Here is a 57,671-nt window from a genome sequence, read left to right as displayed (position 1 = left end):
CGTGCCTCGACGGTGGCCTGGTCGAGGTAGGAGGCATAGGCATTGCCGATCTTGCTGTTCGGATCGCCCTTGGCTTCCTCCAGGATCGTCTGGGTACGCTGCTTGGAGAGATCGTCGAGCACGGTGAACATGCCGTAGTTGGACTTGTCCGCCGGAATCGGGGTATTCTTCGCCCAGCCACCATTGGCATAGTCGTAGAAATTGTCCCCCGGCGCGATGCTCTTGTCCATTCCCGCGGTGTCGAAGCCATAGTCGCCGATCGTCGGCTTGGGGGCGGGCGCGGCTGCGGGGGCAGCGGGGGCGACCGGCGCGGGAGCGGGCGCCGGCGCCTCGCTGGCGAGGCGAGTCGAGCAGGCGGACAGGCTGACGGACGCTAGGGCAAGCGCAAGAAACGAGCGATGCATGGAATTTCCTTCAGAAGCGTGGATGCCTCGCCGTGCGGCGAGCAGATAAGCCTCTCTAGCAATTGGAATAACGTAACTGAACCGTCATTGAATCGATCGGGTTCACCATGTCTGTGCACTTATGGGCAGAACTGTGCCGATACGCAAAAACGGTACTGGCATCTCGCTCGCAGTTGCGGCATGGTTGTGCGATGCAGCAAATCAACAGGGATAGCTGACTCCAAATATGCGCCGATTGCCACCGCTTACCGCCCTGGAAGCCTTCGTCCAGGTCGCGCGCACCGGTTCGGTGAAGGCCGCAGCCGAGGAGCTGGCGCTGTCCGCGCCGGCGCTCAGTCGTCGCATTCAGGCGCTCGAGCGGTTCCTCGGCTACAGCCTGTTCGAGCGCAAGCATCAGCAGCTCGAGCTCAACCAGCATGGGCATGGCCTGCTCAAGGAGATCGCACCGGCGCTCGATGCGCTGGGCGCCGCGATCGAGAGCGCGACCAGCGGCGCCCGCACGATGCGCGTGCGGCTCGGCATGCTGCCTCTGTTCGCCAGCCAGCGCCTCTTTCCGCGCCTGGGCGAGTTTCATCGCGGTCATCCGGATATCCATCTCGACGTGGATACGAGTCCCAACGCCATCGCCCGGCTGGGTGAGGGGCTGGACGCCGCGATCGTGCTGGCGCGCGACGTCGACCCCGGGCTTTACGGCCGTGAACTGGATCGCGATCAGGTCTTCCTCATCGCGTCCCGGGCGCTGGTCGAGGGCGAGAATGCCATCAGGAAGCCGCAGGATCTGGCGAAGCAGACCGTCCTGATCCACCGCGACATGTCGGCGACGTTCGACATCTGGAAGGAAGCGGTGGGCCTGCCGCAGCTGACCCCGGCGGCGATCGACTATTATGATTCCGGCGCGCTCATGCTGGAGGCAGCGGCGCAGGGCCTGGGCATCGCGGTCATGCACGGCCGGCACTTCGAGAATGCGCATGATCCCCGCATCATGCGCCTGTTCGATCAGCAGATCGAGAGTCCCTACCGCTATTTCTTCGTCTGCCGCCCCAAGGCCCTCGAACGCCGCGGCGTGCGCGTGTTCCACGACTGGCTGATCAACGCCGAGATTTAGGGCGGCGGTTGCCGGGTCGGAGGGGATTCCCGCCAGTAGCCCCTCCCCTTCAGGGGAGGGGTTGGGGTGGGGCTGGACGCTTCGAGTGATCGCCATGCGAGCGATGCGGACGCATCGCCCCCACCCCCTACCCTTCCCCTGAAGGAGAGGGGCTAACTGTCCGCTAGATAGTCGACTGCTGCCCCGGTGAGCATGCTCAGCGCTTCGGCCCGATCGCCCGTGCCGCCAGCCAATAATGCAGCGCCGGCCAGACCAGCATCGGCGCGCTCGACAGCAAAGTGATCGTCGTGCCCTGGAGCAAGGCGTCGGTGCAGAGCTTGATCGCGGCCGGCGATGCACCGGCAACGGCGCCGGTGCCGCCGGCGCAGGCGGTCGCGAACGAGCCCGGATAAGAAGCCGCGCTCAGCAGGTCGATGGCCAGCCCGGCGAGGACGGGGCCGAGGCTGGCGGGCAGGCCCGAGACGAGGCCGACGATCGCGACCATCATCGATCGTGCGCGCGGATCGGTGCGGGCATGGAGCACGGCGAAGGTCGGCGGCGTGAAGAAGACGGCGACGACCGAGGGGAAGAACAGGATGACCGAGGTGCGAAGGACGGTCGGCTGCAGATAGGCTGTGAAATAGAAGGGGATCGAGACGAGAATGCCGATCGCCGGCACCCACATCGGCCAGCGCGGATCGCGGCGGCCGAGCCGGTCGCAGAGATAGCCGCCGATCAGATTGCCGAGAATGCCGCCGGCGAGGAAGGTGGAGCTGAGGACGATCCCGATCGTCGTGTAGCTGACCGCATATTTCCGCGCCAGGAACGGGGCGAAGAAGGTGCTCGCGCCGGTGGTGACCAGGACGACCGACGTATAAGCGAGGATGACCTGGCGAGTCACCGGGTCCCTCCAGAGGCCTGCCGCAACCTCGATCATGCGCGGCTGCGCGCCCTTGATCGCGCCGGCATCATAGCGTCCGCGCGGCGCCTCGCGCACGACGAGGGCGAAGATGATCGCGACCAGCGCGCCGGGCAGGCCCAGATAGATGAAGGCTTCCCGCCAGCTCAGATGGTCGACGATCCAGCCGCCGATGATCGACGCGCAGATCGCGCCGATCGGGATCGCGATGGTGAAGATGGCCAGCGCCAGGCCGCGCCGGTGCGGCGGAAAATAGTCGGTGATCAGCGAATGGCTGGCCGGCATGCCGCCCGCTTCGCCGACGCCGACGCCGACACGGGCGAGGACGAGCTGCCCGTATGTCGTGACGCGTCCGCACAGCGCCGTGAGGAACGACCAGGCGATCATCGACGCCGTGATGATCATGACGCGGCTGCGCCGCTCGGCGAGCCAGGCAAGCGGCAGGCCGAACAGCGAATAGCTGATCGACATGGCGAAGCCGGACAGCAGGCCAACCTCGGCATCGCTGATCTTGAGGTCCATCTTGATGGGCTGGGCCAGGATGTTGATGAGGTAGCGATCCATGAAGCCGAGCAGGTTGGTCAGCGTCAGGAAGATGAGAACGATCCAGGCGTAGCGCATCGAAACGCCCGGCACGGCGGGGTTTTCCGCGCTGCTCGCCTCGGCCAGGGGAATGTTGGACTGTTCGTTCACCGGCATCTCCTCACGCCGGGACGATAGGCGGGCCGTCTCGCCGCTGTAAATGATCATGTTAAGCTTTTTTCGGATCGGCGCCTGATTTGAGGGCGTCGTGCCCGGGCAGGGGCGCTGGCTCGCTTGTCCTGCACGCCCGGTTCCATGTCAGTCCCGACGTGCCGGACGGCACCCGCTCTTTGACCCCGTGGAGTTCCCCGAAATATCCTGTGCTTCTTCCCGGGCCGCCCGGGGCTTTTGAAAATTCCCCATGCGTCACACGTGATAAGTTGGTGAAGTTCCGATCCGGAAACGGCGGTTCCGCGCCATTTCCTTGCCTCTCGCTTCACCGCATCATTTACCTTTTCGTAACCAGACTCCGCTTAAACCAGCCTCAGTACCGCGCCGATCGCCGCCATAGTCTCCCACATGGTCCGGCGGTCGGCGCTAACTCTCTCCATCGTCAAATCCCTGGAAGGGCCCGCGAAAGCGGGCCTTTTTTCGCGTTCACAAGCGGTTCAATCCTGCTTTGCGAGAGAGCCGCGGTTCGTCGCGGTGCATCATCTTGCCGTGCTGAACGATTTTTAAACATGCGGCGTCCTATCGTGCAGACAGACTTGCCGGTGGACAGGCAGCAAGGACGAAAGACGGGCAAAATGCCGATGACGAGGATTCTCACGGTGGACGACAGCCGCAGCATGCGCGCGCTGCTGCGCATGACGCTCAATGGCAATGGCTTCGAGGTGGTCGAGGCCGAGGACGGCCAGGCCGCGCTCGACTGGCTGGAGGACAATGAGGTCGATCTCATCATCACCGACATCAACATGCCGCGCCTCGATGGCTTCGGTTTCATCGAGAAGCTGCGCGGCGAGCGGCGCCGTCATGTCGGCCGCCCGATCCTCGTGCTGACCACCGAATGCACCGACGACAAGCGCGCCCGCGCCCGTGAGGCCGGTGCGACGGGCTGGATCGTCAAGCCCTTCGATCCCGAGCGCCTCGTCGCCGCCGTCCGGCACGTCGTTCATTGATCGCCGCGCACCGACACCCGCTCCCATGAGCAGCCTCCCCACCATGCGCATCGCATCGCCGCAGCAGTGCCCGCCCATGCCGGAGGAACTGGTCGTGCGCGCCCTGATCGCGGACGAACTCGACCGGATCCGCGAGACGCTGGAGGAGATGGGCGTCCAGCTCTGCTGCGATCCGGAGATCGTGCGCAGCCATTTCGGCGCGTTGCAGACGATCGACGAGCTGTGCCAGCGCAACGAGAATCTCGCCCGCACCCTGCGCGCCGGCGACATGGCGCAGGAGACCGCGCTGATCACGCTCGAATCATTGCGCACGCGCATGCAATCGGCGCTTGCCGAACGCCGGCCCTATAACGACGCTGCCTCCATCGGCATGCGGGCGAGCCGCTGACGGGCGGAAACGCTGCCGCCAGGCCGCGCGCCTGCACCAATACGCATCTTGCCCCTTTCCTTGCGCACGCCCTCTCTTTAACATGACATATTCATGAAACGCCTGTGTGAGGGCCAATGACCACCGACGGATCCGTGCTGAGCGACCACTGCACAAAGGCGGGCGACTATCTCAAGTTTCTCCACGCCTGGATCCGCCAGCCGCGGCAGACGGCGTCGATCGTGCCCAGCAGCCCCTATCTCGGCCGCCTGATGGCCTCGCAGATCGATCCGCAGGGCGGGCGGGTCATGGAGTTTGGCGGCGGCATGGGCGCGCTCACGCGGCAGATCCTCGCGACCGGCCTGCCTGCCGATCATCTCGAAGTGGTCGAGATCAATGAGAGCTTCGCGCGCAATCTGCGCCGCAATTTCCCGGGCGTCACCATCATCGAGGCGCCTGCCCAGTCCGTGCTGGCCGCCTCGGTCGGCGGCGCGGAAGGGTATCAGTGCGTGATCAGCGGGTTGCCGCTGCTGGCGATGAGCAAGCCCTTGCAGCAGTCGATCCTCGCCGAGGCGTTCAAGCTGCTCCGGCCCGGCGGTTCCTATATCCAGTTCACTTATTCCCCGCGCGCGCCGCTCGCCGCATCGGTCGCCAGGGCGCTGGATCTCGGCGTCGAGCGTGTCGGCACCATCGTGCGCAACGTTCCCCCCGCGACCGTCTTCCGGTATCGCCGCAACGCGGACATGGCCCGGGGCTGACACGCCTGCGCCAGGCAGCGTCATTCCCGGTCGCCTTTCGCCCCGCGCGGCGCTAGAGACGGGATCATGCAGCGCTTCGACGTCATCATCCTGGGCGGCGGCCTTGTCGGCCTGACGCTCGCCATCGCGCTCGGGCGGCACGGCGTGACCAGCGCGGTCGTCGACCCGGCCAAGCCCGCCGCGACCATGGCGCCCGGCTTCGACGGGCGCGTCTCCGCAATATCGAGCGCGAGCTGGAAGCTGTTCGAGGCGATCGGCGTCGCGCCCCATCTTGCGGGCAGGAACTGCCCGATCGACCGCATCTGGGTGAGCGAGGGCCTGACCGGCGGCGCGCTCGATTTCGCGCCCGATCCGGAGGATGGCGCGACCGGCTACATGGTCGAGAACCGTGTGCTGCGGCAGGCGATCGACGCCACCGCGCAGGATGCGCCCGGCGTCACCCGGTTCCAGCCGGACCGGGCGCTGGACATCGTGCGCGATGCCTATGGCGTGACGCTGCGGCTCGAGAGCGGGGCGCGGATCGCCGCCAGCCTGCTCGTCGGCGCGGAAGGACGCGGGAGCCCGACGCGCGAACTGGCCGGCATCCCGGTTGCGCAATGGTCCTATCCGCACACCGCTCTGGTGACGGCGATCGACCATGACGAACCACATGGGAATACCGCCTACGAGATTTTCTATCCCGGCGGACCCTTCGCGCTGCTGCCCATGTTGCCCGGCACGCGCTCGGCGATCGTGTGGACCGTGCCCAACCAGCATGCCGCCGCCTATCTCAAACTCCCCGAGCATGCGTGGCTCGCCGAAGCGGAGAAGCGCATGGGCAGCTTCCTCGGCGCGATCCGTCTCGCCGCGCCGATGCAGAGCTACAAGCTTGGCTATCATCGCGCCGCGCGGATCATCGACACGCGGCTGGCGCTGGTCGGCGACGCGGCGCATGGCATTCACCCGATCGCGGGGCAGGGCGTCAATCTCGGCTATCGCGATGCCGCAGCGCTGGCGGAAGTCATCGTCGAGGGGATGCGCACCGGCCTGGAGCCGGGCGACGCGCAGCTGCTCGCGTGCTATCAGCGCTGGCGCGCGCTGGACAGCCTGAGCGTCACGATCATGATGGACGGGCTCGTCCGCCTGTTCGACGTGCCCGGCAAGCCAGCCTCGCTGGTGCGCCGGCTGGGGCTCTCCGCCGTGCAGAAGATCGGCCCGCTCAAGGAGCGCTTCATGGCCGAGGCGCGTGGCGAGAGCGGGCCAAGGCCGCGCCTCCTGCTGGGCGACATGATCTGAGCCCTCGACCCGTAGGCGGCGCGGCCGCGCAACATGTCGATGATCCCCTCACCAATAATGGCATGAAGTAATCGGACGCCTCGTCAAGGTGAGAGGTTGCGCGCACCTCTTCCGCGCTGGAAAATAAGGTCAAAATAGGCTAATCTTGCCAAGATAGGAGTTGGTTACGACTTCGCGGGGGCGAACCAAATGACAATCTTGGCCAGAATTTCCTTCTGGACGCTCGTCGCGGCGGCAAGTTTTTCGCTGGGCGGCTGTGCGACCATGCCGCCGCCTCCGCCGCCTCCGCCTCCGCCTCCGCCCCCGCCGCCTCCACCCCCTCCGCCGCCACCCCCTCCGCCGCCGACGGCGGGGATTTCACGCCCCGCGGTGGGCAGCATAGCGGTCGCGGGCCCCGGCGCGGCGACATTCTATTTCCTCCCGGGCAGCGCTCTTAACGCGATGCCCGGCACCGAGGCGCAGCGAATGGCGAAGGTCCTGGCGACCCCGGCATTCGGGCCGCGCTTCGGCCCGACCTCGGTCGATGTTCTGATCGGCACGGGCTATGTGTTCCTGCCCAGTTGCGCCGGAACGCTCAGCATGGCGCGGCTCAGGCCCGGACAGATATTGTTCGAGGCGCAGAAGGTCACGGTCACGCTGTCATGTCAGTAGAGACGACGATCAGCGCGACGGGGCGCGTCATCCAGTCGATCGGGGCCTTGATCGCCCTGATGCCCGCTCTGGCGCTGCTGCTCGGGCTGGTCCAGATTCCGCCGAGCCTTGCCGATCTCATCAAGGTGCTGAGCTTCTTCATGACGGTCGGCGTCATCCTGGCCGTCATCCTGCTGCGCTCGAATATCCGCAAGATGAGCAGCAGCTGGGCGGCGCTCCTGGTGATCGGCACCATTCTGGCGGGGAGCGCGGCGGCGACGGCCTATCTCATCGTGGCAGAGCGTCATCTGATCGCCGTCAAGCATGGCGAGACCGTCGACTTCTTCGTCGTGCCCATTCATCCTTCCGCGCGTATCCGCGCCGCGATCGCGCCGTTCCAGGATGATTATATCCAGGCGCTCTACGTGTCCGTGCAGCGCGAGCAGCTGCGCCGATGGATGCGCGATGAATCGGTCGGCGCGTCCATTGTCATGATGACGCTGTTGATGGTCGCGAACATCTTGCTCGTCGCGGGCCTGGTGACGGGCGCATGGAAGGTGGCGGGCGCTATCCGCAAGCCTGCGCAATCGGCAGGAGCTGACGGCATGAACCGGCCCGTGCGTCCGCGATAGCCTGCTCTTGGTGCTCCCGGCCATCGCCGAGCGATACAAGGGGCCGCGATCGTTCGGAAATTAGCGAAATTTCCCAAATATTAGCGGTGAAATCCGCCAAGGTCAGGCCGCGTTCATTCCGTCCTTGCTAGCGCGTCGGCGGAAAAGAGCCATTCCGGCCAATTGGCACGGCACGTGCAAAGCTGAGTGCATGATGGAGAGGGCATCATGGCCGGGAACGGCCGGGCCACAGGAGTTCAGACATGCAGACCTATCAACCTTCGATTTTCGGACGCAGCGACACCATGCTGGGCATCTGCCAGGCGATCGGCGACGATCTCGGCTTCCACGCCAATTATCTGCGCGCCGCGTTCGCGGTCGGGGTGTTCTTCAGCTTCTGGACGGCCCTGGCTGTCTATCTCGGCGTCGGTGCCGTGGTGCTGGCCAGCCGGCTGGTCTATCGCAGCCCGCGCAAGCCGCAGCCGGCGCCTGTCGTCGCCACCGCCGCTGAGACGCTGGAAACCGCACCGGTCATTGCCGAAAATGATCAGCAACTTCCCCTGATGGCCGCCGCTTGATCCCACACGGGCGTCCCTCGCGGTCATCATATCCGGCCGGTCGCGCTCCCACCGCGGCCGGCCGGCTGTATGTTGGCGCTCATTGGACCGCGCAGGCTGGAGCTTTGCCCGGCGTGAGGGCGTCAGGTTAACCCTTTGCCGCGACCCGACAGAGGTTCGTATATTTATCCGACTTCGCCGAGGTTCGATTCCGAACCGGACCGGACCGGACCGGCAAAGGACCAACCGTCGAAACTGGCATATACCGCTTGTCGAATCGATAATTCGGATATAGTCGAATTATCGAAGCAAAGGAGATATCGGCATGAAGCGGTTGCATCTTCACGTGAGCGTTCCGTCGATCGACGAAGCCGTCGCATTCTACAGCACCTTGTTCGACGCGCCGCCGTCGGTGCTGAAGGCCGATTATGCCAAATGGATGCTGGACGATCCCCGCGTCAATCTGGCCATATCGTCGCGTGCCCGCGCGACCGGCGTCGATCATGTCGGCGTGCAAGTCGATAGCCCGGACGAATTGGCCGAACTGGCAACGCGTTTGAAGGCCGCTGGCGAAACGACGGTCGATCAGGAGGCAACGACGTGTTGCTATGCGAAGTCGGACAAGTCCTGGGTAACGGACACGGCGGGTGTTCGGTGGGAGACCTTCTACACGCATGGCGAATCGACCGCATATGGCGAGGACGAAGAATTGCCCGAAGCATCGTCGAGCGCATGCTGTGCGCCCGCCACGGCCCCCAGCGCGGCTTGCTGCTGATGCTGCTGCCCGAAGCCGTCGAAGCCCTGTCCGCGCTTGCCCATGGGCATCGCCTGGCCGTCTTTCGCCTGCTGGTCCGGGCGGGGGCGGGCGGCCTGCCAGCGGGTGAAATCGCCCGCGAAGTCGGCGTGTTGCCCAACACGCTTTCGACGCATTTGACGATCCTTGGACATGCCGGGCTGATCCGGTCGCGGCGCGAAGGCCGCTCCGTCATCTATTCCGCCGATTATGGCGGCATGGGCGACTTGCTGGGCTTCCTCGTCGCCGACTGCTGCGCCGGCCGGCCCGAAATTTGCGCGCCGCTTGTCGAAGCCGCGCAAGGTTGCTGTCCGTCCGCATGATCCGGCGTATCGCCGCCGAATGCGTCGGCACCGCTTTCCTGCTCGCCGTCGTCGTCGGTTCCGGCATCATGGGCGATCGCCTTGCCGCCGGGAACGATGCGATTGCCCTTCTCGGCAACACGATCGCAACGGGCGCGGGGCTTGTCGTGTTGATCCACATATTCGGCCCGGTATCCGGCGCGCACTTCAACCCGGCGGTGACGCTGGCCTTCCTGCTGCGCGGCGAAGCCGATCGGCGCACGGCAATCTCCTACGTCGCGGCGCAGCTTGTCGGGGCCGTGCTGGGCGTATGGGCGGCGCACGCGATGTTCGCCGAACCGATCATCCAGGTTTCGGCCAGGCTGCGGGACGGTCCGTCGCAGGGCTTCGCCGAATGCGTCGCCACCTTCGGCCTGATCGGGACGATCTTCGGCACGCACCGGTCGCGCCCCGAATTCACGCCGGTTGCGGTGGGGCTATATATTACCGCCGCCTATTGGTTCACCGCTTCGACGTCCTTCGCCAATCCGGCGGTGACGATCGCGCGGAGCCTGTCCGACACATTCGCCGGGATCGCGCCCGCCTCGGTCCCGCTGTTCATCGCCGGGCAGATCGTCGGCACCTTCGCCGCTGTCGGCTTCTTCGCGTGGCTCTTCAGGGAGGATTGCCCACAATGACCGACACATTCCCGATCACGATCTACCACAACCCGGATTGCGGCACCTCGCGCAATGCGCTGGCGATGATCGAAGCCGCCGGATACGCTCCTACCGTCGTCGACTATCGCAAGACCGGCTGGACCCGGCCCCTGCTGGACGAACTGTTCGCCGCAATGGGCGCGAAGCCGCGCGACCTGCTGCGCGAGAAAGGCACGCCCGCCGCCGAACTCGGCTTGCTAGCCGAAGGCGTATCGGACGACGCGATCGTCGCAGCGATGGTGGCGCACCCGATCCTCGTCAACCGCCCGATCGTCACGACGCCGAAGGGGACGAAGCTCGGCCGCCCCTCCGAAGTCGTCCTGTCGCTCCTGGATCGCCAGCCGGACCATTTCACGAAGGAAGACGGCGAAATCGTGCGCCTCTAGCGCGGCGGCCCATGTGGGCAACGGGCCTCGATCGCGTCCTCTGCCGGTCCTACCGGCTACGGCGCGATTTGCATGGCGAAACCGGACACGCTGATCCAGCCATGTCTGCGCTGCCGCAGGCCATTCGAGAGCGAGGGCGCCCACCATCGTCTGTGCATGCTGTGCGCCAACAAGACGATCGGCGACGGTCTCGGCTTCCGCGCCAATTATCTGCGCGCGGCGTTCGCGGTCGGGATGTTCTTCAGCTTCTGGACGGCCCTGGCTGTCTATCTCGCGATCGGCGCCGTGGTGCTGGCCAGCCGCCGGCTCATCTATCGCGATCCGCGCAGGCCCCAGCCCGCACCAGTCGTCGCTACCACCGCTGAGACGACGGAAACCGTACCCATGCCGAAAACGATCAGGAGCGTCTCCTGATGGCCGCCGCCTGATCCCACGCAGGCGTCCCTCGCGGTCCATCATAGCTAGCCGGTCGCGCTCCCACTGCGGCCGGCTGGCCGATTTTCAGAGGAGGCGAGGCTCTACTTCTCTGAAGATGGCCTTCCCTTCTGCTATGTTGATCAATCGGGGAAATGCGTAAATCGCTGGAGTTCGCCCACTTCCTTCCCGAATTTTTGTGATTATCCGCTCCCCCTCAAGCTGCCGGAGCATGTTGTTGGCCGTCACTCGGTTGTTGAAACCCGCCGCTTGGGCAAACGCTGTTCCGGATATGATTGGCCTCGTAAAAAATGCGTCGACGACTGCCATCGCATATTGCGAATGCGTGAGATCGACCACAGACCGTTTAGTCGCCTCGTATAGATCGCGTATGTTTTTCACCTTGGCGAGGTTCGCCTCTGCCTGTTCAATCATACCTTGAAGGAAAAAGGTCAGCCAGCCGTGCCAGTCTCTGTGATCGGTTATTCCTAGCAAACGATCGTAGTAATCGTCACGATGCGTTTCGAGATATTCTGACATATAAAACATCGGACGCGAAAGTGCCTGCCGTTGATACAACACGAGCGGTATCAACATTCGGCCTATCCGCCCGTTACCATCCTTGAAGGGATGGAGAATTTCAAACTGGGCGTGCGCAACGGCGGTCTGCAGAACAGGGTCTTCTGTTGTGAGACCGATGTAGGTCTGCCATTCCTCGAGCGCCGAGTTGAGTACGAGAGGGGACGGAGGCACAAAGCGCGCTTTTTCTATCGGATCTCCGCGCCGACCGATCCAATTTTGGTCCTCTCTGAACTTTCCCGGCGTTTTGTCGCGACCGCGTACTCCCTGCAGGAGTTGCTGATGCACCTCCCGTATGAGTGACAACGTGATGGGCCGATGTCCGAGAGCGGCCTCGGCAATACTGACCGCTGCCCGATAATTGTTGATTTCTTCGATGTCTCCCCGTCGCGTTTCAGATGTGACCAAGCCTGCCTCAGCTTCGAGGACTTCGTCCAGCGTGGCTTGGGTACCCTCGATTTTCGAAGAGAGGACCGCTTCGTTTGCGGTTATGGGCGATAGCAAAATTGCCGAATTCGGCAGTGTTTGAAGCATACCGTCATAGCGGGCAAGGGAGGCGTTGGCTCGACCAACGAGAGGAAGAATTTCGCGCCAACGGAGATCGGAGAGCGGCAGGCTGTCGGGCTGGCAAGGCAAAGGCATGGACATCGGATATCATCCACCGATGTTTATGTAAACCGTAACGCCTTCTCGGCTTCCGCAAACTTGTTTGTGATAACTGAAATTTCCGCTGGCTTGTTAATGATTCTTACTCGGCCTCTTTGCCTTTCACGACTCACTCCGCAGAACGTTGGCGTTTCACTAAAGGGGTTGTGAAAGGCAAACTCTCACTTTCGTTCTCATTTAGCTTCAGTGTGCCAAACTATCAAAGCGCGCTCCATTGTGAGCTGCACCTAACCCGGAACTGCCTCAATCACTCCTGCCGCAGATTGCTGATCATCAGCTCGCACCTCCCGGTACGCCACAGGTGAGACCGTTTCATCCACGAGGTTATCGAATCTGGAGCGGGTGAAGGTATCAGAATAAAATACTATAAACAAACAATATTTTTTGCTATAATCGCCCACACAGAACCTGCACAGGCACGGCGGATCAAGTACTTAGCTCGCCATTCTGCACAGTTTCTGCACAGTGGGAAGCGAAGAGATGAAATTCATCACCGACAAGGAGCAGATAAAGCCCGGCCTCATCATCTTCCGCCGTGGCGATGTCGGGCACAGCAATTTCTACTGTCGGGTGAGAATCCAGAACGAAGATCGCTACAAGACAATCTCGCTGCACACGGCGGATCGGCAGACTGCGCGCGACCGCGCGATGGATCAGGATGCCGACATCCGTTTCCGGGTGAAGCACGATGTTCCTGTGTTCAATCGGCCCTTCCTTCAGGTTGCCGAGGAATATGCCGAAGCGCAGCAACGGCGCGCCAATGCTGGCGAGATCAGCCAGGCGCGCGCGATGAATATCAAAAATAAGGTGGCTGGCCCACTTAACGCCTATGTGGGCAGCGCGCAGGTGCATCTGATCGGTCAGGATCGCTGGTCGGATTATCCGCTGTGGCGGCGGGAGAACGGCACCGGTCGTCGCAACGCCATCATCAGCGATTCAACCATCCGCATCGAGATGACCATTTTTGCGGCGATCATGAATTTCGCCATCAGCAAGAAATATGTGCCTGCCAGCCATCGGTTCGAGGGGATGCCCAAGCTCAAATCCGCGCGGCGTGACGAGTTCACGCTGGAGGAATATCGCAAGCTGCACACGACGGGGCGCAAGTGGATGAAGGAAGCCACGACACCCCAAGGCGTCTGGTATCGCCAGATGTGCTACAACTTCATTCTCATCATGTGCAACACCGGCATGCGTCCGCCCGAGGCCAAGAATCTGCGCTGGCGTGACGTCACCAAAGCGAAGGACAAAGACGGCAACGACATTCTGGTTATCTTCGTGCAGGGCAAGGGCAAGACGCGCCAACTCATCGCACCTCAGAGTGTCGGCGACTATCTTGAGCGCGTGCGCGCGCTTTCAAAAGCCACCAAGCCCGATGATCCCGTCTTCACCATCATCAACGGCAAGCCTGCCGTCTGGCTTTACCGCGATACCGTCGAGGAGCTGCTGAAATATGCCAAGCTCCGCGACGGACCGAGCGGCATTCCCCGCACCACCTATTGCTTCCGCCACACCTATGCGACGTTCACCGCCACCGAACAACCCCGCATCTATGTGGCCTGCCTTGCGGCATACAATAACGGCTACATTCATGGCACTTGGATAGACGCCGCTCGCGAGCCTTGGGCACTATGGGGCGATGTCGAGTCCATGCTGGCCGCGTCCCCGATCGCCGACGCCGAAGAATATGCAATTCATGATTACGAAGGGTTTGGCGCACTGCGTATCAGCGAACACGCCAGCCTCGACCGTGTGGCGGAATTAGCCGCGTTCATTGCCGAGCATGGCGCGTTAGGCGCGGCAGTGCTTGACCATTACAGTGGCGATTTGGAAGAGGCACAGGAGGCGCTGAGCGACTGCTACCTCGGTGCATATGCAAGTCTTGCCGACTATGTGCAGGACGTGACCGAGGAAACCGCCGCCGTTCCCGCATCGCTTCGCTTCTATATCGACTGGCAGGCGATGGCGCGCGATGCAGAACTCAACGGCGACCTGTTCACGGTCAAGACCGCGTGGGACGTGGTGCATGTGTTCGCGGCGCGTTGATATGGAGCCGCAAACCTATCGTTTCACATGGCAGGGCATCGAAATCGAGGCCATCTATCACCCGCATAAATGGGGCGGCGTCATCGCTCATCTGGAAATCCGCAGCATCAAGCCCGAACGAGCACCGCTGCCAATCACCGGCACAGGCTATCTCTCGCATTTCCACCAGCCCAGAACGGTCGAGGCATTGGGCGGCGATGTTGTTGCGCAGGTAAAAGCATGGCTGGACGAGGAAGCAACCAACCCGGAATGGCAGGCGCACAACGCCGCTAGCAGACAGGGCGAGCTATTTGGGTGAGGCGCAAGAATTCTTTGCGGACCTCACAGCAAACAAATCCGCAAAAATTTCTACACAATTCCTACACAGGCAGAAATCGCCATTTTTTGCACTTGTTTTTCAATATCTTGGGAGAATCCCAAGATTTGGAGCGGGCGAAGGGATTCGAACCCTCGACCCCAACCTTGGCAAGGTTGTGCTCTACCCCTGAGCTACGCCCGCTCTGGCGGTCGCTCGGGCAGGCCCGGCGACGGGTGAGCGGCGCACCTAGCATCGCGCCTGTGGGGCGGCAAGTCCCTTTTACCACCTTTTCCAAAGAATCCCGCATGCCCTTGCGAAGCGGGCGCATTCCACCCCATATGAGCGCGCAGGCGTGGTTTCGGGTGGGGCGGACGGCCCCGGCAGAGCCGTGATCGCACCGCGAAAACAGCGAGCGCAGCAGGAGAAGACAACGTGGCGACCCTGGGGTTGAGCGAGAGTGACAAGCAGGCCGTTGCAGCGTTCCGCCGCGACGTCGTGGACCCGTCGCAGACCAGGCTCGTCATCGTCGATTTCTGGGCGGAATGGTGCGGCCCGTGCAAGCAGCTCTCGCCGATCATCGAGAAGATCGCGGCCGAATATGCCGATCGCGGCGTCCTGCTGGTCAAGATCAACGTCGACGAGAACCGCTTCATCGCCAGCCAGTTTCGCGTCCAGTCGATCCCGACCGTCTATGCCGTCTTCCAGGGCCAGCCGGTCGCCGATCTCTCGCAGGCACGGACCGAGGGCCAGTATCGCCAGATGCTTGACCAGATCCTGTCGCAGCTCCCGATCGAGAGCGAAGCCGGCCAGCGCGCGCAGGATATCGCGCCTTTGCTCGCCATGGGCGAAGAGGTGCTCGCCTCGGGCGATGCGGAGCGGGCGCTGAGCATCTTCGGACAGATCAGCGAGATGGCGCCGGACAATGCCGATGCGATCGGCGGTCAGCTCCGCGCGCTCGCGGCATTGGGCCTGGCCGACGAGGCCGACGCGCTGCTCGCCGCGATCCCGGCCGAGATCGGCAAGGATCCCGCGATCGAGCGCGGCCGCGCCGCCATCGCGCTCGCCCGCTCGGCGACGCCGGGGGTCGATGTCGGCCCGCTCAGGGCCCGCTTCGCGGCCAATCCGGACGATCATGAGGCGCTGTTCGAGCTGTCCTCGGCGCTGATGGCGAACGGGGATCGTGACGGCGCGGCCGACGCGCTGCTCGAGAGCATCGCGCGCGATCGCGACTGGGAGGAGGGCAAGGCGCGCGCGCAGCTTCTCCAGCTGTTCGAGGTCGTCGGTCTGGAGGATCCGTGGGTGCTCGCCCAGCGCCGTCGCCTCTCGGCCATCCTCTTTGCCTGAGGACGCGGCTCCGACGCGGCGGCTTGCCATCTTCCCGCTCGGCGGCGCCGTGCTGTTCCCGCGCGCGCACCTGCCCCTGCACATTTTCGAGCCGCGCTATCGGGCGATGGTGAGCGAGGCGATGGCCCGCGATCAGCGCATCGGCATGATCCAGCCGAGCGGTCCGGGTGAACCCGCGCCGCTGTTCACGATCGGCTGCGTGGGCCGCATCGCCGAGATCGAGGCGCTGGAGGATGGCCGCTTCAACATCATCCTGGCCGGTGAATCCCGCTTCCGGATCGCGCGCGAGCTGCAGGTGCCGACCCTGTTTCGCCAGGTCGAGGCCGAGCTGATCGACACGGACGGGGATGAGCCCGCGGTGCTCGCGCCGATCGAGCGCGCGGCGCTGGAGGAGGAGGCGCGCGCCTTCGCGGATGCGCTCGGCTATGTCGTCGAATGGGATGCCGTGACCTCGCTCGACGACGAGACGCTGGTCCACGCGATCGCGCAGATCGCGCCCTTCGACATCGGCGCCAAGCAGGCGCTGCTGGAGGCCGCCAGCCTCCCGGAGCGCTCCGAGCTCACGATCCAGCTCATGCAATATATGCGGCGGGGCGAGAGTCAGGGCAGCCAGCGGCTGCAGTAGCGTCGCCTCCCGCGCCGCGGGTCGACGTTACAGGCAAGTCCCCTCGCTCGTCGGTGACTTGGCGCCGCGGTCGCGATGATAGACGTCCGGGAAATAGCGGATCGCGCCGAGCGCATCGGGCTCCGCCGTGAAATAAGTGACATAGACGGGCACCGGGTTTGGCAGGTCGACCTTGATGGTCTCGCCTTTTTCGATCACCGCGTCGACCTGCGCGCGGTCCCAGCCCGGGCGGGCGGAAACGAGGGTGGTGGCGAGGCCGAGCGCATCCTCGACCCGGACGCAGCCATGGCTGAACGCCCGCACGTCCCTCGCGAACAGGCTCTGGCTGGGCGTGTCGTGCAGATAGACATTATAGCTGTTGGGCATGACGAGCTTCATGCGGCCCAGCGCATTGTTCGCGCCCGGGCGCTGGCGATAGCGCCCGTTCTCCAGCACATAGCCGCGCCCCGCCGCCACCGCCGGACGGTTGCGGACCATCGATGCGACGCCCTCCGCCGCGATCGACGGCGGAATTTCCCACCAGGGATTGAAGATGACCCCGCTCACCTGCGCGGCGAAGATCGGCGTCGGGGATTTGGACTTGCCCACCACCACCTTCCAGCGGCCGACCAGTTGCCCATGGTCCCACAGACTGGCCTCGAACGCGGCGGCATTGACGAGCAGGTAGCGGGACCCGAGATCGCGCGGCATCCACCGCCAGCGGTCCATGTTCGCCGCCAGCGTCGCGCGTCGCCCGGCGTTGCTCTCCAGCCGATAGGCTCGCCGCAGCCCCTCGTAAAAGGGATGCGACGGGCGGGACTGGAGGAACAGCTGGTCCAGCCGGTTTGCGCTGACGGCGTCCGCGACCAGCGATGTGGCGTCGCCCCAGGCTGGCGTCGGCGAGATCCGCCATCCCGAGCGCAACGACGCGTTGCAGCACCCGTCGCGATAGGCGTTGACCAGCCGCACCGCCACGCGGGTCGCTTCGGCGTCGAGGCTGGCTTCGTCGCCCGCCGCGATGCGTTCGCGCAGCAGCGCCGCCTCGGGCGTCACCGATCCGAGCCCGTCGTCAGCGGCCGAGACCAGCCACTCGATCAGCCGCTCCACCTGGGCGTGCGACCAGTGCGGTGCGGGGAGGGGAGCGGCCGCGCAGAGGGACAGGGCGGCAAAGGCGAGTAGGATGCGTTTCATGCCCTCTCATCGGCGCGATGGCCGGTTCGGACCATAAGGGTTTGTACGGACCTGTGTCGCACCCTCGCCCGTGACTACATTGCCAGGACAACTCGGACACCGGATCATCGTGCTTTCAAGACGCCGTTTCTTCTCGCTGAGCGCTGGCGCTCTCCTGTCTGTCCCCAGCTTCGCACGCGCAGCCGATCTTTCGGGCGGCCGCTCGCCCGCCTTGCTCGCGCGCGCCAGGGCCGCGCTCGATCGTCACGGCTCGCTCGTGCAGAACCGCGAGACGATCGGCATCGTCGATTTTGGCGTGGCGTCGCGCCTGCCGCGCTTTCACATCGTCAATATGTCGAGCGGCCGCGTCGAGACATTGCTCGTCGCGCACGGCCGTGGCTCCGATCCCGATCATAGCGGGTGGCTGGAGCGCTTCTCGAACGAGCCCGGATCCGCGGCCTCGTCCGCGGGCGCCTATCTGACCGGCGCGACCTATGAGGGCAAGCATGGCCTGTCGCGCCGCCTGATCGGGCTCGATCCGCAGAACAGCAATGCCGAATCCCGCGCCATCGTCATCCACAGCGCCTGGTACGTGAACAACGACATCGTTCGCCAGACCGGCAAGCTCGGGCGGAGCGAAGGCTGCCTGGCCGTCGCCGGGTCCGATCTGCCCCAGGTTCTGGAGCGTCTCGGCCCCGGCAGCCTCATCTACGCCGGCAAGGCTTCGTAGCGATCAGTTGAGATCGTTGGACGAGCCGATCGGCGCGAGCCTGCTGCGCTGCGGAAGCGCGATCGCGAGCAGGGCGGACAGGGTCGGCGCGCCGAGCTTGCGCATCAGCCGGGCGCGATGAATCTCGACGGTCCGGTGGCTGATGCCGAGTTCCCGGCCGATCTCCTTGTTGGTCATCCCGCAGACGAGACCGGAGAGGACATCCTGTTCGCGACTGGTGAGGCAATCGATCGACGGGTGCGGGGCCTCGCGCTGCCTGATCATCATACGTCCCCCGTGCAAGCGCCACGACCACCGCGAACGCCGTTCGAGCGCGCGCCTGCTGTCTTGCGGATGCCGCACCGGGACGGCGAGCTGGGAATAGTCACGGCCATTGATCGAAACCTCTGTCTGTCAGCATGGCATGACAGCCGATCGCGGGCGGGTCGCTACGTAATGGTCCCGATGGCGGGAAGGCCTGATCAGCCGGACTGGTGATCGGCGTGCCGCCGGGTGGATCGCGTCCGCTGCGCCTGCTTGTAGCTTTCGAGTATCTTGCGCATGTCCTCGATCGCCTGCTGACGGTTCGCGGCATCCTTGATGTCCGCCAGCTCGCGTTTCAGGCTCGTCGCAAAGGCGGCATAGCTGTTCTGCCAGTCACGTCCCACGGCCTGCTGCAGCACCGGATCGCCGGTCTTGATGCGTGCGGCCGGCGCGTTGTGGGAGAGCCGGTACACGTCGCCCAGTTCCGGCGCGACGATCGAGGCGGAGACATCGCGCGACTGGGCGAGCCTGCGCAGGGCTTCGATCGAGTTCGCCTCGCCATGCGACAGGAAAAGGCTGCCCGCGATGGGGCGCCGCGCCTCCATCCAGGCAAGGAGATCGTCCTGGTCGGCATGCGCGGAATAAGTGTCGATGTGACGGACCTGCGCGCGCACGACGATATCTTCTCCGGAAATCCGGACGCGCTTGGCGCCCTCCAGAATGACGCGGCCGAGCGATCCCTGCGCCTGGAAGCCGACGAACAGGATGGTGGACTCCCGTCTGAACAGATTATGCTTGAGATGGTGCCGGATGCGCCCGGCCTCGCACATGCCCGAGGCGGCCATGATGATGGCGCCCGAGACGGTGTTGAGGCGGATCGATTCCTGGACGCTGTCGACGAAATGAAAGGCCGTGTGCCGGAAGACGTCTGCGCCGCCCGTATCTTCCAACGATCCCGCATATTTGTCGAACACGCTGGTCGCCTGGCTCGCGAGCGGAGAATCGATGAAGACGGGCACGGAGGCGATGCGTTTGGCGTCGATCAGCGCGGCGATATCGAGCAGCAGCTCCTGGGTCCGCTCGAGCGCGAACACGGGAATGATGAGATTTCCGCCCAGCGTCAGCGCCGCCTTGATCTCCGCCTCCAGCGACGTGCGCCGCTCGGCGATCGTGAGATGCTCGCGCCTGCGATCGCCATAGGTGGACTCGCAGATCACATGGTCGAAGCCCGCGGGACTCTCCGGGTCCGGATAGAAGGCCTTGTGCTCAGGCCCCAGATCTCCCGAGCACAGGATATGGGTGCCGGCAATGTCGAGCTCGACCGATGCCGCGCCCAGGATGTGGCCGGCGTTCCAGAAGCGGGCGCGAAAGCCCGGGATCGGCTCGAACCATGTTTCGAGCTCCGTGGTCTGCGCCTGCCGCCAGGCGGCGAGAGCATCCTGTTCCGTATAGATCGGCACGAATTCCGCCTCGCCGGCCCTGTCCCTGCGCCTGTTGCGCCGCGCCGCTTCAGTTTCCTGGATGCGTCCCGCGTCCGCGAGCATGAATTCCAGCAGATCGGCCGTCGGCCTCGTGCACCAGATCGGGCCGTCAAATCCGTCGGCGACGAGTTTGGGCAACAAGCCGCTATGATCGATATGGGCATGTGTCAGGATAACGGCATCGACCTCTCCGGCATCGAAGGTGAAGGGCGCGCGATTGAGTGTTTCGAGAGTCCGTGAGCCCTGGAACAGCCCGCAGTCGACGAGCAGCCGTTTTCCGTCATGGCAAAATTCCATGCAGGATCCGGTGACCGTGCGGGCCGCGCCGTGAAAGCCGAGGGTGAGGTCTTTGGTCATGATGTCAGCGCACCTTGTGATGATGAAGACGGTGAAGTGGCGTCACCGAAATGAATGTGCCCGCATGGGTGAGTGGACGGCAAGGCAGAGCTGGTCCGCGCGGCGGCCCGGTTGCCGCGCGCTTGTCAGGTGCATCGCATCATTGAAGAATCCGTAATATCCCGGAGACGGCGGGGCGCCGGCTCATGGCGCCGCCAGCGAGGAGATAGGTAAACTTCCCAATGTGGTGGCAAGCCGGGGACATCTAATCTGCGCCGGACTCGATGGAGACCCGCATGCGAGAAGAGCCGGACCTCAACAGCGCCCAACCGCCGATAGGCCTTGCGAGCGCAACGCTGGCCGTATGGAGGCTGCCTTTCACCGTGTCGCTGGCCTGGTGGCATGCCGGTCTCGACCTGGCGCTCTTGAGCCTGCCGCATTCCCACCTCGTCCCGCATCATGACGAGCAGGGCCAGCTGGTCGTTCCGGAGCCCATCGAGGAGGATGGGGAGCATGCATTGTTCGCCTGATCGCGGATCGACGAGTCACTGAAATCAACCCCAGCGTAAGGAGAAGGTCAAATGAGCGATTCCAAGAAAATGCCGGTCGCGACAGCGCGGCCAGGTTCCCCGCTGCGTGATCTTGCCGCGCAGATGAGCGAGCCGGTCGGCTGGCTGCGATCCGAGATCGATCGACTGTTCGACGATTTCGGTTCGCCGGGCCGGAGCCTGTTCAACTTCGCACCGCGTGGTTTTTCGCCACTGATGCCGGCCCTTGAGATGGTCGAGGACGCGAAGGCCTATCGGCTGACAGCCGAGCTGCCGGGGCTCGAAGAGAAGGATGTGGAAATCAACGTCGCCGACGGCGTGCTCACGATTTCCGGCGAAAAGAAGACGGAAGAGGAGCGTCGCGAGGAGGGCTTCCTGCTCAGCGAACGGCGCTATGGCTCGTTCAAGCGCCAGATTGCCCTGCCGGCTGACGTCGATCCCGATCATATCAAGGCGAACTTCAAGCGCGGGGTTCTTACCCTGACTCTGGGCAAGGACGGGACAGCGGCCGCCCGCAAGCGGACAATCGCGATCGAGAAGGAATGAGCCTATATGGCAACGGCATCCTCGGCGCCCGCCTCGCCGGACGATCAGGGCGATGCCGTTGCATTTCTGGGCGGAGGCAGCGCCTTTGAAGGCAAGCGACCGATCCGCATCGACACGCATTGCGCCAGCATCTTCCTCGTCGGCGATCGCGCCTGGAAACTCAAGAGAGCCGTCAAGTTCGGCTATCTCGACTTTTCCACGGTGCAGAAACGTCGTGCGGCGCTCGAGGCCGAACTTGCGCTCAACCGCCGAACGGCTCCGCAACTCTATCTGGGCGTGCAGCCGCTGACGCGGAGAGCGGATGGGCAGCTCGCGATCGGCGGGTCCGGCGAGACGATCGACTGGCTGCTTGAGATGCATCGGTTTCCCGACGATGCGCTGCTCAGCCACCTGGCGGAACGCGGGCGGCTCGACGAGTCCATGCTCGCGGGGCTGGCGGATCGGATCCACGCGCTCCACGCGATGGTCGAGCCGGTGCCGTCGCAGGACGGCGCGGCTTCGTTCCGTCGCGTCGTTGAAGGCAACCTGGCGAGCATGGCGGCTTATCCAGCCGTTCTGGATCCCCGGATCGTGACGCATTTTGAAGCGGCGCTTCTGGAAAAGACGAAGGAAATGGCGCCGCTGCTCGATGCACGCGCCCGGCAGGGGCGCGTGCGACACTGTCATGGCGATCTCCATCTCGCCAACATCGCGCGGATCGAAGGCGTGCCGACCCTTTTCGATTGCCTGGAATTCAGTGCCGAGCTCGCGACGATCGATGTGCTTTACGATCTCGGTTTCCTCCTGATGGATCTCTGGCATCGCAATCTCCGGATGGAGGCGAACCTCGTTTTCAATCGCTATCTCGATCTGTCGCCGCCGGACGAGGGCGGCATCGCCCTGCTGCCCCTGTTTCTCTCCGTCCGCGCCGCGATCCGGGCCCATGTTCTGGCTGCGCAGAGCGTGCGAGCCGGTGACGACAGGGTTCTGGCGCGGGAAGCGCGATCCTTTCTCGACCTGGCGTTCAATGCGCTGAAGCCCGTTCCGGCGCGGCTGGTCGCGATCGGCGGACTTTCCGGCACGGGCAAATCGAGCCTGGCCCGCAAGCTGGGCGGAACGATCGGGCGAGCGCCCGGCGCCCGGGTTTTGCGGAGCGATGTCCTGCGCAAGCGACTGGCCGGTCTGGCACCCGAAGAGACGCTCCCTGCCGACAGCTACTCCGCGCAATCCGCCGCCCTGGTTTATCGGACGCTGGATACAGGTTGCGCGGAGACTCTCGCTGGGGGCCAGTCGGTCATCGCCGATGCGGTCTTTGCCCGGCGAACGGAGCGGGATCGGATCGAGGCGGTCGCGCGGCAATGCGACGTCGATTTCACCGGTCTCTGGCTCGAAGCGGATATGTCCGCGCGCATCGCTCGCGTCGAAACACGCGCCGCCGACGCGTCGGATGCCGATCGCAGGGTGGCGGAGGCCCAGTCGGCGCTCGACATCGGCGAACTTGGCTCGTGGCACCTCATTCCGGCGAGCGGCTCGCTGGATGACGTGACAGCGATGGCGCAGGTCTGGCTGAAGCATCCCCGGCGATGGAACGGGGGCCATGCGATGCCATATTCAGGAGGTGATTGATCGGCATGGAACGGATCATGGTTGCAACCGATGGCTCGGCCGGGGCCGATCGGGCGGTCGATCGCGCGGCATATCTCGCGCATTCGCTGTCGGCGGAGCTGGTGATCGTCACGATATGCGGCGATCTTGGCGCCAGCGATCTGCGCGCGCTCTCCAGGGCCGGGGAGGACATCGGCGGCGCACTTGACAGCGCGGCCGACCAGATCCTGGCCGACGCGACGGAGCGCGCGCATCGATCGGGAGCCGGCACCGTGCGGACGAATTCCGCGTGGGGCGATCCCGCCCAAGCCATTATCGAGATGGCGCGCAGCGAGGGCGCCACGATGCTCGTGGTCGGGCGTCGGGGCCGGGGGCGTCTGACGGGCCTGGTGCTGGGCAGCGTCTCCCAGAAGCTGACGTCGCTCGCCGGCTGCGCGGTGCTCGTCGTCCCCTGAGGGGGAACCAGGTTGCGACGCGACGCCGGATCAGGCAGACGCCGTTACGAGCCGTCTCCGACCACGTCGACATGCGGAATGCCGACGGAGGGCGGGCAGGGGCACTGCTCCCCCTGCGGAACCAGTTGGAACATCCGCTCCACATCCTCCAGCCGGCACAGGTCCGTCCCCGGCGAGAGGACGGCCGCCGCGCCGGCCGCCATGCCATAGCGGAACGCGTCGACCGGATCGCGCTCGCAGGCAAGCGCGAAGGTCATCGCCGCCAGGAAGCTGTCGCCGGCGCCGACCGTGCTCATCGCGGTAACCGGGACCGCGGGCAGGTGAAGATATCCCGACGCCTGCGCGAGAAGGGCGCCCTGATGCCCCATCGTCACCGCGACATAGGTCGCCTGCCCGCGGCGGACGATATGGGAGGCCGCGGCCGCGATGTCGTCCAGCGCCTCGAGCGGCTCGCCGACCAGATGCTGAAGCTCGCCGAGACTGGGCTTGAGCAGGAGGATCCCGCCATCGGCGGCGGCACATCTGAGCGCGGCCCCCGAGCTGTCGAGGACGAACCCGGTCCCGCGCGGCGCGACGAGACGCCGCACCCGGCTGTAGAAATCGTCCGGCACGCCGGGCGGCAGCGATCCGCTCGCCACCAGAATGTCGCACTCGATCTCGGCGAGATGGGCGAGGCACGCCTCCCATTCCGGCTGGCTGACCGAAGGGCCGGTGGGGACGAACCGATATTCCTTGCCGGACTCGCGTTCGAAGACGGCCGTGCTGATCCGCGTGTTGCCCGCGATGGGAATACGCGAGCGCACCATCTGGTGGATGTCGAGCAGCCTGTCGAAGGTCTCGCCCGTCGCGCCGCCCGCCATATAATGGGCCCGCGCGCATCCCCCCAGACGGGCGATGACGCGCGAAACGTTGATGCCCCCGCCGCCGGGGACATAACGTTCCTGGCGGGCGCGGATCTTGTGCGTGTGGAACACGCGGTCCGCTTCATAGGCCACGTCGATGGCCGGGTTCATCGTGAGGGTGGCGATCGTCTTCATGCCCGCAACGCTAGCACCGCGGCCCTCCGCGCCGAATAAGTAGAACTACGGGGCGGTCATCCGGCCCGCCGCGCTCAAAAGGAGACGACGATATTGTCCTCGACCCGCGAGACGCCGGGCGCGGACCAGGCGGCGCGCTCGGCGATGCGACGCTCGTTCCAGGCCTTGACGCTGCCGCCCAGCTTCACGGTGCCGCCGTCCGTCACGACGGTCACCGATTTGGCGTCCAGGTTCGCCTGCCGTTTGAATGCCGCCACGATGCGGTCCTTGATGTCGTGGGCCATCGGCATTTCGCTAACCTTGATCAGATCGTTGATGCCGACGACGCCGCTGATCCGGCCCGCCGCCTTGCGTGCCTCGTTTCTTTGGTAGAACCAGTCGACGGTTCCGGTCAGCGTGACCCAGCCATGCTCCACCTTCACCGTGATCCTGTCGGCCGGAACGAAGACATTCCAGCTGAACAGGTCGAGGATGCGCTTGGCGATCTCATGATCGGCCGTCTTCGGCTGGGAGGCGAAGCGGACCTTGATCTCCTCGGCGATGGCCTTCACGCCGGCGACGCGCCGGGTCGCCTTTTCGGCGGCCATCTTTTCGGGATATGTCCCGACATATCCCGAAAGCGTGACGACCCCGTCGTTCACGGCCACGCCGATGTCGGCGTGGTCCACGCTGGGTTCCCATTCGAGTTCGGCCATCACGTCGCGCTGCAATTCGCTGTCGGACTTCTTCATGATGCGTCTCCTATGTTGAGAGGGTCGCGCCCATCCGGCGCTCCGGATCCGTCGGCGGTCCGGTGGAGGACCAGCGGCAGGGTCATGCAGATCGTCGTGCCGGCGCCCTGCCGGCTTCGGATCAGAAATTGACCATGCGCTGCCCGCAGGAAGTGCCGCACGCGGCAGAGCCCCGCGCCGTGGGCATGGCCGGCGTCGGCGCCGCTCCGCGCATGGTCGAGCGCGGTGGCGGACATTCCGCGGCCATTGTCGGCAATGACGATCCAGGCCCTCGCCCCGACGATCCGCAGCCGAAGGCCAAGCCTGGTCGCGCCCGCCACCGCGGCATTTCTGACAAGCTCCAATAGGGCGGCGTCGAAGTCCGCAGGCACGATCCGCACGAGCGCCGGCGACGGATCGACGTGAAAATCGATCCGGATTCCATCGCCGGCCAGGGCGCCGATCATCACGCGCAGGCCGGACAATCTGGCACCGATGTCGATCGTCGCCACGTCCGCGTCCCGATGATCGTCCAGCAGGCCGGTGGTGAGCTCGCTCCCGCGTCGCGCCGCATCCTCAATGACGTCCAGCAGGACGGCGCGCTCCGCATCGTCGCGTTCGCGCTCGAACATCTGCTTGGCGGAGACGACGACACTGAACAGATTGCGCAGGTGGTGCACCAGCTCGCGTTGCGCCCCTGCGGGTTCGGTCTGATCGGACTGGCTCTGCAACTGCATCACGCCCCTCCTCGCTGTCGCCTATCTGTGCAACGGGGCGGGATAGACGCCTATGCGCAACATTCCGTAAGGGTCGGTCTGGGCGCGATCGGTGGCGGTGACCTCTTCTGCCCTCCGTACATACCCTTATTTCGCGCTGGCCTGAGATCACGCACCGTGGCGAGGATCGAGGAACCGCGCCATCGCGTCAGGCCACCGAAATCGGAATTTTTAGCAAGCGGCCCTGATGCGACGCGCGGCATGTCCACCATGCAAGCGGAGGCGGGACCATGCCGACATCGAACGCATTATATTCATCGCGAGCAGCCGGGCAGACCGGCGGCAGTCAGGTCGTGGCATGCCTCGATCGTTCCGAAAATTCCGCCGGCATCGTCCCTCATGCCTTTGCCATTGCGCGTGCGCTGGATATCCCGGTGACGCTGCTCCAGGTCCTTGATAGCCCCCAGGGGCTGGATATGCGTCCGGACCCGCTCGAATGGGATTTGCGCCGACACGAAGCCCGGCTCAGCCTCGGGCAACTGGCAGCCGCGCCGGGGGCTTCAGGAGCGATCGCGCAGGTCAAGCTGGCCGAGGGCGCAACCGCCGATGAGATATGCCGCCTCGCGCAGGCGCAGCCGGACAGCCTCCTCGTGCTCGGGACACATGGGGAGAATGGTGCGGGGCATAGAGGCATCGGCGGCACGACGCATCATGTGCTCGATCGCGCGCCCGGTTCGATCCTGCTTGTGCCGCCTGCGGCAGCGGGGGCGGCGTCATGCAATTATCGCCGCATTCTGGTCCCGGTCGACGGGTCGAAATGGGCGGAGAGCGTCTTGCCGCTCGCCGTTCGTCTTGCCAAGTCGGCGCATGCCGAGCTCGTCCTGGCTCATATCGTCCCGACGCCGGAATTGACCGAGATCAGGCCGCTGGAACCGATTGATCTTGAACTTCAGCGTCATGTCATCGAGCGGAACGAGCAGGCCGGCCGGGCCTATCTCGAGCATATGCGTGCTTACATCGCGGAAACGGACCTGAAGGTTCGCGTCATATCGCTTCGCGCCGACGATGTCCGCGCCGCCCTGGCATCCCTCATCCGCTCCGAGGGGGCCGATATCGTCGTCCTGTCGGCCCGGGGGCATGGCGGTCGTCACCATGCCGACATTCCCTATGGCAGCGTGGCGAGCTATCTGATGACGCATTGCCCGGTGCCCATGCTGATCGCCCGCCCGTCCCTGACGGCGGATGAGCCTTTTGCTCTCAACCTGCTTCATGATGGGCCTTTCCCGGCGACAGGCCGACACTGAATGTCTCAGGAGAGGGAAGGCGAGCCCATCCTGACGGTGGCGCATGATCTCGCGCTTCGTCATCGGCTGGCGGGTCTGGTGCATCCCGCGGCCCCGCTGGCCGCCTGGGCGAATTTGCCGGCCCTGCATAAATGGCTGACCGCGGCACGCCGGGCCGCCGGTGACGCGCCACCCCAGAGCAGTTCCGCGGCCGAATGGCTTCTTGACAATGATTATCATGTCCAGCGCGCCATCCTCCAGATCAAGGAGGATATGCCTCCCCAATTCTATCGCCGCTTGCCGGGTGTCGCTGGCGAGGCGGCGAAGGGCCTGCCTCGCATCCATGCTCTTGCGCACGGCTTGCTCCATGCGTCCCATCTGCAGGTTTCGCTGAACGGGGCGGTTCGGTTCATCGATCGCTATCAGCAGGAGGAACCGCTCAGCATCGCCGAGCTCTGGGCTTTTCCGGCAATGCTGCGCCTGGCCTGTCTTGAGGTTCTCATCACCGGATTCGAGCGGATTTTTCCCGACATTCCCGCGCCGTTCGCGTTAGGGCCGGATGCGGCCCTGTCCGCCGCGGCGGACGATACCGAGTGCGTCTCGCGGGCCATCGCCAACCTCGCCGTCATCTCGACAATCCAGTGGAAGGAGTTTTTCGATCGCACAAGCCGCGTCGAGGCGATTTTGCGGCGCGATCCGGCCGGCATCTATCCGCACATGGATTTCGACACGCGGGATCGATACCGCCACGCCGTCGAGCAATTGTCCCTGCGTGGCGACCTCACCGAGTGGAGCGTTGCGGAACGCCTTCTCGCGCAATGTCGATCTGATGGCGACGAGCCTTCGGCGCATGTCGGCTACTGGCTGGTGGACAAGGGCCGGCCCGCGTTCGAGGACGCGATCAATGCGCGCGCGCGCACCCTGCAATCCCTTGGTCGCAAGCTGCTGCGCCGCCCGGAGATCCTCTACAACACCGCCCTGATTCTTGCCGCGCTCGTGGCTTTCGCCATCCCGGCGCTTTATCTCGCATCCGTCGAGGCGACGGCGACGCGCTGGCTCCTGGGCATCGTGTTGACCACTTTGCCCGCCTCGATTCTGGGCGTCACCGTCGTCAACAAGATCGCGACATTGCTCGTCGCGCCGAGAGTGCTCCCGAAGCTGGACTTTGACGAGGGGGTGCCCGACAACTGCAAGACCGCCGTTGCGGTCCCGGTCCTGGTTGCCAGGGCGGCCGATGTGCCGGCCATGATGCACCGCCTCGAAGCGCATTATCTCGCAAATGCGGACCCGAACGTGCAGTTCGTCCTGTTGAGCGACCTTGCCGATGCGGACCAGGCCGTGTTGCCGGGCGACGCCGAGGTGGAAGCCGCGTTGCTGGACGGCATCGCGCGGTTGAACGCCCTTCACTCGGCCACGAGCCCATTCCGGCTTCTGCATCGCCCGCGCCTGTTCAATCCGGCTCAGGCGACCTGGATGGGCTGGGAGCGCAAGCGCGGCAAGCTTGAGCAGTTCAACGATTTCGTCCTTCGCGGCGATCTGGGCCCCTTCTCGCTGACGGCGGGCCGCATCGAGGCATTGCGGGGAATCCGGTTCGTCGTGACGGCCGATGCCGACACGCGCCTTCCCACCGGCGTGGTCAGGCGTCTGGTGGCGACGCTGGCCCATCCGCTCAACGCCGCCCATTTCGATGAACGGACCGGGCGGGTCGCGCGCGGCTACACCATTCTCCAGCCGCGCGTCGAGATCGCGCCCGAGGGCCGCGAGCGGTCGGCATTCGCCTATTATTTCGGCGGAGATACCGCGATCGACATCTATTCGCGGGCCGTCTCGGATGTGTATCAGGACTTGTTCGGGTCGGGAATCTTCGTCGGCAAGGGCATCTACGAGGTCGCCACCTTCGATCGGAGCGTGGAGGGCCGGATTCCCGAGAACAACCTGCTCAGCCATGATCTGTTCGAGGGGCTTCATGGCCGGGCCGCCCTCGTCAGCGACATCATCATCTACGAGGGGTTTCCGTCCGGCTATCTCGATTATCGTCGGCGCTGGCATCGCTGGGTTCGCGGCGACTGGCAGCTGCTTCCCTGGCTGTTTCCGACCGTTCCTGGCCGTGGTGGCGTGCGACTGTCAAATCGCCTGACCTGGACCGACCAGATGAAGATTTTCGACAATCTTCGTCGCAGTCTGGTGCCTCCCAGCCTTGTCGCCCTGCTGCTCGGCGGCTGGACCCTGCTCGGAGGGAGCCCCTGGGTCTGGACCGGGCTCGCGCTCACAGCGCCCGCAGCCTATCTCTTCACCGACGTCGTGACCGGATTTGCGCGCGGACGACGGCGGGGCGTTCTGCAGGGTGTTCTCAGGCGGTTGGTGGACGGAGGCGTTCGCTGGGCATATTCCATTGTTTTTCTGGTCTGCGATGCGGCGACGGCGCTCAGTGCCATCGTGACGACCTTATGGCGTCTGGCGTCCGGGCGCGGCCTGCTGGAATGGGCGTCGGCAGCGCATATGAGCGCGCATTTTGCCGCGCTCGATCCGCGGCGCGCGGCCTGGCGCGAACTCTGGGTGTCGCCCGCGCTGGCCGTCGTCGTGGCGTCGGGCCTCGCTCTGGTGCGGCCGATGGCGCTGCTCCCGGCGGGGCCGCTGCTGATCCTGTGGCTGCTTGCTCCGGAAATCAGCCTGCGCATCAGCCGTCCGCGCGACCCGAAAATCGAGACGCTCGATGCGGAGGACCGGCTGTTCCTGCGTCATGTCGCGCGGCGCACCTGGCTGTTCTTCGAGACGTTCGTCACGCCGCAGGACAACTGGCTCCCGCCCGACAATTATCAGGAGCCGCCGCATGAGGAGATCGCTCATCGCACGTCGCCGACCAATGTCGGCATGCTGCTGCTATCGACCCTGACCGCCTGGAAGCTCGGCTATATCGGCATTCAGGATCTGGAGAGTCGTCTGCGCAACACGCTGGACGCGCTCGACCGACTTGAGACTTATCGCGGCCATATGCTGAACTGGTACGACACGCGCAGTTTGCGGCCGCTCGAACCGCGCTATGTGTCCACGGTCGACAGCGGCAATCTCGCGGTATGCCTCCTCGTCGTGGCCGAAGCCTGTCGCGAGGCGGCGCGAGGGGCCCCGCTCTCGCCGGCGCTCTGGTCCGGGCTCGAGGACACGTTCGATCTTCTTCAGCTGGCGCTCGCGCCCGACCGGATCGATCTCACCGCGAAGATGCGCAGGCGCCTGGGCGACGCGAAGTCCGTCATCGCGGCGGCGGGTGAGGATCCGCGTGCGTGGACTGACCGGCTTGATGCGCTTTGCGACGGAATCTGGCCCGAACTGCGCGGAGAGCTGCGCAAGGAGATTGCCGACATCGAGGGCGTCGCGGTGGCGGTGATCCGCGACATCCATGCCTGGATCGAGCGCGTCGACCACCATTTGCTGAGCATGCGCCGCGATGTCGAGACCTTTTGCCCCTGGCTGCCCCTCCTCGCAACCGCACCGCCCGACTGCGCCGAGTTCGCTGCGAAGTTAGCAACGATGCTCACCCCCCCAACTCAACCGCACGTCACCCAGCCGACTCCGGTAAGGAACTGGGCGGAATTGCTTGATGGGACTCTTGCCCGGGGTGCGGAGGCCCTCAAGCTCCTGCAAGAGCGATTGGACAACGTTGGGGGGAGGGCTGGGGGGTGGGCGTGGGGGATGAATTTCGGTATGATCTTCGATGTGAACAGCCGGCTGTTCCATATCGGCTATGACGTCAGCGGCGACCGCATCGATCAGCACCATTACGACCTGCTGGCCAGCGAGGCCCGACTGGCAAGCTTCTTCGCCATCGCCAAGGGCGACGTGCCGCCGGAACACTGGTTTTTTCTGGGCAGGCCCATCACCACGAACACGGCGGGCCTCTCGCTCATGTCCTGGAACGGATCGATGTTCGAGTATCTCATGCCGAACCTGTTCCTGCGCAGTGATCCGGATACGTTGCTGGGACAGAGCGATCGCAGCGCGGTCGATCTGCAGCGCGTTTACGGCATCAAACACGACATTCCGTGGGGTATCTCGGAATCCGCCTTCGCATCGATGGGGCCCGACCGCGTCTATCGCTATCACGCCTTCGGTGTTCCGGGGCTCGGCCTGCGTCGCGGCCTGGCGCGTGATCTCGTCGTCGCGCCCTATGCCACCGTGCTGGCCCTTGCCGCGCGCGCGTGCATGTCGGTCCGCAATCTGCATGAGCTTGCCGATCTCGGCGGCATAGGGCTGTACGGCTTCTACGAGGCGATCGACTTCACCGCCGAGCGCGTCCCGCCGGGCCAACGGTTCGTCACGGTGCTCTCCTATATGGCGCACCACCAAGGCATGAGCATGGCGGCGCTCGGCAACGCGCTGTGCGACGATGTCTTCGTGCGATGGTTCCATGGCAATCCCCATGTCGGCACCGTCGATCTGCTGCTGAACGAGCGCATCCCTTGGGAATTGCCGCCCGAAATTCCGCGCATCGAAATCCGCGAGCCCCAGCCGGTTCCGGAGCATGCCATTCCGCGGTTGCAGCCCTGGGTTCCGGTTCCGCTCGGTGGAAGAAGTCCATCCCACGCAATCGGCAACGGGCGCCTCTCAAGCCGGATCGTGGCAAACGGCGGCGGCAGCCTCACGTGGCAGGGCTATGCGCTCACCGAACCCGGTCGGGCGCCCGGCGATGCCGGCCTGTGGATCTACCTGCGTGACAAGGACAGCGGAGAGCGATGGTTGGCGACGCCCGATCCGATGCCAGTGTCGCCGACGGACGGGCGCGTGACCTTCCAGGCGCATCAGGTCGAGTATCATCGGCGTGATCACGGCATTTCGGTCACAATGTCGATCAGTATCCCGCACGGCGACGACCTGGAAATCCGACGCCTCACGCTTGTCAACGAAAGCGACCAGACGCGGACCCTCGACGTGACCAGCTATGGCGAGGTCGTCCTTGCTCCGCCCCAGGATGCGGCGCGACATCCGGCCTTCAGCAAACTCTTCGTGGGCAGCGAGGAATTGCCCGACATCAACGGCCTCCTCTTCACGCGCCGCCCTCGGGACGCAGCGGATCGCCCGCCCGTCCTGTTGCATCGGTTGATTGGCGATGAGGAGGGATTTCTGCCGCGTGGCGTCGAGACCGATCGCGCGGTCTTTCTGGGGCGTCATGGTGACGCGCACAATCCCGCGGCGATGCAGTCCGAGATCCTCGGCGGCTCGACCGGATGGACGCTTGATCCCGTATTCGCGTTGCGCGCCGAATTGGAGCTTCCGCCGCAAGGGCGGCGCGAGCTTGCCTTCCTGACGATCGTCGCGGGATCGCGCGGGACGGCCATCGAGCTTGCCGGGCGTTACGCGACGTTGGCGGCGCTCGAATGGGCCATCAACGATGCGGCGACGGCGGCCGCCCGTGAAATGCATGAGCTGGCCCTTTCACCCGATCGCGTGCCGGATGCGCAAATGCTGCTTTCCGCATTTCTTACGCCTCCGACCCAGTCCGATGGACCTGCGGAGGTCACAACCGCAGCGCATTTCAGTCGCGGCGACCTGTGGGCGCTGGGGCTCTCGGGCGATCATCCCATCGTGCTGCTGACGGCTGGCGAAGGTCAAAATAAAGCGCTGCTCCAATTTGCCACGTCGGCCCAGCGGCTCTGGCGCCGGCGTGGCATCGCATTTGATCTGGTGATCATGCACGAAGGCGCGGCAGGTTATCTCGAGCCGGTCCAGGAGCGCTTGACCCAGTTTCTACGCGAGGCTGGCGTGCTGGACGACCTCGGACAGAAGGGGGGCGTGCATCTGGTCGGCATTGGCCAGGGAGATGCCGACCGCGCCATCCTCCTGCGGCAATCCGCGCAAATCCTTCTGGACGGAGGATCCAGATCGCTCGCCGAGCAGTTCGCCGATGCCTATCCGCGCCCGCTGACCAGCCCCCGCTTCGAGCCGGTTGGTGGGCCGGCGGCGTCGGCGCAGGAAGCGCAGGCGCTCGCTCGGCCGGATGATCTGAGGTTCGATAATGGCTGGGGTGGATTTACACCCGATGGCCGGGATTACCTGATTCATCTCGAACCGGGGAGGACGACCCCGGTGCCGTGGTCCAACATCCTGGCGAATGACGGCTTTGGCACCCTGGTCACAGAAGCCGGTCTCGGATTCACATGGGCGATCAACAGCGGTGAAAATCGTCTGACGCCGTGGAGCAACGACCCCGTGCGGGATCCTCAGACCGAAATCGTCTATCTGCGTGACGAGGAGACTGCCCGCGTCTGGACGCCGACGCCGCAGCCAGCGGGCGCAGAGGCTGCTTGCAGGGTTCGCCATGGTGCGGGCTACACCAGTTGGGAAAGTCGGAGTGAGGGTCTGGAGCAGGAGCTTTTGACCTTCGTGCCTATCGATGATCCGGTCAAAGTCGTTCGGCTGCGTGTGCGAAACCTGTTGCCGCGCGCTCGGCGCATAACGGCGACCTATTATGCCGAATGGCTGCTGGGAACCGTTCCCGGAGTACCGGCAGCCTTGCGGCGGGCCTCCTACGACCCTGATGTCCACGCGGTGATGGCGCACAATCCCTGGAACGACGAATTCAAGGACCGGACCGCTTTTCTGACAAGTAGCCATCCACCCCATAGCCTGACGACATCACGGTTCGATTTCTTGGGCCCCAATGGCGATCACCGCCGGCCCGAGGGGTTGCAGAACTGGGATTTGGGCGGTCGGCAAAGCGCGGCAGGTGCCGATTGCTGCGGCGCCTTCCAAGTCCACCTGGATATTCCTCCCGGCGAAACAGCCGAACTCGCCTTCATTGTCGGTCAGGGGGACCACCGTGCTCACGCACGCATGCTCGCCCGGCGTTGGCAGGATATGGCGCATAGCGACCGAGCGCTGCGGCAATGCCGGGAGGAATGGGATAAGCGCCTGGATGCGGTAAAGGTTACGACGCCGGACCCGGCCTTCGATATCCTCGTCAACCGGTGGCTTCCCTATCAGACGCGCAGCGCGCGATTGCTGGCACGTGCCGGCTTCTATCAGGCCGGTGGCGCATTCGGGTTTCGCGATCAGCTGCAGGACGTGCTCGCCCTGTTGCATGCCGAACCGGGTCTGGCCCGAAGCCATATCCTCGCGGCGGCGGCGCACCAGTTCGAGGAAGGCGACGTTCTCCACTGGTGGCATCCGCCCTCTGGTCGCGGCGTCAGGACGCATTGTTCCGATGATCTTCTATGGCTGCCTTATGTGACGGCCGCCTACGTGTCGGCGACAGGCGACACGGGGATTCTGACCGAGGAAGTATCCTTCCTGCGGGGGCCGCCCCTGGAGCAGGGCGAGGCCGATCATTATGCGCAGTTCGACGTCACGCAGGACCGCCGATCGCTGTTCGAACATTGCGAACGCGCGCTCGATCGCGGCTATCGATTGGGCTCGCATGGCCTGCCGTTGATGGGCACGGGTGACTGGAACGATGGCATGAACCGCGTGGGAGAGAGGGGACGGGGCGAAAGCGTCTGGCTGGCCTGGTTCCTGATTTCCACGATCAAGGGCTTTGTCGCGCTGTGCGACAGGCTCGATCACAAAGCGTTGAGCGAACTCTGGAAACCGCGCATGGCGGCGCTCGCCGCCGCCGTGGAACAAAGCGCCTGGGACGGGGACTGGTATGTGCGTGCCTTCGATGACGAGGGACGGGCCTGGGGAGCCGCCGCCAATACCGAATGCCGGATCGACGCGATCGCGCAGTCCTGGGCGGTGCTGTCGGGGGCGGGCAATGCCGAGCGATGTGCGCTCGCCATGGCATCGGCCCGGACGCATCTCGTGCGCGACGATGATCGCCTGGTACGGTTGTTGGCCCCCCCGTTCGACAAGACGCCGCGCGATCCGGGATACATCAAGGCCTATCCGGCCGGGATTCGCGAAAATGGCGGTCAATATACGCACGCGGCGGCCTGGCTCGGCATTGCGCTCGCCCGCATGGGCGATGGGGACGGCGCCATGCAAATCTTCCGGCGCATAAGCCCCATCGCCCAGACCAGCTTGGCCGCGGATGCCGCGCGTTACCGCACCGAACCATATGCGGTGGCCGCGGACGTGGCCGGCGCGCCCCCGCATGTCGGGCGTGGGGGATGGAGCTGGTACACGGGCGCCGCGGGCTGGACCTGGCGCCTGGGGGTGGAGGAGATACTCGGATTGCGGCTCGTGGATGGCGCCCTCGATCTGGCGCCCTGCCTGCCAACGACGTGGTCCTCCTTCGAGGCAACCATCGTGAAGGACGAAGGCAGCCTGCACGTCGTCGTCGAAAATCCGGACGGGCTGGCCTCGGGCGATATCGATGTGCTGGTCGACGGCGCGCCCTGGCCGAGCGTGCGCATATCGTTTCCGGCCCCGGGCGAACATCGTGAAGTCCACTGCCGGCTGATGCGCCGGGCGGCACTCGCATCCTGAGCCCCGGCAGGCGGGAGCGAACGAGTCTAGCCCGGATGGGAGCGGGACCGGAGCGCCCCGCGCATAAGGAAAAGGCCCGGCAGCATGGGCAACCACAGAGTCAGCATGCGCAGGAGCAGGGTTCCGGTGAAGGCCGTCTCGAGCGGAATGCCCAGCAGATGAAGCGTTGCCGTGCTGGTCGCCTCGAACGTGCCCAGGCCGAGCGGGATGGGCCCGAGCGTCACGACGATCGACGCCATGATGAGGGCGATGAAGGCTGTCCCGAAGGAGATGGGCTGACCGAGCGCATGGATACAGGCGAAGAGCGTCCCAGCATCCGCCAGGAAGACCAGCGAATTGCAGGCCGTCACGCGGGCGAGAAGCGGACGGTCCGTCAGCAGGGCTGCGGGCGCCTGCGCCACCGTGTCGAGCAAGGAGCGGATCAACCCGATCTTCTCGATACGGCGCGGCAGGGGCGCTCTCCCTCTGCGTCGCAGCCACAGCGCAAGCGCGGGAATGGCGATCGCGATCGCGAGGAACAATGTGACCAGGCCTGCCATCAGCGGCGTCGCGCGATCATGGAGCCACAGGAGGACGAGCATGACGAGGGCGAACAGCGCGTAAGCGGCATAGAAGCCGATCATGGAAATCAGCAGGGCCGCCGCCGCCACGCCTCGCGCCACCCCGAGCGCGCGCAGTTGCTCGACGAGCAGCACATTGCCGCCCATCCCGGCGCTGGGCAGCGCCTGATCGGCAAACAGCTTCGTGATCGCGATGCGCATCAGGCGGAGCAGCGGCCGCGGCGTTCCGGCGAGGCGCAGCACGGCGGACCAGCCGGCGGCAACACCCGCATAGGTCGCAAGCTGAAGCAGCAGGCCCAGGACGAGCCAACCTGGCCGCGCTCGCCGCGTCAGGGTGGCAAAATGCTCCAGATCGCTGAAGTGCAGAACCGTCGCGACGACGGCGGCCACGATCAGCAGGCCGAACAGCCATCCTCGCCAGGGGCGCGATCGCCTCGGGGCGTCCCGCTCAGGATGCTGAGGCATGGGGAAGAGCGACGCGTTTGAACAGCTCGGCGCTTGCCAGATAGGCCAGGACCAGCACGAGGATGGCGCCCGCTATTGCCGCCCCGGGCGCGGCGAAGCCCAGCAGGCCCGCCCAGGGCAGAAACGGCAAGACCAGCGCGGCAGCGAGGCCGCATGACGCCGTCGTGACGAGCGCGGCATGCGCCCGGCTCGACCAGGCGGGGCGCAAGGTGCGGATGACGAAGACGACGAGAATCTGGGTCGCCATGGACTCGATGAACCATCCGGCTCTGAACGTTGCGACGTCCGCATGGAACAGGAAGAGCAGCAACCCGAACGTCGCCAGGTCGAAGACGGACGACAAGGGGCCCATGATCGCGGTGAAGCGCAGCAGCTCCCGCATGTCCCACTTCAGGGGCCGCGCGATCTCCGCCGGATCGGCGGTGTCGAACGGGATGCCGATCTGCGACATGTCGTAGATGAGGTTGTTGAGGAGCACCTGGACCGCCGTGAGCGGCAGGAACGGCAGGACCAGCGAGGCGAGCGCCATCGTCAGCATGTTGCCGAAGTTGGAGCTCGTGCCCATGCGGATATATTTCATGATGTTCGCATAGGTCCGCCGGCCCTCGGCGACGCCGTCCGCGATCACGTTGAGATCGGGTGCGAGGAGGATCATGTCGGCCGCTTCGCGCGCGACATCGGTGGCGCCGTCGACCGAGAGGCCGACGTCCGCGGCCCGGATCGCGGGCGCGTCATTGATGCCGTCGCCCATGAATCCGACCGTGTGGCCGCGCGCGCGCAGGGCGCGGACGATCCGCGTCTTCTGGTCCGGCGTCACGCGCGCGAAAAGGTCCACCGTCTCCACGCGCGCCGCCAGCGCCGGCTCGCTCAGCGTTTCAATCTGCTCGCCGGTCAGGACCCCTCGGACCGGCAAAGCCAGCGCGGCGACGAGATGCTCGACCACGACGGCGGCGTCGCCCGAAATGACCTTGATCCGGATGCCCGACGCCTCAAGGCGCGCGACGGCGCGGGCGGCGCTCTCCTTGGGCGGGTCGACGAACACGCAATAGCCCGCGAAGATGAGCGCCTCGTCGCCATCCGCGCCGATGCGGCTGATCCCCGGCGCCGGCTTCCAGGCGACGCCGAGCAGGCGCAGGCCCTGCGCCGCCCGCTCGTCACGGAGCGCCGCAAGCCTGGCCCGCAGGCCGTCATCGAGCGGGACGAGGGCGCCGGAGCGGTCCTGGGCGCGGGTGCAGAGCGCAAGCAGCATCTCCGGCGCGCCCTTGACGATCTCGATCCGCTCTCCATCCCGTTCGGCGAGGACGGACACGCGCCGCCGCTCGAAATCGAAGGGGCGCTCGTCGATCTTGCTCCAGCCGGCGATGCGCTCGGCCGTCGCGTGGACGATCAGCGCTTCGTCCAGCGGACTTTTCAGCCCGGTCTCGAAACGGGCGTTGACGGCCGCCAGCTCCGCCACGCGCTCATCATCCTCGCCGTCGATGCCGGGGTGGCCGACCAGCGTGATGCGCGCCTCGGTGAGCGTTCCCGTCTTGTCGGTGCATAGAATATCCATCTGCCCCAGATCGTGGATCGCCGAGAGGCGTTTCACGACGACCCTGGCCGACGCCATGCGCTGCGCGCCGCGCGCCAGGGATACGGTCATGATCATCGGCAGCAGCTCGGGCGTCAGGCCCACGGCCAGCGCCATCGCGAAGAGAAAGGACTGGAGTGGAGGCCGGCCCAGCGCAAGATGGGCAAGCAGGACGAAGAGCACCAGGAAGACGGTCAGCCGCGCGATGAGAATTCCAAGCTTGTGAATCCCGCGCTCGAATGCCGTCGGAGGCTGGGTGCGCGCCAGCGATGCGGCGATCGCGCCGAAACGGGTGCGGGCGCCGGTCTCGACCACCAGCATCGTCGCTGTGCCTCCGATCAGGGAGGTCCCGTGAAAGAGGGCATTGCGCGCCTCCGCCGGTATCGTCGCGGTCGCGGCGGGCTCCACATGCTTCTGGACGGGATAGGCCTCGCCGGTCAGCAGCGATTCATTGACCTGCGCGCCATTGACCGCGATCGCGATCCCGTCCGCCGGAATCAGGTCCCCGGCCGAAAGCATGACGATATCGCCCGCGACGAGATCGGATACCGGCAGCTCGACGGCGGCTCCGTCGCGAAGGACATTTGCGTGAAGCGCGATCGAGCGCTTGAGGGCCTCGGCGGTCGCCTCGGCGCGATGCTCCTGCACCAGGTCCAGCGTCGTCGACAGGATGACGACGAGCACGATGATCGTGAAACTCGCCAGATCGCCCGTCATGCCGGCGATAGTCGCGGCAACCAGCAGGATCGCGACAAGAGGATTGGCGAGCCGGCGCAGCAGATCGCTCAGCAGGCGGCGGGGAGGAGCTATTGCCAGCCGGTTTGGACCATCCCGGGCGAGCCGTGCCATTGCTTCGTGCGCGCTGAGCCCGTCGGGCGTTGCGCTCAGACGATCGAGAGTGGCGGAGGGTGGACTCTGCCAGAATTCGGCGTTGCTGCTCATCTGCGGCGCTGGTCGAATGCTTTGATGAGCGACACCCCGACACCGCTTGCCAGGCGTGGGTAGATGAAGGCCAGGCAGGCATACGGGCCGGGCTCGTCGGCCCGGATATCCGTCCGACAGGGCTCAGCGAGATAGACTGGCTGGGGCATGGCGTTCCTTCAAGTCGCTCCGCCATCGCTGCTGCGCGTGGCGCGGCATGCCAGCCATGACCGCCTTGGCGATCAGGCCCAATCCGCAAACATACCTAGGCTGCGTGGACTATTTTCAGTGGTCGTTCGTGGCGACCGATCTTGCCAAACCGGCCGGTCTGGATTGTCCAGAGGTCACACCAAGGTCACACTATCAGTAACGATACAGGCCGCGCGCTTCCCCGCATGCCGCTGTGTTCGGGATGAGAAAGAACCGAGCGTCGCATGCCCCGGCTCGCCATGCTCTAACGCGACCCAACAGGACAGCCCCGACTTCGCGACAGCCTTTTGGGGCAAGCTGTGCCGTCCTCTCCTCCTGAAGAGGGAGAGGCCATCGTCGTTGCCTGGCAAAAGCAACACGCTGACCATATTCAACTTCTGACCGACGACTGAGGCGGCGCCGAACATTGTGATTCCCGCCACGAGTGCGCTGTGGCAACCTCGTGTCATGACCTTGTTCACCCAGCTCGGCATCTCGACGCTCGTCGTCGCGGCGACCGTCATCGTCCACCTCACCGGCCTCGGCGCGCTGCTCGCGATCCTGCGCCGTCACCGACATGCCGCCAGTCGACTTGTGGCGGCACTGGTCAACGCGCTCGCCATCCTGTTCGGGGCTTTTGGGCTCTTCGCGCTTCATGCGATCGAAATCTGGGCATGGGCTGGCGTCTATTGGTGGCTGGGTGTGTTGACCGATTTCGAAGAGGCTCTGTATTTTTCGACGTCGACCTACGTCACGATCGGTTATGGAGATATCGTCCTGCCGCAGGGCAGCCGCGTGCTGGGTGCGATCGAGGGTGCGAGCGGCATCATCCTCATTGGATGGTCGACCGCCTTCTTCTTTTCGATCGTCGATCGCCTCAAGCTTCTCGAGCGCGGTTTCGAACGCGACCGGCCAAAATAGTCGGGCTACGGGCGGTCGCCCTCTCTTGAGGAGCTGGCGGGCTGGCTCGTCTCGCTCGGCCCGGTCCCCGCGCCGCAGGAAAATCATAGTTCATCGATCCTCCTGCGACGCCGGGACCCTGGCGTCACGCGCTGGCGAAGCGCAGCGCGAGGCGGGGACGTCGGCGCAGCGCGGCGCCGAGAGCACCGAAGCCGGCGAGCATGAGCGCCCAACTTGCCGGTTCAGGAACTTCCCGCGCGAAAATATTGTCGAACAGCATCGTATTCACGCCCGGCAGGTTCGGGTTGAACTGTTGGTCGAAAAGATTGGTTTGCAGGCGCACCTCGTCGAAAAGACCGCCCCGGAAGCCATAGGTCTTGAAGCAGACGTTGATCGTATCGCACAGCGCGCCAGCGCTGCCGGTCGCGACCACCGTCCCTTGCAGAAGGAGCTGATAGTAGAAGGGCGGGAAGGCGCCGATAGGCTGGATCAGCTGCGTCGTCGCATCGAACTGAAAGGCGTTCATGACGCCGCCATCGGTCATCGTGAACCGGGTGTAGATATTCTGGCCGGAGCCATCATACCAGCTGTAGAGCCCGTCGTGCTGATAGGTCGTGACGACCTTGTCTCCCCCGATCGACTGAACGGTAATCCCGCCTTCGGCATAGGGGCCGCTCCATGGGGGCGTCGGGGACGTGCCGGCATGGGCGCCGATGCCCTCGAAGCCATTGAAGGCCGTCGGGATGATGAAAGCGCCATTCACCACCTCGATGGCGGCACGGGACGGCTGGGAAACCGATGCCGCGAGGGCGGCGCCGGCAAACGCAAGGGTGCGGACCATGGATTTTTGCATAGGTCGATTCCTTCGTCATTGCCCTGAGGAAGGAGGCCCCCAGGGATTGTTGAAGTGCATCATCAAAACCGAGCTCGGAAAGCGTATCGGCAACACGCGCTGTCAACGCCCTCATGGCGGTTGACAGCTCACCTGCGCGACCGATGCGCATCACCGATGGCCAGCCACAAAAATGACTGTGCCGTCCCTATATTTGACAACCCACCTTGCCGAATTGGCGGTTTTTTCTGAGATCATTTCCATTGACCGGGAATTGGGGATTTCCCGTAAGGGAGCGCCTCCGGACAGCATCGCGCAATGTCCTTGCGCACCTCATGTCGCCGTCAAGCAGGTAAAGCGTGTCGATCCCCCTACGCGCGGGTTCACCCTCATCGAGATGGAAAAAAAGAAACCCCGCCGATTGTCGGCGGGGCCAGTGAGGGGGGGTCGGCTGCCCAGAATGGGTAGCCCTTTCCATGTGCCGCAGCGTCGCGGCATTTGCATTGAGGATTTATCCGTAGGTAGTCACAGCCCCTGAAACCCGATTGTCGGCGCGGATCCGGTGCTCAGGCGACGTGCGTCAGCGCTTGAGCGGCCCAGGGCTTTACGGGAAATGGGGCTGATCAAGACCTCTGTGCATCCGTTGATCGGCGGGCACAGGTGCGATCGCGCGCCGGTCTGGAGCTTTCACGTCCCGGGGCGCGTGGGGAAAATTCGGGCAGAGATATCGTCGAGAGGCGGACTGACGGGTCGCCAATACGACCATTAGCCTCTCTTCCTCAGAGGAGGGGGGAGGTGGAGTTCAACGTCGGGCTATTCGCTTCGCGAGCGATGCTGCGCATCGCCACCACCCCCTTCCCCCTCCTCTGAAGAGGAGGGGCTAATGGCTGGAATTCACTCGGTTTCGGCTGTCCACTCCGGTCGCGAAACGTCCCGGAGCGGACCCGCTATCCGCCGCTTATCTGTCCCCGCGCCCCTAATCATGGGAACCACCGCGGACCCGATGGCGCGGGCGTAGAGCGCGCAGTCTGGGGCGGGCCTTTGCGACCCGCCTCATATGCTTGCAATGATATCCGGTTTCAGTGTGCGAGAATGAGCGGCAGCTTGCTGTCGGCGAGCATGCGCTTGGTGACGCCGCCGAACGTCTCCATCATGCGGCCATGGCCATAAGCGCCCATCACGACATAATCGGCATGCCAACGGGCGCATTCGGCCGCGATGAGATAGTCGGGCGCCGTCAGTCCGTCCTCAATCACCATGACGCTGGCATGGATGCCGTGGCGGGAGAGATATTCGGCCGCCTCGGTTGGCTCGATCTGTTCCGCGCCGTCACGGATCATGAAGATTTCAACCTCGCTCGCGAGCGCGAGGAGCGGGACGCAGGATCGCATCGCTTCCGCCGAGGAAGCCTGGCCATCCCATGCGACGAGGGCTCGGCCGAGCGCGAAATGGTCCAGTTCATCGGGCACGGCGACGACCGGCCGGCGCCCGTGGACGAGAACCTGGCTGGCGACCTCGCGCATGTCGGGATAAGGAAAGGTGTCCAGCTTGCGATTGAGGACGATCAGATCAGCAAGCGCCGCCGAGTCCTGGACGCCCTGCGCCAGAGAGCCGGTATAGTCCACCCAATCCCAGGAGACGTCTTCGCTGGCGAGCCGGGCTTCCAGCTTGCTCTTGTTCTTGCTTTCGCGCTCCTGCTCCTCGGCAAAGACCATCGCTTCGCCGATCGCGCCATAATAATAATCCCCGGCAAATGCGGGCATCATTGACACGTCGACGCAGCGCAGATGGCCGCCCAGTGCGCGCGTCAGATCAAGCGCGGCCTGAAGGCGGGCTTCCTGTCCTGCGTCTTCGTGAACGAGCAATAGAATATTCTTCATCATCGCCTCCATCGTCTGTCGGGGCGATGGCTATGGCGTTGGCCGGTCGCTTCATATGAGGGATGATACGGATGCTGGTCGGCCCGCATGACGGCGGTGGTCTCGTTCGCCAGCGAAGTCCGTCTCGTCTCCGCCGGGCCTGTCGATGGCGCCGGTTGCCAGAGCATCCGTAGATTCCCTGACGGCACCGGAACCGCGCCTGATCTACGGCGGCGGGAGCAGATCGCGAAAGCCGAGCCACGATGGAGGCGATGGACTGCATCCTCATGTCAGGAGCACAGCGGTGACAAAGATGATCGGGATGCAGATCGACGCGCCGGGCAAGCCGCTGCGACGGGTTGCGTGTGATCTGCCGCCCCCTCAGGCAAGCGAGATTTTGCTGGAGGTCCTGGCCTGCGGCGTCTGTCGAACGGATCTTCATGTGTTGGACGGCGAGATTCCGGCGACGTATCCGATCATACCGGGCCACGAGATTGTGGGCCGCGTGCGCGCGATGGGCGCGGCCGTGCAGGGCGTCGCGATTGGCCAGCGCGTTGGTGTTCCCTGGCTCGGCAAGACGTGTGGCGTCTGCCCCTATTGCGCGTCCGGCCACGAAAATCTCTGCGACCACCCGCAATTCACGGGCGCGACGCGCAACGGCGGCTATGCAACCCACGCGCTCGCCGATGCGCAATATTGCTTCGCGATCCCCGATCGCTTCTCCGATGTCGAGGCAGCGCCGCTCCTGTGCGCCGGTCTGATCGGGTGGCGGGCCTTGCACCTTGCGGGGCCAGGCAACCGGATCGGCCTCTATGGCTTCGGATCGGCCGCGCATATTCTCGCGCAAGTCGCCCGGGCGCAGGGTCGGGAGGTCTATGCCTTCACAAGGGAAGGGGATTTGGCCGGCCAGACCTTCGCACGGTCGCTGGGCTGCGTCTGGGCAGGCCCGTCCGGCGCGCCGGCCCCCGAGCTTCTTGACGCGGCGTTGATCTTTGCACCGGCGGGCGAGCTCGTGCCTCTTGCCCTCAAGGCCGTCCGAAAAGGGGGCAGGGTGGTGTGCGCGGGCATCCACATGAGCGATATTCCGAGCTTTCCCTACGCGGATCTCTGGGAGGAGCGGCACATCCTTTCGGTCGCGAACCTTACGCGCCAGGACGGCTCCTCGTTTTTCGAGACGATCGATCGTCTGCCCATCAGGATCGTGACCGAACAATTTCCGCTCGAGCAGGCGAACCTCGCGCTCGAGCGCCTGCGATTGGGCGCTCTTATGGGCACGGCGGTGCTGATCCCTCGGGCGGCCTGACGGGCGCGGCCGTTTTCGCCTGCGGCTAAGGGAAGGTACGAATGTCGCTACCTCCGGGAGGGCTCTAGCGCTCCTTCAGTTCCAAGCTGGAACGGGAAGGGTGTGCGTGCGTGTCCCGATTGGCATCTCAGGCGGACGGCGAGCCCGAGGCGATCTTTCGGGTCGACGGGCTGACCAAGGTCTATGGCGAGGGCGAAAGCGCCGTGCATGCGTTGCGCGGCGTCGACCTGGTGGCCCGCCAGGGAGCGATGATCGTCCTCCTCGGGCCTTCGGGCTCGGGCAAATCAACCTTGCTCAACATCCTGGGCGGGCTCGACCATGCGAGCGCGGGCCATGTCTGGTTTCATGGCAACGACGTCACCGCTTTCGGCGATGATGCGCTCACCGAATATCGCCGCCGCAGCGTGGGCTTCGTCTTCCAGTTCTACAATCTCGTGGCCTCGCTTACCGCGCGCGAAAATGTCTCGCTCATCACGGAGATTTCCGACAATCCGATGGACCCAGCCGAGGCGCTCGCGCTGGTCGGGCTCGAGGCGCGGCTTGACCATTTCCCCGCCCAGCTGTCGGGCGGCGAGCAGCAGCGTGTCGCGATCGCGCGTGCGATCGCGAAGCGTCCCGAGGTCCTGCTGTGTGACGAGCCGACCGGCGCGCTCGACAGTCAGACCGGAACCCGCGTTTTGGCGGCGCTCGATACGGTCAATCGCGAGTTCGGCACCACCACCTTCATCATCACGCACAATGCGGTGATCGCCGACATGGCCGACGAGGTGCTGCTGTTCGGGGACGGACGCATCACCGGGCAACGGCATAATCAAGTCCGCGCCGCGCCGCTGGGCCTCAGCTGGTGAGCTTTCTTCGCTCCACCCTGACGGTCAAGCTGATGCGCGATTTCTGGCGCCTGCGCAGCCAGGCCGTCGCGATCGCGCTGGTTATTGCCGCCGGTGTCGGCACGATGGTGATGGCGGTCGGTCTCATCGGCTCGATGAGCGCGACGCGTGACACCTATTATGATCAATATCGCTTCGCGGACATGTTCGCACCGCTGGTGCGGGCACCCGAGACCTTGATGGCGAAGATACGCATGCTGCCGGGCGTCGCCGCGGCGGATAGCCGGATTACGACGCGGGCGACGCTCGACCTGCCCCTGGTCATGGAGCCTGTCACCGCGCGCGTGCACTCGCTGCCGGCGGCGAGCCCCTCCGCGCTCAATCGCCTCGTGCTGCGCGCGGGGCGCTACCCCAATCCGCGGCATCCCGAGGAGGTCGTTGCCAACGAAGCTTTCGTGAGAGCCGCGGGTCTCCCCCTGGGCGCGCGCATGAAGGCCGTGCTTTATGGAAAACAGGTCGATTTGCGGCTGGTCGGAGCGGTCCTGTCGCCCGAATATGTCTATGCCCTCGCGCCGGGACAGATATTCCCCGACAATCGCCGCTCGGCCGTCCTCTGGATGGACCGCGAGCCGCTCGCGGCGGCGCTCAACCTCAACCAGGCATTCAACGACGTCGTGATCCGCCTGTCGCCCGGCGAGGGCGGGAAGGAAGTCGAGCGCCGTCTCGACATATTGCTTGCCCCTTATGGCGGGGCAGGCGCCTATCCGCGCGCGCAACAAATTTCGGATCGGTTCGTGACCAACGAGATCGATCAGTTGACCACGATGGCGACGCTGATGCCGCCGATCTTCCTGTTGGTTGCGGCATTCCTGCTGAACATCGTGCTTTCCCGGCTCGTCGATACGGAACGCGAAGTGATCGGCCTCCTGAAGGCCTTCGGCTTTCCCGTGCGCGCGATCATGCTCCATTATATCGTACTGGCCATATTGCTGTCGCTGGGCGGGCTCGCGCTCGGCATCGCGCTCGGCGCCTGGCTCGGCCGCGGGATGGCCGGCATTTATCAGAACTTCTTCACCTTCCCCTTCCTGCGGTTCCGGATCGATGCGACCGCCTATCTCGTCGCGCTCGCCGCGACCCTGGTGCCGGTGATGTTGGGCGCAGCAACGGCGGTCTGGCGCGCGGCGCGGCTGGCGCCCGCCGATGCGATGCGGCCCGAAGCGCCAGCCGACTATTCCGGCGTCGCGGTAACGAGGCTGGCGGCAGCGCTCGGGCCTGACGAGCCAAGCCGGATCATCATTCGGGGTCTGCTTCGTCGGCCCATACGTTCGGTTCTCGCCATCCTGGGACTGGCGGCGGCAACGATGCTCTATGTTGCGTCGATGAGCCCGAACGGCAGCATGGACCGGATGATCGACCTGGGCTTCTCGCGTGCCGACCGGTCCGATCTCGCCGTCGCCTTTGCCGAACCACGCGATGCGCACGCCTTCCATGAGCTCGAGCGCATCCCCGGCATCCTCAACGTTCAACCCTTCCGGACCGTGGGCGCGCGCATACGATCGCGCCATCATGAGGTTCGCGACGGCCTTGTCGGTGTCGAGCAGCGCGGGGATCTTTCGCGCGTGGTCGACATCGAGGGGCGGACCTCCGAGGCGCCGCCCGTGGGCGTCATGTTGTCAGGCCGCACCGCGCGGATCCTGGATGTGGGTGTCGGCGATCTGGTCGAGGCGCTTGTCACGGAAGGTGAGCGGCCCGCGCTCCGCATGCGCGTGACGGCTATTCTCGACAGCCCCTTTGGCGGAGCAGCGACGCTCGACCGGGCGATCCTGAACCAAGCCATGCGAGAAGGTGACGTTCTTTCCGGCGCGTACCTGCAGGTTGACAAGGCCGCGCTGCCCCAAGTCTATGCGCGGCTCAAGGCAAGCCCGATGATCGCGGGCGTCACCGCGCGGGAGGCGACCCTCCGGACGATCGGCGAAACGATCGAAGAAAATTTCTCCATCCAGACCTATTTCTATACGGGTCTGGCGATGCTCGTCGTGGTGGGGGTCATCTATAACAGCGCGCGCATCAGCCTCTCGGAGCGCGCAAGGGACCTGGCCTCGCTGCGCGTCCTGGGGTTTCGCCGGGGCGAGGTCGCCTTCATCCTGCTTGGCGAGCAGGCCGTGCTGGTGCTGGTGTCCTTGCCGTTCGGAATATGGGCCGGCATCGAGCTGTGGCGCTTCCTGATCGGGCAGTTCAACACGGAGCTCTTCACGATCCCGTTCTTCGTCGATCCGCGTGTGCCCGCGCAAGGGGTTCTCGTCGTCGCCATCGCGGCGGCCGCGACCGCTTTCCTCGTCCGTCGCCGAGTCGACAGGCTCGATCTCGTCCGCGCACTCAAAACCAGGGAATGATCATGGGAAGGACCTTCATTACCGGCCCTAGAATCGTCGTCGCGCTGATCGTCATCGTCGTGGCGATCGCTATCGTTTTCGCGACCCGTACGCCGGCCATCGAAGTGGAGGAGGGGATCGTGGCGCGCGGTCCAATGACGGTGACGGTTGACGACCTCGCCGAAACGCGCGTCCGCGATCTCTATACTGTCTCGGCGCCCATCGCCGGCGCTCTGCGCCGCGTGCCGTTGAAGCCCGGCGACAAGGTGGTCGCCGGAAAGACGCTGCTCGCCACCATCCAGCCGGCGGAACCTGCCGCGCTGGACGCGCGGACACTGGCCCAGGTCAAGGCGGACATCCGATTGTTCGATGCGCAGACGGCGGCGGCGCGCGCACAGGTAAGGGATTCACAGGCGGCGCTCAAGCTGACCGAACGTCAGCTGGCACGCACGGCGGCGTTGCGCGAGAGCGGGTATGTCGCCCAGGCCAGGCTGGACGAGGCGGAAGCAGCACGGGACAGGGCTCGGGCGTCCGTGCAAGCGGCTCGGGAAGCCGAGCATGCCGCAAGCGAGAGTGCAAACGCAGCGCGCGCCGGACTCATTTCTCCCGGAACGGGGGCTCCGGCGGGCGCGCCGGTCGCTGTTCACTCTCCCGTTTCAGGCTATGTGCTGACCGTTCCGCAGGAGAGCGAACGGACCGTCCTGGCAGGGACACCGCTGGTGACAGTTGGAGATCCCGAGAGGCTCGAGATGGTCACGGACCTTCTGTCGGCGGATGCGGTGCGGGTCAGGCCAGGCGCCGCGGTCTCGATCGAGGATTGGGGCGGCGATCGGGCGCTCAAAGGCTATGTCCGCCTGATTGAGCCTTATGGTTTTCTCAAAGTGTCGGCGCTGGGCGTCGAGGAGCAACGGGTCAATGTGATCATCGGCTTCGTGCAACCGCGCGAGGCATGGGCGCGGCTGGGGCATGGGTTCCGCGCGACCGTGCGGATCGCGATTTGGTCTTCGCCCGACGTTGCGCTGGTGCCGCTCGGCGCGCTGTTTCGCAACGGAGCGGAATGGAATGTGTTTCGGGTCGTGGCAGGCAGGGCGGAGCCGGTGACCGTTCGCGTCGGCCGCATCAATAACGAGATGGCGCAGGTACTCGGCGGACTCGCTCCTGGCGACCGCGTGATCCTGCATCCCGGCGACAAGGTCGGGAAGGACGTCAAGGTCCGCGTAGCCGCAAACCACTGATGCTCCAGCCTTCCCGACGGAAATTCCCGTCCTCAAAGCTCGCTGGGGCTTTTCCGCGACGCGAAAATATGTCACGTCCGTGCCGGGGTTAGGTCGATGTCACTACAACGCCGCGCGACCAATCGCGTCTGGTCAATTCTATACATGACTGAGCGCTGCAAGCGCCGGGCCAGTGTGTGCCTTCGCGACCGGGAGCCGGTTAGGGCGGGAGCATCGGGTTCGAGACCTAACTGATGCTTCGCGCAACAGACCGTGTGCGGCAACGACCGATATTGGCCTACGCCGCAGCCATCTTGCCGGTCCTTGTCGCTGGGCTAGCTTCGCTGTCTCTTCGTGCCGGGGGCATTGAGCATAGTCCGTACGTCCTGCTCATCCTCGCAATTCTGGTCGTGGCCGCGCTCGGCATCGCCGGGGCGGCGGCAGGCGCAGCCTTCCTTGCGGTCCTTGTCGGAACCTTGTTCGCTCTCCTGGATCCGGCCGCAAGGCCGACGCCGCTGGACGCGTCGTTCCTGCTTCTGGCGGCGGCTGCGATTGCCCTTTTGGACATTCGGTATGCGTTTCTCGGGCGCCGCCGCGCCGCGCTGGACCGGAGGCGCCAGCGCCAGTTTTCGGACCTGGCGGACGAACTAGGTCTCCTGATCGACGGCGCCCATGGCTACGCCATCTACATGCTCGATCCCGAAGGGCGGGTCACGATCTGGAATCGGGGAGCGGAGCGTCTCAAGGGCTGGACCGAACGGGAGGTCATCGGTCAGGATTGCGCGATCTTCTATCCTGCCGACGCCGCGAAGGCCGGCAAGCCCGCCGCCGACCTGCAGCGGGCGCGTGAGCAAGGCAAATATGAGGAAGATGACTGGCGCCTGAGGAAGGACGGATCGGAATTCCTGGCGCATGTGTCGATCACGGCGCTGCGCGACGAGCAAGGCGCGCTGCGCGGATTTGGCAAGGTGGTCCGCGATGCAACGGGCGAACGGGCCGCCGAGAATGCGCACAGGGCCAGCGCAAGCCATCTGCGCTCCATCCTCTCGACGGTCCCGGACGCAATGATCGTGATCGATGAGCAAGGCATCATCCTCTCGTTCAGTGCGGCGGCGGAGCGGCTGTTCGGCTATTCCGAGGCCGAGGTTCGGGGATCGAACGTCAGCATGCTCATGCCATCGCCTGACCGCGAACGTCATGACGCCTATCTGGAGCGTTATCTGGCGACCGGTGAGCGCAGGATCATCGGCATCGGCCGTGTCGTGATCGGCGCGCGCCGGGACGGATCGACCTTTCCCATGGAACTGGCGGTCGGTGAGGCGATCGGCGAGACCCAACGCGTCTTCACCGGCTTCATTCGCGATCTGACCGAACGGCAGGAGACGCAGGAGCGTCTCGATGAGTTGCAATCCAAGTTGATCCATATTGCGCGCGTCAGCGCGATGGGGACGATGGCCTCGACCCTGGCGCATGAACTGAACCAGCCGATCACGGCCGTCGCCAATTATGTCGAGGGTGTGCGCGATCTTCTTGCCCAGGGAGATCCCGACGATTTGCCGATGATACAGGAAGCCCTGAACGACGCGGTCGGCGAGGCGCTGCGTGCCGGCCAGATCGTCCGGCGACTGCGCGACTTCGTTGCGCGCGGAGAGGTCGAAAAGACCGTCGAGGACCTTCCTTCCCTGATCGGCGAAGCGGCCGCGCTCGGCCTTCTCGGCGCGCGGGAAAAGGGCGTCGACGTGCACTTCAGTCTCGACCCGGCGGCGTCGCGGGTGCTGCTCGACAAAGTCCAGATCCAGCAGGTGTTGATCAACCTCCTGCGCAATGCCGTGGAGGCGATGGCCGGCTCCTCCGAGCGCCAGCTATGGATCTCGTCCCACCGCGAAAAAACGGGGTTCATTCGGGTGACGGTGGCGGATACCGGACCGGGCGTGTCGCCGGAACTTGCTGAGCAATTATTCACCGCCTTCGTCAGCACCAAGAATGACGGGATGGGTCTGGGATTGTCGATCTGCCGCACGATTGTCGAGGCGAATGGCGGCCGCATCTGGCTGGAGCCGCGCCCGGGTGGCGGATCGCAATTCCATTTCACGTTGGTCGAAGCCGAGCAGGAGAGTGTCAATGACCGATAGGCGCATGATCCACATCGTGGACGACGAGGAGTCGATCCGGCGCTCGGCGAGCTTCATGCTCAAGACATCCGGCTTCTCGGTCACGACCCATGTCTCGGGCGTCGCCTTTCTGCGCGAGGTGAAACATGCGGAGCCCGGCTGCATCCTCCTCGACGTGCGCATGCCGGAAATGGACGGCCTCGAGGTTCAGCAGGCGTTGCTCGAGCGCGGTGTGGCGATGCCGGTAATTATCCTGACCGGGCACGGCGACGTCTCGATCGCCGTGCGCGCGATGAAGGCGGGCGCCGTCGAGTTTCTTGAAAAACCGTTCGAGAAGGCTGTTCTTCTCGACGCGATCGAGGCCGCCTTCGAGCGGCTTGAGGACAGCGACAAGCGGGCTGCGCGGGCAGCGGATGCGGCTGTGATGATCGCTGCCCTGACCGGCCGGGAGCAGGACGTCCTCAAGGGACTGGCCGAGGGGCTGCCGAACAAGACGATCGCCTATGATCTTGGCATATCACCCCGCACAGTCGAGGTGCATCGCGCGAACCTGATGACCAAATTGGGGGTGCGCAGCCTGTCCGACGCACTGCGCATCGCCTTTGCCGCAAATCTGGGGGAAAGTCCCTGATGGGGTGTCTACGTAGCGACATATGGTGATGGACCTGCCAAGTCTCGCACACGGTCCACACAATGCGATGGCCCAATGCGAGAAAAACATGAACAGCGATATCGGGAATGTCTCAGAGCGTCCCATCATCCTTCTCGTCGAGGACGAGCCCAGCGTCCGGCGGTCCCTGCAGTTGCTCCTCCACGCCAAGGGCTATGACATACGCTCCTATGCATCGAGCGCCGCGCTGATTGGCGATCCGCTCGCCGGAGAGGCCGTCTGCCTCATTACTGACTATCGCATGCCCGAGATCGACGGGCTGGCGGTCTTGCGGGCTCTGCGGGCACAGGGCTGGCACAAGCCCGCCATCCTGATCACAGCCTATCATTCGCCGGAACTCGTCCAGCAGGCGACAGGCGAAGGCTTCAGCGATGTTCTCGAAAAACCGCTTCGCGAGCATATGCTTGCCGACGCTATCGCGCGCGCTACGGCTCCGGTGCCTCCGGCGCTATAGGACAATCCGCCGAAGAGACGGCAGAGCGCAGGTACCTGTTCGTCAGCCGACCGCCACGAGGCTGTCGACCATGCCGAGCAGAACATGGTGAGCAAACGGCTGCTGCAGGACGTGGGCATAACCCGCCGCGTTCGCCTCGGCCTTGAGGTCATCGCTTCTCTCCGCCGCGAGGAGAATTGCCGGTCGGCGCCACAGTCGGGCGCGCAGATCGAGAAGCAGGGCGATGCCGTCCATGTGCGGTCGCCGATGCTCGGCGATGAGGCAGGAACCCTCGCTTATCCCCGGATCGCGCGAAACGGCACCTTCCAGCGCATAGGCTTTGACCTGATAACCGCTGGCCGCGAGGACAAGGTGCAGCGTCCGCCGCGCGACCGCGTCGCTATGCGCAAGGAGAATATGGGTGGGAATGCGCCGGGCCTGTGTCGATATCTCTGTCACGCATACCTGCAAAAAGTGGATCACCGATCTGGGATCTCAGACTATCAAGCCGGGGCCTCCGGTGAACTAAGGGATTTCCCTTAGATAACTCGCGGGTCGGGGCGGTTGCGAGTGGCCGGGACAGATCGCTACCAGACGTGACCGAGCGCAGCGGCTTCACTCTGGGCGTCCGGTTGGTCGACGGGCGCGCTCTCGGCCGCGGCGATATGAGCTATCGTGCGCACGAAGCTATCGGGATTGAGCGAGATCGAGTCGATACCCTCGTCCACGAGGAAGGCCGCGAAGTCGGGATAGTTGCTTGGCGCCTGGCCGCAAATGCCGATCTTGATGCCCGCTGCATGCGCCTTGTGGATCGCTTCGGCGACCATGTGCCGGACCGCGTCATTCCGTTCGTCGAACAAAGCCGCTAGCAGATCGGAATCCCGGTCGACGCCGAGCACCAGCTGGGTGAGGTCGTTCGAACCGATGGAAAAGCCGTCGAAACGCGTTGCGAAAGCGTCGGCCAGGATCACGTTCGAAGGTATTTCGCACATCATGTAGACTTGGAGGCCATTTTCGCCCCGGCGAAGGCCGTTGTCCGCCATGACCGCCAGCACGCGGTCGGCCTCCTCGGGCGTCCGGCAGAATGGCACCATCACGATCACGTTGCTGAAGCCGAGCGTATCGCGAACCCGTTTGAGAGCCCGGCACTCGAGCGCGAAGCCCTCACGGTAGCGCTCATCATAATAACGCGAGGCGCCGCGAAAGCCGAGCATCGGATTTTCTTCTTGCGGCTCGAATGCCCGCCCGCCGAGCAGATGGGCATATTCGTTGGTCTTGAAATCGCTCAACCTCACGATCGCGGGATGCGGGTAATAAGGCGCCGCCAGCTTCGCGATTCCGCGCGAGAGAATGTCGACGAAGTAATCGGCCGGACTGGCGTGGCCGCGCGTGAGCTCCCCGATCAGCCGGTTCTCTTCCGCGCTGACCCGCTCGGGATGCAAGAGGGCCATTGGGTGGGCCTTGATCAGCGTATTGATGATGAACTCCATGCGCGCGAGTCCAACGCCCCTGGCCGGCAGGCGCCACCACTGGAACGCGGCGGAGGGTTCCGCGATGTTGACCATGACATCGGTTCGGGTCTCGGGAAGGGCGCCCAAGTCGATCTCTTCGCGATCGAATGCGATCAGGCCGTCATAGACGCTGCCGATATCACCCTCCGCGCAGCTCAGCGTGATCGGCTGATCGGTCTTCAGGACTCTCGTCGCGTCGCCTGTCCCGACGACTGCCGGAACACCGAGTTCGCGGCTGACAATGGCCGCGTGGCTCGTGGCGCCGCCATGATCCGTGATGATGCCGGCGGCTCGCTTCATGATCGGAACCCAATCCGGGTCCGTCGTCCCCGTCACGAGGATCGCACCATCGCGAAACTTGCCGATGTCGGCAGCGGAATGGATGATGCACGCCTGACCGGATGCGATTGCGCTGCCGATGGCGGCGCCGGTCGTAAGCGGGGTGCCGGCTTTTCCCGTGAGCCGATAGCGCAGCATCCTGGACTGGCTGAGACCGGCCTGCACGGTCTCGGGACGCGCCTGGACCAGGTAAAGGCGACCTGATTCCCCGTCCTTGGCCCATTCCATGTCCATGGGGCGGCCATAATGCGCCTCGACGATGACGGCCCATCGGGCAAGCTCGAGGATATCGTCATCGGAAAGAACGAAGGCCTCCCGTTCCGCAGGGACCGTCTCCATCAGCCGCGTGCGCTCGCTGCCACCTTCGGCGTAGCACATCTTGATCGCCTTCTGGCCGAGGCTCTTCTCGATGATCGGGCGCGCGCCGGCCGTCTGAAGCAGCGGCTTGAATACCAGATATTTGTCGGGATCCACGCTGCCCTGCACGACCGTCTCGCCGAGTCCCCACGCCGCGCTGATCACCGCAACCCGGGGAAAGCCGGTCTCGGTGTCGATCGAGAACATGACTCCCGAGCCGGCCAGATCGGACCGCACCATCTGCTGGATGCCGATCGACAGGGCGACGTCGAAATGACCATATCCCTTGACCTGGCGATAGCTGATCGCGCGATCGGTGAAGAGAGAGGCGAAGCAGCGCCGGCACGCGTCGAGGAGCGCCCGGTGGCCCGTGACGTTGAGGAATGTTTCCTGCTGCCCCGCAAAGCTGGCGCCAGGCAGGTCCTCGGCGGTTGCGCTGCTGCGCACCGCCACGGCGAGGTTGGGCGTGCCCGCCCGGATCTTGAGCTCATCATAGGCCGCCACAAGCGCATCGGCGACGGCCGGAGGAATCTCGCCCTCCAGAAACAGAGTTCGAATGGCCTGGCCGACCTGTTGAAGCGTCGCCTCACCTCGCTCGTAGGAAGCGAGGTGCGCTCGCATCGACGCCTCGATGCCATTGGCCGCGACGAAGACCCGGTAAGCGTCGGCGGTCGCGGCAAAGCCCGCGGGCACACGCACGCCCTGCGCGGACAATGTCCGCACCATCTCGCCGAGCGAGGCATTTTTGCCGCCGACGGACGCGACATCGCCAATGCCGATCTTGTCGAACCAAATGACCCAATTATCGCTCATCATTGCCATCCGTCACGGAATTTGCGGCAAGGATGGTCGGGGTGGGATAGCTTGTCTTTCGGGGAAGATACGTAGGCAGGGCGTACGACTATCTCGCGACGTGCCGCATCGGCCGCCGTCCGGAAATCTACGGATGGGCTTAACGGTCTCAGGCGCTCATTTTCCCTGCGAACCACGGAGGAACATGATGCGTAGGATCCTGATTGCCCTGACCCTGGCTGCGCTCGGCGCATGCAACAGCACTGACAAGGGTGGCGGCGCGGCGAACAACGCTGCCGTCGAGACGGATGCGGCCGGCAACGCGAGAAATTATGTGGCCGAGGTGACTGCCCTTCCCCAGGACAGGAGAAACGCCGTCTTCTTCCGTGCAATCCGCGACGCCGGCTTGTCCTGCCAGGAGGTTCGTCAAGCGGAGCAGATCGAAGCGGTCAAAAACACTGTAACCTGGCGGGCGACGTGCGAGGACGGCATTTCGCATCTCGTCCAGATGAAGCCCGATGGCAATGCCATCGTGATCAGCCCCGTTTCGAAATAGCGAGACCTCATCCGGGAGGCGATCGGACGCGGCTGGTGGCCTGTCGTCCGATCGCCCCTCTGTGGGCGCAGTGGCGCGGTCAAACCGGAGTTTCGCTGGTCGGCGAGCCCTCATCCGGACCCTAGAGCGATCGATCACGCTCGTTGCCGATCTTCTGGATCGCAAATCGTTCGACCGGATTACCGTCCCGTCATTCTGGTCGGCCGGGAATAAAATCTCCCGTAAAGCTTAGCCTTCTTTGGCCAGGGCGACCGGTCGATTTTTGCCGCATCGGCAGATCGTAGCGACGCCGAATTCCGCACCTGCGCGATGAACCGAAGGCTGTGCCGGTCTGTTTCCGCGTTCAAATCGCGTTGCAATCATTCGAGTTTGAATTAAAAATTCTCCCAACTTCGACCGATACGAGTCGGGGATCGTTTTTGGGGGGGATAACCGACCCTGTCGTTGCAGGTTCGAGCTGCCGGCGTGAGGTCGTACCGGCATTGCGTCTTACCCTTCCCGATAATGAATTTGGAAACCGCGTCCGTCACGAAACGGGCGCGGTATTGGAAGGGAGAGATGGATGCACAGGAACTCTTGTTCGTTGGGCGCACGTGGCGCTTGGCTGGTAACCAGCGCTTTTTGGGTGTCGGCTTTGGCCAGCGCCCCGGCTCTCGCGCAGAATGAAAGCGCTGCGGCCGCAGATGAAGCCGCAACCGCTACCGACAGCGAAATCATCGTGACCGGCTCGCGCATTTCGCGCCGCGATTATTCTTCGGACTCCCCGATTGCCACCGTCAGTTCTGAGACGCTGCAAAATACCTCGGCCGTCTCGATCGATCAGCAACTCAACAAGATGCCCCAATTCGTGGCGGGCGCAAACGAGCGGACCAGCGCCACGGACGTGCAGCCGAATCCGACCTCCAGCCCCGGCATCGCCACTGCCAACCTGCGCGGCCTCGGCCCCAACCGGACCCTGGTGTTGCTCGATGGCCGGCGCACGCAGCCGGCCAATGCCAGCCTCGCGGTCGACCTCAACACGATTCCGAAAGCGGCGCTCGACGGGGTCGAGATCATCACGGGCGGCGCGGGGGCCACTTATGGTGCCGATGCAGTCGCGGGCGTGGTCAATTTCAAGCTCAAGCGCCACTTCACCGGCGTGGCCATCGACAGCCAGGCCGGCGTGACGTCGCGGGGCGACGGGCAGCAATATGATGCCTCGATCCTGGTGGGTTCGGATTTCGCCGATGATCGCGGAAACGCCATGCTCGGCATCGGCTGGTCAAAGCGCGACCCGGTCTCGGCGATCGACCGCTCGTTCTTCAGCGACGCCTTCTCGGACCCTGACAGCGCGACGGTCGCCTCATTCCCGTTCTTCTACGGCTATCAGCCGGCCAATGCCGCCAACTACTCCACCAACCTGCCACATCTCGTCAACTCACCCACGCAGGCGGCCATCGACGCCGCCTTCGCCGGGGTTCCGGGCTATGTTCCCGGTGACGTGACCGCCGCCGGTTCGACCTACCTGTTTTTCAATCCGTCGCAGACGCTGGCCGGCACCACATTGTTCACCAACATTCACGGTCTGAAGAGCGGCATTTTTGCGCCGGGTTACAAGGGCAGCGTTTCCTATCCGCTGACGCGCACGAAGAACAACCGCAATGCTGCGGGGGCTATCACGTCCAGGGATCTCTATCCGAACGGCACCGAGGCCTATATCGCGCTGCCGCTGACCCGCTATTCGATGTTCGGCAACGCTTATTATGACGTCACTCCCGACATCACCGTCTATGTCCAGGGCAACTTCAACCAGACCAACACCAAGACCCGTGGCGCGCAGCCTTCCGCCGCCTACCTGCAGTGGGGCGTCAGCGTGCCCTATGACTCGGCGACCTGTGGCGCGGCCTCCGGCCATCCGGTGCCCGGGACATTGTGCAACGTGCTCAACAGCCGGCCGTTCAAGGACGATCCGTGGCAGCTCGCCCAGCCGCTCGACTTTCTCGGTTCGATCACGACCGACAACACGGTCTATACCTATGAAGTGCTGACCGGTCTGCGTGGCCGGCTGGGGCTGGGCGACTGGACGTTCGATGCCTTCGCATCGCATGGCAGGACCAGCCAGGAAGTGCTTCAGGGCGGCGTGGCCGACCAGGCGCGCTATCAGGCGCTGATCAATTCCCCCAACTTCGGCGCCGGTCAGATCTTCCAGAATTTCCGCT

49 protein-coding genes and 1 tRNA gene (2 of these 50 running past the window's edge) are annotated in these 57,671 nt (G+C 64.7%); 34 read left to right on the top strand and 16 right to left on the bottom strand.

Annotated elements, in window-relative coordinates:
- A protein-coding gene (locus KK488_RS15660; protein ID WP_214624638.1) for a M13 family metallopeptidase crosses the window boundary here: on the bottom strand, positions 1-404 show its beginning. 1,669 nt of this gene lie to the left of the window's left edge; 404 of the gene's 2,073 nt are visible here — the first part of the coding sequence; the start codon lies at positions 402-404; the stop codon falls past the left edge of the window.
- Between the two features lie 226 nt (positions 405-630).
- Here KK488_RS15660 and KK488_RS15655 point away from each other — a divergent pair, with 226 nt between their 5' ends.
- Entirely contained in the window at positions 631-1,509 is an 879-nt protein-coding gene (locus tag KK488_RS15655; protein ID WP_214624637.1) for a LysR substrate-binding domain-containing protein, read from the top strand.
- Between the two features lie 196 nt (positions 1,510-1,705).
- On the opposite strand, the gene KK488_RS15650 is transcribed toward KK488_RS15655, so the two are convergent.
- Positions 1,706-3,100 (bottom strand): spinster family MFS transporter, encoded by a 1,395-nt coding sequence (locus tag KK488_RS15650; RefSeq protein ID WP_214624636.1) that lies wholly within the window; start codon positions 3,098-3,100, stop codon positions 1,706-1,708.
- Between the two features lie 641 nt (positions 3,101-3,741).
- Between KK488_RS15650 and KK488_RS15645 the strand changes: the two genes are divergently transcribed.
- From KK488_RS15645 to KK488_RS15590, 12 genes are all read left to right on the top strand, one after another.
- Positions 3,742-4,107, top strand: a complete 366-nt coding sequence (locus KK488_RS15645; RefSeq protein WP_214624635.1) for a response regulator — start codon at positions 3,742-3,744, stop codon at positions 4,105-4,107.
- A gap of 25 nt (positions 4,108-4,132) precedes the next feature.
- The gene (locus KK488_RS15640) at positions 4,133-4,495 is read left to right on the top strand and encodes a hypothetical protein (protein ID WP_214624634.1); all 363 of its coding nucleotides are present in this window, start codon (positions 4,133-4,135) and stop codon (positions 4,493-4,495) included.
- Positions 4,496-4,611: 116 nt separating this feature from the next.
- Positions 4,612-5,232, top strand: a complete 621-nt coding sequence (locus KK488_RS15635) for a class I SAM-dependent methyltransferase (protein WP_214624633.1) — start codon at positions 4,612-4,614, stop codon at positions 5,230-5,232.
- Positions 5,233-5,298: 66 nt separating this feature from the next.
- The gene (locus tag KK488_RS15630; protein ID WP_214624632.1) at positions 5,299-6,507 is read left to right on the top strand and encodes a UbiH/UbiF/VisC/COQ6 family ubiquinone biosynthesis hydroxylase; all 1,209 of its coding nucleotides are present in this window, start codon (positions 5,299-5,301) and stop codon (positions 6,505-6,507) included.
- 465 nt (positions 6,508-6,972) lie between these two features.
- On the top strand, positions 6,973-7,158 hold the full coding sequence (locus tag KK488_RS15625) for a hypothetical protein (protein ID WP_214624631.1): 186 nt from the start codon (positions 6,973-6,975) through the stop codon (positions 7,156-7,158).
- Entirely contained in the window at positions 7,149-7,769 is a 621-nt protein-coding gene (locus KK488_RS15620) for a hypothetical protein (protein ID WP_214624630.1), read from the top strand. Before KK488_RS15625 ends, KK488_RS15620 begins: the two co-directional genes overlap by 10 nt.
- A 242-nt stretch (positions 7,770-8,011) precedes the next feature.
- Positions 8,012-8,326 carry a PspC domain-containing protein gene (locus KK488_RS15615; RefSeq protein ID WP_214624629.1) on the top strand — a complete coding sequence of 105 codons (315 nt, stop codon included), beginning with the start codon at positions 8,012-8,014 and terminating at the stop codon, positions 8,324-8,326.
- Between the two features lie 304 nt (positions 8,327-8,630).
- Entirely contained in the window at positions 8,631-9,080 is a 450-nt protein-coding gene (locus tag KK488_RS15610) for an ArsI/CadI family heavy metal resistance metalloenzyme (protein WP_214624628.1), read from the top strand.
- Positions 9,038-9,421 carry an ArsR/SmtB family transcription factor gene (locus KK488_RS15605; RefSeq protein ID WP_250890514.1) on the top strand — a complete coding sequence of 128 codons (384 nt, stop codon included), beginning with the start codon at positions 9,038-9,040 and terminating at the stop codon, positions 9,419-9,421. The genes KK488_RS15610 and KK488_RS15605 overlap by 43 nt, the downstream gene beginning before the upstream one ends.
- Complete coding sequence (locus KK488_RS15600; protein ID WP_214624627.1) at positions 9,418-10,077, top strand: MIP/aquaporin family protein; 660 nt, start codon at positions 9,418-9,420, stop codon at positions 10,075-10,077. The genes KK488_RS15605 and KK488_RS15600 overlap by 4 nt, the downstream gene beginning before the upstream one ends.
- Complete coding sequence (arsC, locus tag KK488_RS15595; protein WP_214624626.1) at positions 10,074-10,484, top strand: arsenate reductase (glutaredoxin); 411 nt, start codon at positions 10,074-10,076, stop codon at positions 10,482-10,484. Before KK488_RS15600 ends, arsC begins: the two co-directional genes overlap by 4 nt.
- Before the next feature lie 72 nt (positions 10,485-10,556).
- Positions 10,557-10,898 carry a zinc finger domain-containing protein gene (locus KK488_RS15590; protein ID WP_214624625.1) on the top strand — a complete coding sequence of 114 codons (342 nt, stop codon included), beginning with the start codon at positions 10,557-10,559 and terminating at the stop codon, positions 10,896-10,898.
- Positions 10,899-10,985: 87 nt separating this feature from the next.
- Here KK488_RS15590 and KK488_RS15585 read toward each other — a convergent pair whose 3' ends face one another.
- On the bottom strand, positions 10,986-12,125 hold the full coding sequence (locus KK488_RS15585) for a Fic family protein (RefSeq protein ID WP_214624624.1): 1,140 nt from the start codon (positions 12,123-12,125) through the stop codon (positions 10,986-10,988).
- Between the two features lie 498 nt (positions 12,126-12,623).
- On the opposite strand from KK488_RS15585, the gene KK488_RS15580 reads away from it, so the two are divergent.
- Positions 12,624-14,189, top strand: coding sequence for an antirestriction protein ArdA (locus tag KK488_RS15580; RefSeq protein ID WP_250890511.1), 1,566 nt, complete (start codon positions 12,624-12,626; stop codon positions 14,187-14,189).
- Position 14,190: 1 nt separating this feature from the next.
- The gene (locus KK488_RS15575; RefSeq protein WP_250890510.1) at positions 14,191-14,487 is read left to right on the top strand and encodes a hypothetical protein; all 297 of its coding nucleotides are present in this window, start codon (positions 14,191-14,193) and stop codon (positions 14,485-14,487) included.
- Between the two features lie 126 nt (positions 14,488-14,613).
- Here the strand turns inward: KK488_RS15575 and KK488_RS15570 are convergent.
- Positions 14,614-14,688 (bottom strand) — tRNA-Gly (locus KK488_RS15570).
- A 231-nt stretch (positions 14,689-14,919) separates the two neighbouring features.
- On the opposite strand from KK488_RS15570, the gene KK488_RS15565 reads away from it, so the two are divergent.
- Both KK488_RS15565 and KK488_RS15560 read left to right on the top strand, forming a co-directional pair.
- Entirely contained in the window at positions 14,920-15,831 is a 912-nt protein-coding gene (locus KK488_RS15565) for a tetratricopeptide repeat protein (protein WP_214624622.1), read from the top strand.
- The gene (locus KK488_RS15560) at positions 15,824-16,456 is read left to right on the top strand and encodes an LON peptidase substrate-binding domain-containing protein (RefSeq protein WP_214624621.1); all 633 of its coding nucleotides are present in this window, start codon (positions 15,824-15,826) and stop codon (positions 16,454-16,456) included. Before KK488_RS15565 ends, KK488_RS15560 begins: the two co-directional genes overlap by 8 nt.
- A gap of 27 nt (positions 16,457-16,483) precedes the next feature.
- On the opposite strand, the gene KK488_RS15555 is transcribed toward KK488_RS15560, so the two are convergent.
- Positions 16,484-17,626: a L,D-transpeptidase family protein gene (locus KK488_RS15555; RefSeq protein WP_214624620.1), complete on the bottom strand. Its 1,143-nt coding sequence runs from the start codon at positions 17,624-17,626 to the stop codon at positions 16,484-16,486.
- A gap of 109 nt (positions 17,627-17,735) precedes the next feature.
- Between KK488_RS15555 and KK488_RS15550 the strand changes: the two genes are divergently transcribed.
- Positions 17,736-18,335: a murein L,D-transpeptidase catalytic domain family protein gene (locus KK488_RS15550; RefSeq protein WP_214624619.1), complete on the top strand. Its 600-nt coding sequence runs from the start codon at positions 17,736-17,738 to the stop codon at positions 18,333-18,335.
- Between the two features lie 3 nt (positions 18,336-18,338).
- Here the strand turns inward: KK488_RS15550 and KK488_RS15545 are convergent, their stop codons facing one another.
- Both KK488_RS15545 and KK488_RS15540 read right to left on the bottom strand, forming a co-directional pair.
- Positions 18,339-18,599 carry a response regulator transcription factor gene (locus KK488_RS15545; RefSeq protein WP_349356907.1) on the bottom strand — a complete coding sequence of 87 codons (261 nt, stop codon included), beginning with the start codon at positions 18,597-18,599 and terminating at the stop codon, positions 18,339-18,341.
- Positions 18,600-18,796: 197 nt separating this feature from the next.
- Positions 18,797-20,416 (bottom strand): MBL fold metallo-hydrolase RNA specificity domain-containing protein, encoded by a 1,620-nt coding sequence (locus KK488_RS15540; RefSeq protein WP_214624617.1) that lies wholly within the window; start codon positions 20,414-20,416, stop codon positions 18,797-18,799.
- 275 nt (positions 20,417-20,691) lie between these two features.
- Here KK488_RS15540 and KK488_RS15535 point away from each other — a divergent pair, with 275 nt between their 5' ends.
- The 4 genes from KK488_RS15535 to KK488_RS15520 are packed head-to-tail and all read left to right on the top strand — an operon-like array spanning position 20,692 to position 23,528.
- Positions 20,692-20,925 carry a hypothetical protein gene (locus KK488_RS15535; protein WP_214624616.1) on the top strand — a complete coding sequence of 78 codons (234 nt, stop codon included), beginning with the start codon at positions 20,692-20,694 and terminating at the stop codon, positions 20,923-20,925.
- Positions 20,926-20,976: 51 nt separating this feature from the next.
- On the top strand, positions 20,977-21,489 hold the full coding sequence (locus KK488_RS15530; protein WP_214624615.1) for an Hsp20/alpha crystallin family protein: 513 nt from the start codon (positions 20,977-20,979) through the stop codon (positions 21,487-21,489).
- Between the two features lie 6 nt (positions 21,490-21,495).
- A complete protein-coding gene (locus KK488_RS15525; RefSeq protein ID WP_214624614.1) occupies positions 21,496-23,094 on the top strand; it encodes a bifunctional aminoglycoside phosphotransferase/ATP-binding protein in 1,599 nt (532 codons plus the stop codon).
- 5 nt (positions 23,095-23,099) lie between these two features.
- Positions 23,100-23,528 carry a universal stress protein gene (locus tag KK488_RS15520; RefSeq protein ID WP_214624613.1) on the top strand — a complete coding sequence of 143 codons (429 nt, stop codon included), beginning with the start codon at positions 23,100-23,102 and terminating at the stop codon, positions 23,526-23,528.
- 44 nt (positions 23,529-23,572) lie between these two features.
- Here KK488_RS15520 and KK488_RS15515 read toward each other — a convergent pair whose 3' ends face one another.
- The 3 genes from KK488_RS15515 to KK488_RS15505 form a co-directional block, all read right to left on the bottom strand.
- Positions 23,573-24,565: a 1-phosphofructokinase family hexose kinase gene (locus KK488_RS15515; protein ID WP_214624612.1), complete on the bottom strand. Its 993-nt coding sequence runs from the start codon at positions 24,563-24,565 to the stop codon at positions 23,573-23,575.
- A 74-nt stretch (positions 24,566-24,639) separates the two neighbouring features.
- Entirely contained in the window at positions 24,640-25,296 is a 657-nt protein-coding gene (locus KK488_RS15510; protein ID WP_214624611.1) for a BON domain-containing protein, read from the bottom strand.
- Positions 25,293-26,012 carry a sensor histidine kinase gene (locus KK488_RS15505; protein WP_250890544.1) on the bottom strand — a complete coding sequence of 240 codons (720 nt, stop codon included), beginning with the start codon at positions 26,010-26,012 and terminating at the stop codon, positions 25,293-25,295. The genes KK488_RS15510 and KK488_RS15505 overlap by 4 nt, the downstream gene beginning before the upstream one ends.
- A gap of 269 nt (positions 26,013-26,281) precedes the next feature.
- On the opposite strand from KK488_RS15505, the gene KK488_RS15500 reads away from it, so the two are divergent.
- Together KK488_RS15500 and KK488_RS15495 are read left to right on the top strand one after the other, a co-directional pair.
- Positions 26,282-27,295, top strand: coding sequence for a universal stress protein (locus KK488_RS15500; RefSeq protein WP_214624609.1), 1,014 nt, complete (start codon positions 26,282-26,284; stop codon positions 27,293-27,295).
- Positions 27,296-35,692, top strand: a complete 8,397-nt coding sequence (locus KK488_RS15495) for a GH36-type glycosyl hydrolase domain-containing protein (RefSeq protein ID WP_214624608.1) — start codon at positions 27,296-27,298, stop codon at positions 35,690-35,692.
- A 26-nt stretch (positions 35,693-35,718) separates the two neighbouring features.
- On the opposite strand, the gene KK488_RS15490 is transcribed toward KK488_RS15495, so the two are convergent.
- Positions 35,719-36,717, bottom strand: coding sequence for a lysylphosphatidylglycerol synthase transmembrane domain-containing protein (locus KK488_RS15490; protein ID WP_214624607.1), 999 nt, complete (start codon positions 36,715-36,717; stop codon positions 35,719-35,721).
- On the bottom strand, positions 36,701-39,229 hold the full coding sequence (gene mgtA / locus KK488_RS15485; RefSeq protein ID WP_214624606.1) for a magnesium-translocating P-type ATPase: 2,529 nt from the start codon (positions 39,227-39,229) through the stop codon (positions 36,701-36,703). Before mgtA ends, KK488_RS15490 begins: the two co-directional genes overlap by 17 nt.
- 636 nt (positions 39,230-39,865) lie before the next feature.
- On the opposite strand from mgtA, the gene KK488_RS15480 reads away from it, so the two are divergent.
- Complete coding sequence (locus KK488_RS15480; protein WP_214624605.1) at positions 39,866-40,318, top strand: potassium channel family protein; 453 nt, start codon at positions 39,866-39,868, stop codon at positions 40,316-40,318.
- A gap of 124 nt (positions 40,319-40,442) precedes the next feature.
- On the opposite strand, the gene KK488_RS21435 is transcribed toward KK488_RS15480, so the two are convergent.
- Both KK488_RS21435 and KK488_RS15470 read right to left on the bottom strand, forming a co-directional pair.
- Positions 40,443-41,150, bottom strand: coding sequence for a PEPxxWA-CTERM sorting domain-containing protein (locus KK488_RS21435; protein ID WP_250890509.1), 708 nt, complete (start codon positions 41,148-41,150; stop codon positions 40,443-40,445).
- A 1,058-nt stretch (positions 41,151-42,208) separates the two neighbouring features.
- On the bottom strand, positions 42,209-43,009 hold the full coding sequence (locus KK488_RS15470; RefSeq protein WP_214624604.1) for a universal stress protein: 801 nt from the start codon (positions 43,007-43,009) through the stop codon (positions 42,209-42,211).
- Between the two features lie 301 nt (positions 43,010-43,310).
- Between KK488_RS15470 and KK488_RS15465 the strand changes: the two genes are divergently transcribed.
- The 7 genes from KK488_RS15465 to KK488_RS15435 all read left to right on the top strand — a co-directional run bounded on the left by KK488_RS15465 (position 43,311) and on the right by KK488_RS15435 (position 51,939).
- On the top strand, positions 43,311-44,291 hold the full coding sequence (locus KK488_RS15465; RefSeq protein ID WP_349356906.1) for a zinc-dependent alcohol dehydrogenase family protein: 981 nt from the start codon (positions 43,311-43,313) through the stop codon (positions 44,289-44,291).
- A gap of 110 nt (positions 44,292-44,401) precedes the next feature.
- Positions 44,402-45,139: an ABC transporter ATP-binding protein gene (locus KK488_RS15460; protein ID WP_349356905.1), complete on the top strand. Its 738-nt coding sequence runs from the start codon at positions 44,402-44,404 to the stop codon at positions 45,137-45,139.
- Positions 45,136-47,511, top strand: a complete 2,376-nt coding sequence (locus KK488_RS21430) for an ABC transporter permease (protein WP_214624603.1) — start codon at positions 45,136-45,138, stop codon at positions 47,509-47,511. Before KK488_RS15460 ends, KK488_RS21430 begins: the two co-directional genes overlap by 4 nt.
- 2 nt (positions 47,512-47,513) lie before the next feature.
- Complete coding sequence (locus KK488_RS15450; RefSeq protein ID WP_214624602.1) at positions 47,514-48,725, top strand: efflux RND transporter periplasmic adaptor subunit; 1,212 nt, start codon at positions 47,514-47,516, stop codon at positions 48,723-48,725.
- A 233-nt stretch (positions 48,726-48,958) separates the two neighbouring features.
- The gene (locus KK488_RS15445) at positions 48,959-50,836 is read left to right on the top strand and encodes a PAS domain-containing sensor histidine kinase (protein ID WP_214624601.1); all 1,878 of its coding nucleotides are present in this window, start codon (positions 48,959-48,961) and stop codon (positions 50,834-50,836) included.
- Positions 50,826-51,446: a response regulator transcription factor gene (locus KK488_RS15440; protein WP_214624600.1), complete on the top strand. Its 621-nt coding sequence runs from the start codon at positions 50,826-50,828 to the stop codon at positions 51,444-51,446. The genes KK488_RS15445 and KK488_RS15440 overlap by 11 nt, the downstream gene beginning before the upstream one ends.
- A gap of 88 nt (positions 51,447-51,534) precedes the next feature.
- The gene (locus KK488_RS15435) at positions 51,535-51,939 is read left to right on the top strand and encodes a response regulator transcription factor (RefSeq protein WP_214624599.1); all 405 of its coding nucleotides are present in this window, start codon (positions 51,535-51,537) and stop codon (positions 51,937-51,939) included.
- A gap of 42 nt (positions 51,940-51,981) precedes the next feature.
- Here the strand turns inward: KK488_RS15435 and KK488_RS15430 are convergent, their stop codons facing one another.
- Entirely contained in the window at positions 51,982-52,377 is a 396-nt protein-coding gene (locus KK488_RS15430; protein ID WP_214624598.1) for a response regulator transcription factor FixJ, read from the bottom strand.
- Positions 52,378-52,505: 128 nt separating this feature from the next.
- Positions 52,506-54,938 carry a phosphoenolpyruvate synthase gene (gene ppsA, locus KK488_RS15425; RefSeq protein ID WP_214624597.1) on the bottom strand — a complete coding sequence of 811 codons (2,433 nt, stop codon included), beginning with the start codon at positions 54,936-54,938 and terminating at the stop codon, positions 52,506-52,508.
- A 187-nt stretch (positions 54,939-55,125) separates the two neighbouring features.
- Here ppsA and KK488_RS15420 point away from each other — a divergent pair, with 187 nt between their 5' ends.
- Positions 55,126-55,473, top strand: coding sequence for a hypothetical protein (locus KK488_RS15420; protein ID WP_214624596.1), 348 nt, complete (start codon positions 55,126-55,128; stop codon positions 55,471-55,473).
- A 634-nt stretch (positions 55,474-56,107) separates the two neighbouring features.
- Positions 56,108-57,671, top strand: the beginning of a protein-coding gene (locus KK488_RS15415) for a TonB-dependent receptor domain-containing protein (RefSeq protein WP_214624595.1). It continues 1,604 nt past the right edge of the window; the window shows 1,564 of its 3,168 coding nt (coding positions 1-1,564); its start codon is at positions 56,108-56,110; the stop codon falls past the right edge of the window.

This window comes from Sphingobium nicotianae, from assembly GCF_018603885.1.
In the GTDB taxonomy this organism is placed as follows: Bacteria; Pseudomonadota; Alphaproteobacteria; order Sphingomonadales; family Sphingomonadaceae; genus Sphingobium; species Sphingobium nicotianae.
This window is presented reverse-complemented; position numbering and strand designations above follow the sequence as displayed.

Excerpts from the sequence above, each read along its gene's own strand:
- KK488_RS15490 (WP_214624607.1), bottom strand. The coding sequence starts at position 36,717 with ATGCCTCAGCATCCTGAGCGGGACGCCCCGAGGCGATCGCGCCCCTGG.
- KK488_RS15520 (WP_214624613.1), top strand. The coding sequence starts at position 23,100 with ATGGAACGGATCATGGTTGCAACCGATGGCTCGGCCGGGGCCGATCGG.
- KK488_RS15585 (WP_214624624.1), bottom strand. The coding sequence starts at position 12,125 with ATGTCCATGCCTTTGCCTTGCCAGCCCGACAGCCTGCCGCTCTCCGAT.
- ppsA (WP_214624597.1), bottom strand. The coding sequence starts at position 54,938 with ATGAGCGATAATTGGGTCATTTGGTTCGACAAGATCGGCATTGGCGAT.
- KK488_RS15465 (WP_349356906.1), top strand. The coding sequence starts at position 43,311 with ATGCAGATCGACGCGCCGGGCAAGCCGCTGCGACGGGTTGCGTGTGAT.
- KK488_RS15540 (WP_214624617.1), bottom strand. The coding sequence starts at position 20,416 with ATGACCAAAGACCTCACCCTCGGCTTTCACGGCGCGGCCCGCACGGTC.
- KK488_RS15645 (WP_214624635.1), top strand. The coding sequence starts at position 3,742 with ATGACGAGGATTCTCACGGTGGACGACAGCCGCAGCATGCGCGCGCTG.
- KK488_RS15555 (WP_214624620.1), bottom strand. The coding sequence starts at position 17,626 with ATGAAACGCATCCTACTCGCCTTTGCCGCCCTGTCCCTCTGCGCGGCC.
- KK488_RS15610 (WP_214624628.1), top strand. The coding sequence starts at position 8,631 with ATGAAGCGGTTGCATCTTCACGTGAGCGTTCCGTCGATCGACGAAGCC.
- KK488_RS15630 (WP_214624632.1), top strand. The coding sequence starts at position 5,299 with ATGCAGCGCTTCGACGTCATCATCCTGGGCGGCGGCCTTGTCGGCCTG.
- KK488_RS15600 (WP_214624627.1), top strand. The coding sequence starts at position 9,418 with ATGATCCGGCGTATCGCCGCCGAATGCGTCGGCACCGCTTTCCTGCTC.
- KK488_RS15615 (WP_214624629.1), top strand. The coding sequence starts at position 8,012 with ATGCAGACCTATCAACCTTCGATTTTCGGACGCAGCGACACCATGCTG.
- KK488_RS15470 (WP_214624604.1), bottom strand. The coding sequence starts at position 43,009 with ATGAAGAATATTCTATTGCTCGTTCACGAAGACGCAGGACAGGAAGCC.
- KK488_RS15640 (WP_214624634.1), top strand. The coding sequence starts at position 4,133 with ATGAGCAGCCTCCCCACCATGCGCATCGCATCGCCGCAGCAGTGCCCG.
- KK488_RS15545 (WP_349356907.1), bottom strand. The coding sequence starts at position 18,599 with ATGATCAGGCAGCGCGAGGCCCCGCACCCGTCGATCGATTGCCTCACC.
- KK488_RS15575 (WP_250890510.1), top strand. The coding sequence starts at position 14,191 with ATGGAGCCGCAAACCTATCGTTTCACATGGCAGGGCATCGAAATCGAG.
- KK488_RS15635 (WP_214624633.1), top strand. The coding sequence starts at position 4,612 with ATGACCACCGACGGATCCGTGCTGAGCGACCACTGCACAAAGGCGGGC.
- KK488_RS15450 (WP_214624602.1), top strand. The coding sequence starts at position 47,514 with ATGGGAAGGACCTTCATTACCGGCCCTAGAATCGTCGTCGCGCTGATC.
- KK488_RS15530 (WP_214624615.1), top strand. The coding sequence starts at position 20,977 with ATGAGCGATTCCAAGAAAATGCCGGTCGCGACAGCGCGGCCAGGTTCC.
- KK488_RS15435 (WP_214624599.1), top strand. The coding sequence starts at position 51,535 with ATGAACAGCGATATCGGGAATGTCTCAGAGCGTCCCATCATCCTTCTC.
- KK488_RS15440 (WP_214624600.1), top strand. The coding sequence starts at position 50,826 with ATGACCGATAGGCGCATGATCCACATCGTGGACGACGAGGAGTCGATC.
- KK488_RS15445 (WP_214624601.1), top strand. The coding sequence starts at position 48,959 with ATGCTTCGCGCAACAGACCGTGTGCGGCAACGACCGATATTGGCCTAC.
- KK488_RS15480 (WP_214624605.1), top strand. The coding sequence starts at position 39,866 with ATGACCTTGTTCACCCAGCTCGGCATCTCGACGCTCGTCGTCGCGGCG.
- KK488_RS15420 (WP_214624596.1), top strand. The coding sequence starts at position 55,126 with ATGCGTAGGATCCTGATTGCCCTGACCCTGGCTGCGCTCGGCGCATGC.
- KK488_RS15590 (WP_214624625.1), top strand. The coding sequence starts at position 10,557 with ATGGCGAAACCGGACACGCTGATCCAGCCATGTCTGCGCTGCCGCAGG.
- KK488_RS15495 (WP_214624608.1), top strand. The coding sequence starts at position 27,296 with ATGTCTCAGGAGAGGGAAGGCGAGCCCATCCTGACGGTGGCGCATGAT.
- KK488_RS15535 (WP_214624616.1), top strand. The coding sequence starts at position 20,692 with ATGCGAGAAGAGCCGGACCTCAACAGCGCCCAACCGCCGATAGGCCTT.
- KK488_RS15515 (WP_214624612.1), bottom strand. The coding sequence starts at position 24,565 with ATGAAGACGATCGCCACCCTCACGATGAACCCGGCCATCGACGTGGCC.
- KK488_RS15605 (WP_250890514.1), top strand. The coding sequence starts at position 9,038 with ATGCTGTGCGCCCGCCACGGCCCCCAGCGCGGCTTGCTGCTGATGCTG.
- KK488_RS15505 (WP_250890544.1), bottom strand. The coding sequence starts at position 26,012 with ATGCAGTTGCAGAGCCAGTCCGATCAGACCGAACCCGCAGGGGCGCAA.
- KK488_RS15510 (WP_214624611.1), bottom strand. The coding sequence starts at position 25,296 with ATGAAGAAGTCCGACAGCGAATTGCAGCGCGACGTGATGGCCGAACTC.
- arsC (WP_214624626.1), top strand. The coding sequence starts at position 10,074 with ATGACCGACACATTCCCGATCACGATCTACCACAACCCGGATTGCGGC.
- KK488_RS21435 (WP_250890509.1), bottom strand. The coding sequence starts at position 41,150 with ATGCAAAAATCCATGGTCCGCACCCTTGCGTTTGCCGGCGCCGCCCTC.
- KK488_RS15500 (WP_214624609.1), top strand. The coding sequence starts at position 26,282 with ATGCCGACATCGAACGCATTATATTCATCGCGAGCAGCCGGGCAGACC.
- KK488_RS15625 (WP_214624631.1), top strand. The coding sequence starts at position 6,973 with ATGGCGAAGGTCCTGGCGACCCCGGCATTCGGGCCGCGCTTCGGCCCG.
- KK488_RS15525 (WP_214624614.1), top strand. The coding sequence starts at position 21,496 with ATGGCAACGGCATCCTCGGCGCCCGCCTCGCCGGACGATCAGGGCGAT.
- KK488_RS15580 (WP_250890511.1), top strand. The coding sequence starts at position 12,624 with ATGAAATTCATCACCGACAAGGAGCAGATAAAGCCCGGCCTCATCATC.
- KK488_RS15655 (WP_214624637.1), top strand. The coding sequence starts at position 631 with ATGCGCCGATTGCCACCGCTTACCGCCCTGGAAGCCTTCGTCCAGGTC.
- KK488_RS15620 (WP_214624630.1), top strand. The coding sequence starts at position 7,149 with ATGTCAGTAGAGACGACGATCAGCGCGACGGGGCGCGTCATCCAGTCG.
- mgtA (WP_214624606.1), bottom strand. The coding sequence starts at position 39,229 with ATGAGCAGCAACGCCGAATTCTGGCAGAGTCCACCCTCCGCCACTCTC.